Origin of the sequence: Imhoffiella purpurea (assembly GCF_000585215.1) — a bacterium.
Classification (GTDB): Bacteria; Pseudomonadota; Gammaproteobacteria; order Chromatiales; family Chromatiaceae; genus Imhoffiella; species Imhoffiella purpurea.
This window is the reverse complement of sequence record NZ_AONC01000037.1, coordinates 1-55,961: the sequence shown is the minus strand read 5'-3', so window position 1 is coordinate 55,961 and position 55,961 is coordinate 1. Positions and strand designations below refer to the sequence as shown.

Sequence of the window (55,961 nt, the reverse complement as noted above, 5' to 3'; positions counted from 1 at the left end):
TCAGCGGTGCGCTCACGGACCGAGAGATGTCCAGCCAGGTGCTGGATTCGATGGATCTCGAGCGCGAGCGCGGCATCACCATCAAGGCCCAGAGCGTGACGCTCGACTATCGGGCGCGCGACGGAGAGATCTATCAGCTGAACTTCATCGACACCCCGGGACATGTCGACTTCTCCTACGAGGTGTCGCGCTCGCTGGCGGCCTGCGAGGGCGCGCTGCTGGTGGTCGACGCCGCTCAGGGGGTCGAGGCCCAGAGCGTGGCCAACTGTTATACGGCGATCGATCAGGGCTTGGAGGTGCTTCCGGTCCTCAACAAGATCGATCTGCCCTCCGCCGAGCCCGAGCGCGTCATCAAGGAGATCGAGGAGATCATCGGTCTCGAGGCCGAGGCCGCTTTGCGCGTCAGCGCCAAGACCGGGGAGGGGATCCCCGACCTGCTGGAGATGCTGGTCGAGAAGGTGCCCGCACCCAAGGGCGACGTGGACGCGCCGCTCCAGGCCCTGATCATCGATTCCTGGTTCGATCCCTACGTCGGTGTGGTCTCCCTGGTGCGCGTGGTCAACGGCACCATCCGCCGACGCGACAAGATCCTCATCATGTCGACCGGGCGCACTTTTCAGGCCGACAACGTGGGCGTCTTCACGCCCAAGAAGACCGAGCGCGAACGTCTCTCGGCGGGCGAGGTCGGCTATCTCATCGCCGGGATCAAGGAGATCGACGGCGCGCCCGTCGGCGACACCATCACGCTCGCCGACCGCCCCGCACCCAAGCTGCCCGGGTTCAAGGAGGTACGGCCACGCGTCTTCGCCGGTCTCTATACCGTGGTCTCGGACGACTACGAGGATCTGCGCGAGGCATTGGGCAAGCTGCGTCTGAACGACGCGGCCCTGAATTACGAGCCCGAGGTGTCCCAGGCGCTCGGATTCGGCTTCCGCTGCGGCTTCCTCGGCATGCTGCACATGGAGATCATCCAGGAGCGCCTGGAGCGCGAGTACGACCTGGATCTCATCACCACCGCACCGACCGTGGTCTACGAGGTGCTGCGGACCGACGAGGAGGTGGTCCGGATCGACAACCCATCGGATCTGCCCGAATCGGGCAAGATTCGCGAGGTTCGCGAGCCGATCATCGAGGCGCACATCCTGGTGCCCCAGGACTATCTGGGCGCGGTCATCACCCTCTGTATCGAGAAGCGTGGCATCCAGAAGCAGATCCACTATGTCGGTGGCCAGGTCCAGGTGACCTACGAGCTGCCGATGAGCGAGGTCGTGCTCGATTTCTTCGACAGGCTCAAGTCCTGCAGCCGCGGCTTCGCCTCCTTCGAGTACGAGTTCAAGCGCTTCCAGCCCTCCGATCTGGTCAAGCTGGATATCCTGATCAATGGCGACAAGGTGGATTCGCTCTCCTGCATCGTCCATCGCTCCGTGTCTCAGACGCGCGGACGCGAGATCACCGAACGCATGAAGGATCTGATCCCGCGCCAGATGTTCGAGGTCGCGATCCAGGCCGCGATCGGCTCCAAGATCATCGCCCGCACCACGGTGAAGGCGCTGCGCAAGAACGTGACCGCCAAGTGCTACGGCGGCGACGTGACCCGCAAGCGCAAGCTGCTGGAGAAGCAGAAGGAAGGCAAGCGCCGCATGAAGCAGGTCGGCAAGGTCGACATCCCGCAGGAGGCCTTCCTTGCCGTGCTGCAGACGGGCAAAGATAATTGATCGGATGCGCGAGAATGCCGGGCGCCTCCATGACCCGGGCGGGACACGCGATACAAAAGTCCTTCATTTGACCCTTTAGGGATAAAAACCGAGTTGCAGAGTCCAAGATGACCTTTGATTTTCCGGCTTTCCTGGTGTTGGCGTCCTTTTTGACCGGCGGAATCTGGCTGGTGGATGCCCTCGTTTTCGCACCGCGTCGCCGTCGGGCGGCCGAGGCGCTCGGATCCGATGGGGAGGCTGCCGGAACGGCTGTCTCGTCCTACAAGGAGCCGGTTCTGGTCGAATACGCGCGCTCCTTCTTCCCCGTGATCTTCGCGGTGCTGATACTGCGCTCCTTCCTGGTCGAGCCCTTCCGCATCCCGTCCAACTCGATGATGCCGACACTGCTCACGGGCGATTTCATCCTGGTCAACAAATTCTCGTACGGGCTGCGACTGCCCGTGCTCAACGTAAAATTCCTCGACCTCGGCGAGCCGCATCGCGGCGACGTGGTGGTCTTCAAGTTTCCTCTGGATCCCAGGGTCGATTACATCAAGCGTGTCGTCGGGCTGCCTGGAGACAGCGTCTACTATCGCAACAAGCAGGTGATCGTGAACGGTCAGCCGATGGCGCAGATGCCGGTCGGCGACTATGAAGGCGAGGGGTCGGGACGCGAGATGACCGGTGCCCGCCAGTCGTTGGAGAGTCTGGATGGCGTCGATCACAGCATCCTGACCCGGTCTGCCGCGCCCGATCTCCCGTTCGGCTGTCAGGTCCTCGCGCAGGGGCCCGTCGTCGTGCCGCCCGGACACTTTTTCGTCATGGGCGACAACCGCGACAACAGCAATGATAGCCGCTGCTGGGGCTTCGTGCCGGAGGAGAATCTCGTCGGCAAGGCATTCGGTATCTGGATGCACTGGGACGGGCGGCGCGACGGTTTTCCCATCGTCTGGTCTCGCCTCGGCAGCGGGATCGAATAATTGCAGTGGGATCGAATCAATTCGGAGCATATCCAGATGTCGAACTCATCGATCGGTGTTTTTCGTCACTCCCCGTCCCCTCGGTTCCTGTCGCGACAGGCTGGTCTGGGGCTGATCGGCTTCGTCGTCCTCATCGGGGTGATCGCCTTCTTCGTGACCATCCTCTTGAAGGTCGGGCCGACCTATCAGCATTTCTGGACCGCGCGCACGATTCTGCATGAGGTAGCGAGTCCCGACCAGCGAATCGAGGGCGGGGCGCACGGCATCATGAGCTCGATCGATAAACGTCTGGACATCAATATGCTGTCCAATCCGACACGCAAGGATTTCAGTATCAGGAAGCTCGACGGAAATACCTATGGTGTGACCCTCGAATACGAAGAACGCGTGCATCTCTTCTTCAACGTCGATGCCGTGACCAGTTTCAAAGATCAGGTGGAAGTCCAGGCCCAGTGAGCGCAGATCCACGTCGCCTTGCTCAGCTGCTTGGGCATCTTTTCGATCGGGGCGGTCTTCTCGAACAGGCGCTGACTCATCGCAGTGCCGGCCCCGTCAACAACGAACGGCTCGAGTTCCTGGGCGATGCCCTGATCGGGTTCGTGATCGCGGAGGCCTTGTGTCTGCGCTTCCCTCAGGCCGATGAGGGTACCCTGAGCCGGCTGAGGGCCTCGCTGGTCAAGCGCGACTCGCTCGCCAGGCTCGCCCGCGGCCTGAAGCTCGGGGACTATCTGCGTCTGGGCGCGGGCGAGCTGCGGACCGGCGGCCATGCGCGCGATTCGATCCTGGCCGATGCGCTGGAGGCCGTGTTCGGTGCCGTCTATATCGATGCGGGTTTCGAGAAGGCCCGGACCGTGGTCCTGAATCTGTTCGCCAACCGGCTCGAACAGACCGATGCCGCTCATGCCGGCAAGGATCCCAAGACACGGCTCCAGGAATGGCTGCAGTCGCGCAAGCGTCCGCTCCCGGAGTATCTGGTGCTCTCGATCGGTGGCGATCAGCACGACCAGACCTTCACCGTGAGCTGCCTGCTCAACGACGTCGATGTCAGTACCCGGGGCGAGGGGACCAGTCGGCGCCGGGCGGAACAGGCCGCCGCGCAGGCCATGCTGGAGAGGATCGAACATGTCTGACGCCGATTCGGATTCCGCCATCGGACGATGCGGCTATGTCGCCATCGTCGGGCGGCCCAACGTGGGTAAATCGACCCTTCTGAACCGTATCCTGGGTCAGAAGCTGGCCATCACCTCGCACAAGGCGCAGACCACGCGCCACTCCATCCTGGGGATCAAGACGCGTGCGGACGGTCAGATCCTGTTCGTCGACACGCCCGGCATCCATCAGCGCGGCGGCAGCGCCCTCAATCGCTATCTGAACCGATCGGCGCGGGCCTCGCTCGCCGACACCGATCTCGCGCTCCTGGTGGTCGAGGCCTTGCGCTGGACCGACGAGGACCGCGAGGCGCTCGAGGCGGTCGTGCAGGCCGGGGTGCCCGTCATTGCCGTCGTCAACAAGGTGGACCGTGTCGCCGACAAGACGTCGCTGCTGCCCTATCTGCAGACCCTGTCGGAGCGTCACGCCTTTGCGAGCCTGATTCCGGTTTCGGCCAGCCGTGGCGATCAGGTCGAGGCGCTCGAGCAGGCGGTGATCGCGGCGCTCCCGGAGGGGGCGCCCGTCTTCCCCGAGGATCAGGTCACGGACCGCTCGGAGCGCTTCTTCGCCGCCGAGCTGGTGCGCGAGCAGCTCATGCAGCGTTATGGCGAAGAGCTGCCCTACCGGACCACGGTCGAAATCGAGCGTTTCGAGGAGCAGGACGGACGCTACCGCATCGACGCCCTCATTTGGGTCGAGCGGCCGAGTCAGAAGGGGATCATCATCGGCAAGCAGGGCGAGGCGCTGAAGGCGGTGGCCAGCCAGGCGCGCCAGGAGATGCAGAAGCTCTTCGACTGCCCCGTCCATCTCGAGGTCTGGGTCAAGGTCAAGAAGAGCTGGTCGAGCGACGAGGCCGCCATCGCGAGCCTCGGCTACAGCGACGAGCGCTGATCCTCCCGAGATCCGCGTGCGCCTCCGGACGCCATGAGCATCTGGCAACCGTCGCGGCATGGGGCCGAGCTCAGTCCGGGGTTCGTGCTGCATCGGCGCGATTACTCCAACACGAGCCTGCTGGTCGAGCTGTTCGTCGAAGGTCGCGGACGACTTCCCGCGATCGCCAAGGGCGCGCGGCGTCCCCGCAATCCCGCGAGCGCATTGCTGCAGCCCTTTCAACCGCTGTGGCTGGGTGTGAGCGGCCGTGGCGAGGTGCGAACGCTGACCCGGGTCGAGGGCGAGGGTCCGCCATTGGGGCTCTCGGGCGAGGTTCTCTTCGGCGGCTTCTACCTCAACGAATTGCTGATGCGGCTGCTCGGTCGGGACGACCCTCACGACAGGCTTTTCGGGATTTACCGGGATACGCTCGTCAGACTGGCCGAAGGCTTCGACCTGGAGAGCGGATTGCGCCGCTTCGAGCTCGATCTGCTCGGCGAGCTCGGCTATGGCTTGACGTTGGACCGCGAGATCGGCGGTCACCCGGTGAGCGCGGATTCCTGGTATCTGGTAGAGCAGGACGAGGGCGTGCGCCGGGTCGACTTCGTTCCCGAGGTTCCGCTGGTCTCGGGCGGGACCCTACTCGCATTGGCCTCCGGCGATTCGCTCGTAGATGGGCAGCGGCGCGAGTCGCGCACTTTGCTGCGCCGTATTCTGGCGCATCATCTCGGCGAGCGTCCGCTCAGGAGCCGCGAGCTCTATCGCCAATTGCATGGCTCCAGGAGCGGCTGAGCCGTTGCCGGTCGCGAATGCCATTGCCCGATCAACCCATCAGGAGGACTCAGAACTCATGCCGTCCGATTCCATCTCCCATGCCGCAGAATCGAGCGAGGTGCTGCTCGGCGTCAATATCGACCATGTGGCGACCTTGCGTCAGGCGCGCGGAACGCGCTATCCCGAGCCCATTCAGGCGGCTCTGGTGGCCGAGCAGGCCGGCGCGGACGGCATTACGCTCCATCTGCGCGAGGACCGCAGGCATATCCAGGACCGGGACGTCGAGATGCTGCGCGGGATCCTGCAGACCCGCATGAATCTCGAGATGGCGGCCACGGCCGAGATGGGCGCGATCGCCTGCCGTCTGCGTCCGTCTGACTGCTGTCTGGTCCCCGAGCGGCGCCAGGAACTGACGACCGAGGGCGGTCTGGACGTGGCCGGAAACCGGTCCTATCTGGCCGAGTTCTGCGGCCGGCTCGCCGAGGCGGGCGTGAGGGTCTCGCTCTTCATCGATGCCGATCCGGCCCAGATCGAGGCGGCGCGCGCCGTGGGTGCGCCCGTGATCGAGATCCATACCGGGCGCTATGCCGACGCCGAAACCCCGGCGGGGCGTGCGAGCGAGCTGGAGCGGATCCGCCGGGCCGTCGATCTGGGGCTGTCCCTGGGGCTGCAGGTCAATGCCGGTCACGGTCTCGACTATCACAACGTCAAGGCGATCGCCGCCATTTCCGGGGTGCGCGAGCTCAATATCGGCCATTCCATCATCGCCAGGGCCGTTTTCTCCGGGCTCGACCGGGCCGTGCGCGACATGAAGCGCATCATCAACGGCCATGCGTGACGCGCGCTCGGGGCGCTGGTCTTCCGGTGCGTCCGACCGCTAGACTCTCTCGACCCGCTCAATTTTCCGCCTTCATTCTGCGAGCCGCCATGTCCGAAGATACCCTGATCCTCGTTCTCGCCATCGATCGCGGCGCCGGACCCGAGCCGCTGACCCGGCACCGCACCAAGGCGGCGGTGCCCTTCGGCGGCAAGTATCGGGTCATCGACTTCACCCTGGCCAACTGTCTGCATTCCGGTCTGCGTCAGGTTCTGGTGCTGACCCAGTACAAGAGCCACTCGCTGCACAAGCATCTGCGCGACGGCTGGTCGATCTTCAATCCGGAACTGGGCGAGTTCATCACCCCGGTTCCGCCCCAGATGCGCCAGACCCAGGAATGGTATGCGGGTCCCTTCGACGCCATTCGTCAGAATCGCTATCTGATCGAGCGCAACCGGGCGCGTCGCGTGCTGGTGGTGGACGGAGGATCCGTGTATCGGATGGATTATGCCGAGCTGGTGCGGGCGCACGACGAGACGGGCGCGCGGGTGACCATGGCGGTCCGCGCCGTGCGTGGTCTGGGATCCTCGACTCAGGTGGGCGTGACGCTGGACGAGCGGGATCGGGTCGCAGGCATCCTGCCGCCGAGAGAGGAGAAGCGGGAGCGAGATGTCGAGTCGGCCGCCGAGGATGAGGAGCATTTCGAGGCGATGGGCGTCTATCTCTTCGACAAGGCGTTCCTGATGGCCGAGCTCGACCGCATCGAATGCGGCTCGATTCCGGACCGGGATCTGGCGCTCGACATCGTCGCGCCCCTGGCCGCCGAGCAGTCGGTCTTCGGCTATCGCTTCGGCCAGGCTCGGGGCCGGGTCACTCCCGACGGCTACTGGTGCGATCTGAGCACGCTCGATGCCTATTACCAGGCGAACATGCAGCTGCTGCGCGCCGAGCCGCCGCTCGATCTCTATCAGGCCGATTGGAACATCCTCACCTATCAGGGGCAGTATCCCCCAGCGCGAACGGTCCCCGGGGCCGTTACCGGCAACGAGGGCGTCTTCGTCAATTCGATGCTGGCGGCCGGGACCGTGATCAGCGGGGGCGGGGTGAATCACTCCATCCTCTACCCGCGCGTGCAGGTCGGGGACGGCGCGATCGTCGAGGCGTCCATTCTCTTCGACGGGGTGCGGGTGGGCGAGGGCGCCCATCTGAATCGCTGCATCGTCGAGAAGGATGTCGTCATCCCTCCGCGCGAGCAGATCGGTTTCGACGCGAGATTGGACCGCGAACGCTTCACATTGTCCGAGGACGGCATCGTGGTGGTCTCGCGCGGGGCCTGGGAATAGGGCGGCGAGGTCGGGATCTTGGCCGAAGGGCAGCGAGCGGGACGCATGAAGGACGCCCCTCTGGGGCTCGATCCGGCCCTGGTGCTGGGTGTCCATGATGCGCTGATCGCGGATTATGGTTCGCAGGACTGGTGGCCGGCCGAGACGCCGTTCGAGGTGATGGTCGGTGCGATCCTCACCCAGAACACCGCCTGGACCAATGTCGAGCGTGCCTTGGGGCGTCTGGCCGAACGCATCGATCTGAACGCCGAGTCGATCCTGGCCCTGGATCCGGACGATTTGGCCGATGCGCTGCGTCCGGCCGGCTATTTCAACCTCAAGGCGCGCCGGCTGCGGGACTTCTGCGACTTCTATCTCCGCTCGGGCGGCATGGAGGTGCTGAGCCGGTTGGGCGCGGAGGATCTCCGCGCGCGTCTCCTGGCGGTCAAAGGCATCGGGCCCGAGACCGCCGACGACATGCTGCTCTACGCCTTCGAGCGCCCGGTCTTCGTGGTCGACGCCTATACCAGGCGTCTCTTCGCCCGGCTGGGACGGCTCTCCGGCAACGAGGGGTACGAGCCGATCCGCGCCGCCTTCGAGAGGGCGCTCGGTCCTGACGTGCCGCTGCTCAAGGAGTACCATGCGCTCGTCGTGCGGCATGCCAAGGATGCCTGCCGGAGCCGTCGTCCACTCTGTTCGGCCTGTGCGCTGCGCCCGGATTGTCCAGCTGGCGCGGATACGTCTCCATCGGCGCGATAGGATAGAGTGCGAGGATGATCCATGCCCCGAGTCGACAATGATGCCTTCTACCGCAGTTCGCTGATCGCCCATGGCGAGACCGCCGAGGGTGTGCATTGGAATTCGGTCGAGACCCAGGAGGTCCGCTTCCGGGCCCTGCGCTCGTTCCTGCCGGAGGACATCTCCGGCCTGACGCTGGTGGATGCCGGCTGCGGATTCGGCGATCTCTACTGCTATCTGCGGCGTCAGGGCGAGCGGCCCAAGGCATACCTGGGGCTCGACGTCATGGCACCCATGGTCGAGACCGCCCGTGCGCGCACCGGCTGCGAGATTCGGGTCTGCGATATCCTCGGGGAGGAGTTGCCGCGGGCCGACTACTATCTCTGCAGCGGCGCCATGAACACGCTCACTCGCGATGAGACCCGGGTCTTCATCCGCAAGTGCTTCGAGGCGAGCGGGCGGGGTTTCCTGTTCAATCTGCTCAAGGGATGGAACACCTCGACCATCTACAATCTCTTTCTGCCGCGCGAGATCCGGCGTCTGGGGCGCGATATGGAGGCCGAGACGGAGATCCTCGAAGGTTATCTGTCGGGCGATTTCTCGGTGGCCTTGCGCAAGCCCCAGTGATGCATTCGCCGATGGCGCTATCGACCGCCCATGTCGAGCGCTGTCGGCACAGAGTCAACCAGCACCCTGTTTCGGCTCGGATCCCGAGAGGACCCTGACCTCGGGCGGCGATCCGGGCCGCGAAACCTTTCAGCTTCTCAAGGAATCAGTATGTTAGACCCACGTTTGCTGCGCGCCGATCTCGATATGGTTGCGGAACAACTGGCCCGGCGTGGTTTCGCGCTGGACAAGGCCCGCTTCGAGGCGCTCGAATCCGAGCGCAAGGAACTGCAGATCCAGGTTCAGGAGCTGCAGAATCAGCGCAACACCCGCTCCAAGTCGATCGGCAAGGCCAAGGCGGCGGGCGAGGACATCCAGCCGCTGCTGGCCGAGGTCTCGGATCTGGGCGACCGGCTCAAGGCCGCCGACGCCCGTCTCGCCGAGATCCAGCAGGAGGTGGGCGCCATCAGCCTGGGGCTGCCCAACCTGCCCGACGCCAGCGTCCCCGACGGGCGCGACGAGTCGGCCAACCGCGAGGAACGCCGCTGGGGCGAACCGCCCGCGTTCGATTTCGAGCCGCGCGACCATGTCGACATCGGTGCCGTCAACGGCTGGATGGACTTCGACCTGGCGGCCAAGGTGACCGGGTCGCGCTTCGTGGTGCTCTCCGGCCCCATGGCGCGTCTGCACCGCGCCCTGATCCAGTTCATGCTCGACACCCATACCGGCGAGCACGGCTATACCGAGACCTATGTCCCCTATCTGGTGAACGCGGACAGCCTCCAGGGCACGGGTCAGCTGCCCAAGTTCGAGGCCGATCTCTTCAAGGTGCCCGGCGAGCGCGATCTCTATCTGATCCCGACCGCCGAGGTGCCGGTGACCAACCTGGTCCGCGACTGCATCCTCGAGGCCGGCGACATGCCGCGCAGGTTCGTCGCCCATACGCCCTGCTTCCGCAGCGAGGCCGGATCCTACGGCAAGGACACCCGCGGCATGATCCGCCAGCACCAGTTCGAGAAGGTGGAGCTGGTCCAGGTGGTGCGCCCCGAGGAGTCGATGCAGGCCCTGGAGGCCCTCACCGGCCATGCCGAAAAGATCCTGCAGAAACTGGGTCTGGCCTACCGGGTCGTGACGCTCTGCACCGGCGATCTCGGCTTCGGATCGCGCAAGACCTACGACCTGGAGGTCTGGCTCCCGGGGCAGCAGGCCTATCGCGAGATCTCCTCCTGCAGCAACTACGGCGACTTCCAGGCGCGGCGTCTGCAGGCGCGCTGGCGCAATCCCGAGACCGGCAAGCCGGAGCTGGCCCATACCCTCAACGGCTCGGGTCTGGCGATCGGCCGCACCCTGGTCGCCGTGCTGGAGAACTACCAGCAGGCCGACGGCAGCGTCCTCATCCCCGAGGCGCTGCGTCCCTACATGGGCGGGATGGAGCGGCTCGGCCGCTGATGTCGGTGTGCCGCCCTCCGATCGGCGGCATGCGATTGGGCTCCGTTCGTAGGCTGGGTTCGCGTCGAGAATTGAATTTCTCGGTCGTGCGGAATATTCTGTTCGATTCTCTTTTTTGCACTGAGGTAAGGCCATGGTCGCCAAGACCCTCTACGACAAACTCTGGGACGAGCATGTCGTCCGTGTCGACGACAATGGCACGGCGCTGCTCTACATCGATCGTCAGCTGATCCACGAGGTGACCTCGCCGCAGGCCTTCGAGGGGCTGCGCCTGGCCGGCCGCAAGCCTTGGCGCACCTCCGCCAACCTGGCGGTTCCGGATCACAACGTCCCCACGACCGACCGTACCGCCGGCATCGCCGATCCGGTCGCGCGCGTCCAGGTCGAGGCGCTGGGCACCAACTGTCTGACCTTCGGCATCACCGAGCTCAACATGGGCGACAAGCGCCAGGGCGTGGTGCACGTCATCGGTCCCGAGCAGGGCTTCACCCTGCCCGGCAGCACCGTGGTCTGCGGCGATTCCCATACCGCCACCCATGGCGCCTTCGGCGCGCTGGCCTTCGGCATCGGCACCTCCGAGGTCGAGCATGCCCTGGCCACCCAGACCCTGATCCAGCGCAAGTCCAAGTCGATGCTGATCAGCGTCGACGGCAAGCTGGGCGCGGGCGTTACGGCTAAGGATATCGTGCTGGCCATCATCGGCAAGATCGGCACCGCCGGCGGTACCGGCTACGTCATCGAATTCGGTGGCGAGGCGATCCGCGATCTCAGCATGGAAGGCCGGATGACGGTCTGCAACATGGCGATCGAGGCGGGTGCGCGTGCCGGTCTGATCGGGGTCGACGAGAAGACCGTCGACTACATGCGCGGCCGTCCGCTGGCCCCGGCCGGCGAACTGTTCGAGCGTGCCGCCGCCCACTGGCGCACCCTGGTCAGCGACGCGGGCGCCCAGTTCGACACCGTCATCCATCTGGATGCTGCCGAGGTCCAGCCGCAGATCACCTGGGGCACCTCGCCCGAGATGGTGCTGCCGGTCGACGGCAAGGTGCCGAGCCCGGAGGACGCCGGAGACGAGGTCAAGGCCAGCGGCATCCGCCGCGCCCTGGACTACATGGGTCTGACCGCCGGCACCCCGCTTACCGAGATCCGTCCCGACAAGGTCTTCATCGGTTCCTGCACCAACTCGCGGATCGAGGATCTGCGTGCCGCCGCCGAGATCGCCAAGGGCCGCAAGGTCGCCGAGGGTATCAAGCTGGCGATGGTGGTTCCCGGGTCGGGTCTGGTGAAGGAGCAGGCCGAGGCCGAGGGTCTGGACAAGATCTTCACCGAGGCCGGTTTCGAATGGCGCGAGCCCGGCTGCTCCATGTGTCTGGCGATGAATGCCGACCGTCTGGAGCCCGGCGAGCGCTGCGCCTCGACCTCGAACCGCAACTTCGAGGGGCGTCAGGGGCAGGGCGGCCGCACCCATCTGGTCAGCCCCGCCATGGCCGCCGCGGCCGCCGTGACCGGGCATTTCGTCGACGTGAGGGAGCTGTGATGGAAGCGTTCAAGAACTTTACCGGCGTCGTCGCGCCCCTGGACCGCGCCAACGTGGATACGGATGCCATCATCCCCAAGCAGTTCCTCAAGAGCATCAAGCGCACCGGGTTCGGTCCCTACCTGTTCGACGAGTGGCGCTATCTGGATCACGGCGAGCCGGACATGGACTGCAGCGGCCGTCCGCGCAACCCCGAGTTCGTGCTCAACGATCCGCGTTTTGCGCAGGCCCAAATCCTGCTGGCGCGCGAGAACTTCGGCTGCGGCTCCTCGCGCGAGCACGCCCCCTGGGCGCTGACCGATTTCGGCTTCCGGGTGATCCTGGCCCCGAGCTTCGCGGACATCTTCTTCAACAACAGCTTCAAGAACGGTCTCCTGCCGATCGTGCTCGACGCCAAGACGATCGATGCCCTCTTCGCCAAGGCGGGCGGCGAGACGCCGCTGTCCATATCGGTCGATCTGTCGGCGCAGACCCTGACCCTGGACGACGGCAGCGTCATCGACTTCGATGTGGACGCGGGCAGCAAGCGCCGTCTGATCGAGGGGCTGGACGACATCGGCCTGACCCTGCAGGAGGTGGAGACCATTCGCGCCTACGAGGAGCGCCGCCGTCAAGAGGCGCCCTGGCTGTTCATCTAGAAAGGGGCGCCATTCATGCCTGATGCGCGTCGACCCTTTTTTCAGGTCGTGAAGCGGCGGGAGGTGGCTGGGAAGCAGGTCGAGCGCGATCGGTCCGAGATCGAGCCGACCGAGACGGATTCGCAGCCTTCCTCCGCCGACGAGACGCGACCGGATGTCCGCGAGCCGATTCCATCGGACGCGGGCGTGACACTGAAATGATTGTGGAGATCGAGATTTGAGCAAGAAGATTCTGGTCGTCGCCGGTGACGGTATCGGCCCGGAGATCGTCGCCGAGGCACTCAAGGTGCTTCAGGCCCTGCAGGCCGACGGCAGCATCGACATCAGCCTCGAAGAGGGGCTGATCGGCGGCGCGGCCTACGACGCGGTCGGCGATCCGCTGCCCGAGGAGACCCTGGCCGCGGCCAAGGCGTCCGACGCCGTGCTGCTCGGCGCCGTCGGCGGTCCCAAGTGGGAGCCGCTGCACATCTCCAAGCGTCCCGAGAAGGGGCTGCTCGGCATGCGCGCCGGTCTGGGTCTGTTCGCCAACCTGCGCCCGGCGATCCTCTATCCGCAGCTCGCCGGTGCCTCGACCCTCAAGCCCGAGATCGTCTCGGGTCTGGACATCATGATCGTCCGCGAGCTGACCGGCGGCATCTATTTCGGTCAGCCGCGCGGCATCGAGACCCTGCCCTCCGGCGAGCGTCGGGGATTCAACACCCTGGTCTACACCGAGTCCGAGGTCGAGCGCATCTGTCGCGTCGCCTACGACATCGCCATGAAGCGCGGCAAGAAGGTCTGCTCGGTCGACAAGGCGAACGTGCTCGAATCCACCGAGATGTGGCGCGAGGTCGCCATCAAGACCGCGGCCGACTATCCCGAGATCGAGCTCAGTCACCTGTACGTCGACAATGCGTCCATGCAGCTGGTGCGCGCGCCCAAGCAGTTCGACGTCATGGTCACCACCAATATGTTCGGCGACATCCTCTCGGACTGCGCCGCCATGCTGACCGGCTCCATCGGCATGCTGCCGTCGGCGTCCCTCAACGCCGAGGGGCAGGGCATGTACGAGCCCATCCACGGTTCGGCTCCGGACATCGCCGGGCGCGGCGTCGCCAATCCGCTGGCCACCATCCTGTCGGTCGCCATGATGCTTCGCTACTCGCTGGATGCGGCCGGTGCGGCCGACCGGATCGAGGCGGCTGTCTCCAAGGTGCTGGATCAGGGGCTGCGTACCGGCGACATCATGTCCGAGGGCATGCGTCAGGTGGGCACCGTCGAGATGGGCGACGCGGTCGTCGCGGCGCTCGCGGGCGAGTGATTCAATCAGATCGAAGTTGACGGGGTAGTGTGATGAAGCGGGTCGGTTTCGTCGGTTGGCGTGGCATGGTGGGTTCGGTCCTCATGGACCGGATGCGCGCGGAGAATGATTTCACCTGGATCGACGAGCCCGTCTTCTTCACCACCTCGCAGGTCGGGCAGCCGGGTCCGGACGTCGGGCGCGGCTCCCGTCCGCTCGAGGACGCGAAGGCGCTGGATGCGCTGCGCGAGATGGACGTGATCGTCACCTGTCAGGGCGGCGACTACACCAAGTCGGTGCATCCCAAGCTGCGCGCGAGCGGCTGGGACGGCTACTGGATCGATGCCGCCTCCTCGCTGCGCATGGCCCCCGAGTCGACCATCGTCCTGGATCCGGTGAACCGGGGCGTGATCGATGCGGCGTTGGATGCCGGGCGGCGCGACTTCATCGGCGGCAACTGCACCGTGAGCCTGATGCTGATGGCCATCGGCGGGCTCTTCCGCGAGGGGCTCGTGGAGTGGGTGACCGCCATGACCTATCAGGCCGCCTCCGGTGCCGGCGCCAAGAACATGCGCGAGCTGCTGTCCCAGATGGGCGTTTTGCACGCTGCCGTGGAACCTCTGCTGAAGGATCCGGGGTCGGCGATTCTGGAGATCGATCGCCGGGTGACCTCGGCGATGCGCGGCTCAGAGTTTCCGACCGCGAATTTCGGCGCCCCGCTCGCCGGCAGCCTCATCCCCTGGATCGACACCCAGCTCGACAACGGCCAGAGCCGCGAGGAATGGAAGGGTCAGGCCGAGACCAACAAGATCCTGGGTCTGAGCGAGCGGCCCGTCCCGATCGACGGTACCTGCGTGCGCATCGGCGCCATGCGCTGCCACAGCCAGGGGCTGACCATCAAGCTGGCGCGCGACGTCTCCATCGCCGAGGTCGAGCGCATCGTCGCCGGTGCGAACGACTGGGTGAAGCTCGTCCCCAACGACCGCGATCTCAGCATCCGCGAACTGTCGCCGGCCGTCGTGACCGGCACGCTCGGCGTTCCGGTCGGCCGTCTGCGCAAGATGAATCTGGGCGACCGCTATCTCTCGGCCTTCACCGTGGGCGACCAGCTGCTTTGGGGCGCGGCGGAGCCCTTGCGGCGGATGCTGGCGATCCTGGCCGAGGCATGAGGCCGGCTCCCTCGATCACGGCCTGGATCTTCTTGGTTCAGGATGGCTAATCAGATATAGTCTGCCCGTGTTCAGGGTTTCTTGCATCCGATAGAGAGACCGCTTGGCTGACAGTTCTGGGGCCTGGACAGGATCGAGTATCGGTCCTCCTAAGGATCCAGGTGGGCGGTATTGTGACTGTCGGCTCCAATCGGACGACTGCTAACGCGATCCGCGACGAGGAAGTCAGGCCGGTCACGGGCTCGTCTTCCGAGTCTTGTCACTGGACGTTCGCCGTTGCTTGGTGCACGAGGGAGGAGGATGTCTCGCAAGCTCATTCTAGCGTCGACCATGACCATGGTTCTGGCCGGCACCGATGCCTCCGCCCTCGGGCTCGGGGGATTGAATACCCAATCGGTCCTCAATCAGCCTTTCCTCGGCGAAATCGGCCTCGAGGATGCCAAGCCGGATGAGCTGGACGCCATCAAGGCGTCCCTGGCTTCGACGGCGGCCTTCGAAAAGGCGGGGATCGAGCGTTATTACTATCTCACCAAGCTGACCTTCGTCCCCGAGGTGACCCCGGATGGCCGGGTCGTGCTGCGGGTATCCAGTCGCGAGCCCATTCGCGAGCCCTACATGGATTTCCTGGTCGAGGTCGTCTGGTCGTCCGGCAAGCTGCTCAAGGAATATACGGTCCTGCTGGATCCGCCGGTTCTGGCCGATCGCGGCGCGCCAGCGATCGCGAACGCGCGTGCCAATTCGGCGCGTGCCGGCCGCCCCGCCGAGGCTCGATCACGCTCGACCGCTTCCTCCTCCCGCTATATCCCGGCACCTGGCGATGGCTTTCCCGTCTATGTCGGTCCCATCAGACCCGGAAAGGGTTTGTGGAGGGTCGCCAGCGAAAATGCCCCGTCAGGGGCGACCGTGGCCCAGACGGCCATGGCTCTGTACCGCAACAATCAGGATGCCTTCATTCGGGGCGATATCGATCGTCTGCGTGTCGGCAGGACGCTGGTCATCCCCACGGGCGAGGAGCTTTTCGCGCTCGATGCGACCCAGGCCGAGCGGGAATATGCCGATGCCCTGCGTGGCAGGGCGGTGCGCCGCTCTCCGATCACGGATATTCCGCCAGGCGCTCTGGATGCGCGTCTTCGGATCGCCGGTTCGGCGCAGCGTACCGCCGCTGTCGATGCTTCGACCGCTAACGGTGCCATTCCGTCCACGACGCGGTCGGCCGTTCCCGCGCCGGCCGTCGAACAGGATGTGCTGCGCGCGCTCGAGACCAGCGAGAGCACGCGTCAGGAGACGCTCGAGCTGAGGGATCGGATCAGGGAACTCGAGACGCAGCTGTCCGGAATTCAGGATATCCTGCAGCTACGCAATGCCGAGTTGGCCCGAATCCAGAGCCAGATGGCCGCGCCTGGAGTGCTCGGCGATCAGGCTCCGCCCTTGCTCGATACCCTGGAGCAGCCCCCTGAGACCCAGGAGCCTCCGCTTCCCGACGAAGACGCCGGCCGGCAGACCGCTGCCGAGAGCCTGGAGTCTCCTCCGGGCGAGCTGGCTCGGACGTCCGAGGGCGATGTCTCTCCCGAGGCAGAGACCATGCTGCCGCCACCGGATGCCGCTGCAACGCTCGAAGAGGTTTCGGACGTTACGGCAGAGGACTCGTCGGGCCTGGTTCCGCTGCCCTTGCCCGTTCCAGTCCCCGAAGAGCCGCCGGAAACCGAACCGGCTGTGGAACCGCCGGTTGCGGAGCCGCCCAAACCGGCACAGGTTCCACCATCCGCTCCGCCCGTCGAGGAGCCGCCTCCGTCCACCTGGGATTCGTTGCTGCTCCCGCTCGCGGGTCTGGCCAGCGTGACGGCAATCGGAATACTGCTCTTCTCCTGGATCAGTCTGAGACGCAAGCGGCGCGAGGAGGCATCGGAAGACGCGGATGAGGTCGAGCACGACAAGGATCTGCTGTTCGGGCCGCTCGACGAGACCACCGAACCACGGTCCATGGATGTATCCGAGAAGGATGTATCGACGACCGCTTCCCCCGCGGTCGATCTGGAGAAGAGACAGGAAACGTCGGCCCCCGCAGTCCAGACCTCGTCGAACAGAACCGAAGATAAGGTCGAGGAGACCGGCTTGCCGCTCATGTCGTCTCTGAGCAATTTCGACGCCGAGACCGACGAGGCCGATATTCTGTCCGAGGCGGACATCTATATCGCCTACGGCAGGCACAGCGAGGCACAGGATCTCCTGCGCGCCGAGCTCAAGCGCACCCCGGAACGCATCGATATCAAGTACAAGCTGGCCGAGGTCTATGCCGGCGCCAAGGATATGGACGCGCTCAACGGGATGCTCGCAGAGATCGAGTCGAGCGGGGCCGATCGTGCCGACCCGGCCATGTGGCGGCGACTTCAGGAATTGAAGGAGCGTCTGCTGGAGAAGAGCGGCGACGCCGAGGACGAGACCAGGCGGGACTCTCCGAGGGGGGCTGCCGCTGCGTCCAGCGCAAGCGGTTCGGTAGACTCCATGGAGTTCGACGCCGACGATTCCTTTTCGCTCGATATCAGCGACCTGCAGAAGGCGTCCTCCGACTTGGCGGGCGGACCGAGGCTCGACGAAGAGGAGGTCGAGTTCGATCTCGATCTCGAGGATGGCGCCCCGCTCAAGATCAGTGACGAGCTGCTGGAGGATCTTGCGGACGAGCCGAGAGCCGGTTTCGGGTTGGACTCAGATCATGATTCCTTCGGAGCTGCGCCGACCGTGGCCGTTTCCGACGAGGGCGGCTTCACCTCGGAAAAACAGCGGCAGGACTCGGTCCAGATCGAGTCGGAAATGGTTCTGTCCCTGGACGACCGGCGTGTCGAGGTGGTGGACGACCTGGATTCCATCTTCGATTCGGGCGCCATGGACGACCCGACCCTGGCCCGCAACGAGGCGGAAGGCGCGCGTCCGACCGGACCCAAGGGAGAGCGGGACCTGTCTGCGCCGGTGATCGATACGATCGATTCGTCCGATCAGGAAAGCGTGCCCACGGATCTCCTGTCCTCGCAATGGCAGATGGATTCGGGTATCTGGGACGAGACCGCGACCAAGCTGGATCTTGCCCGCGCCTATATCGAGATGGATGACGCCGAGGCGGCACGAGAAATTCTCGAGGAGGTGGTCGCGGAGGGTCGCGAAGAGCAGCGCAGCGAGGCGCAGGAAATGCTGAGCAAGCTGGGCTAAGTGAGCGGTTCGCAGTCTTATCGCCATTCTTGCCCGGCGCTCGGGGTCGGCACACCTTGATCTCGGGTCGGATCGCCATGGGCGTCGAGTACGACGGAACGGATTTTCACGGCTGGCAGATCCAGTCGGGGGTCCGGACCGTTCAGGCCGTCCTCGAGGAGGCGATCTCCAGGGTCGCCAATCATCCGCTGGGCGTGCACTGTGCCGGCCGTACCGATACGGGCGTGCACGGTCTGGAGCAGGTCCTGCATTTCGAGACGACCGCGGCGCGCAGCGAGCGCTCCTGGGTCTTGGGGGCCAATGTGAACCTGCCTCCGGACGTGGCGGTACGATGGGCGCATCCGGTGCCGGACGACTTCCATGCCCGCTTCAGCGCGGTCGCGCGACACTATCGCTATCGGATCCAGGTGCGCCGGACGCGTTCGGCGCTCTATCGCTCGCGCGCCGTCTGGGTGCACGAGGCGCTGGATCTGGAGCGGATGCGCGAGGCCGCCCGGTTCCTGGTCGGCGAGCACGACTTCACGAGCTTTCGCGCCGTCGCCTGCCAGGCCAAGAGCCCGGTCCGTCGCGTCCATTACCTGGACGTCGTCGAGGACGAGGAGGGGCTCATCACGTTGCGTGTGGGGGCCAACGGCTTCCTGCATCACATGGTGCGCAACATCGCCGGGGTGCTCATCGCCGTCGGCCGTTCCGAGGCGCCCGTGACCTGGACCCGGGAACTGCTCGAGGTGCGCGACCGCACCCTGGGCGGTGTGACCGCGCCGCCGCACGGGCTCTATTTCGTCCGGGCCGACTATCCGGAGCGTTTCGCGCTCCCTCAGGTCGAGAAGACCGATCCATTGCAGCGTCTGTCGGACGATTGACGGCCGATCCGCGCTCGATATCGAATCCTTTCCGATGTTCACCCTTCGCACGAACCACGACTCTCGCACGAGAGACAACATACGAATCTTCGCAGATGATCCGAACCCGGGTTAAGATTTGCGGCTTGACTCGCGCCCCCGATGTGGAGGCGGCCGTCGCCGCGGGTGCCGATGCGCTCGGCTTCGTCTTCTATCCCCCGAGCCCGCGCGCGGTGACGCCGGAACAGGCCGCGCAGCTGTGCGCCGGGCTGCCGCCCTTCGTCACGGCGGTCGGTCTCTTCGTCGATGCCGCGCCCGAGAGCGTGCGTGCGACCCTGGACCGGGTGCCGCTGGATCTGCTCCAGTTCCACGGCGACGAGTCCCCGGACGACTGCGCCATTTACGGCCGGCGCTGGATCAAGGCGCTGCGCATGCGTCCGGATATCGATCTCGCCGCCGAGCGCGCGCGCTACGCCGGCTCCGCGGGACTGCTGCTCGACGCCTACGATCCGGCGCGCGCCGGCGGAACCGGCCGATGCTTCGACTGGGATCGGATTCCCCCCGAGATCGCGCCCGACATCGTGCTGGCCGGCGGGCTGGACGCGGACAACGTGGCCGAGGCGATCGCGCGCGTCCGGCCCTATGGCGTCGATGTCAGCGGCGGCGTCGAGGCCGCCAAGGGCCTCAAGGACCCAAACAGAATCAATGCTTTCATGCAAGGGGTGAGAGATGGCGATACACGCCGATAACAGCCATGCGTCGCGCATGGAGACGGGTCGGGATACGGCCTACCAGATGCCGGATGCCAACGGCCATTTCGGCCCCTACGGCGGGATGTTCGTCGCCGAGACCCTCATGTATCCGCTCGAGGAGCTGCTCAAGGCCTACGAGACCTGCATGGCCGATCCCCAGTTCCAGGCCGAGCTGGACGCCGATCTGCGCGACTACGTGGGCCGTCCCTCGCCCCTCTATCATGCCGAGCGCTGGAGCCGCGAGCTCGGCGGCGCCCAGATCTATCTCAAGCGCGAGGATCTCAACCACACGGGCGCGCACAAGGTCAACAACACCATCGGGCAGGCGCTGCTCGCCAAGCGCATGGGCAAGACCCGCATCATCGCCGAGACCGGGGCCGGTCAGCACGGCGTCGCTACCGCAACCGTCGCGGCCCGCCTGGGGCTCGAATGCATCGTCTACATGGGCGAGGTCGACGTCGCCCGTCAGGAGGCCAACGTCTATCGGATGCGGCTCCTCGGCGCCGAGGTGGTCTCGGTCAAGTCCGGTTCGCGGACCCTCAAGGACGCCATGAACGAGGCGATGCGCGACTGGGTCACCAACGTCGACGATACCTTCTACATCATCGGCACCGTCGCGGGTCCGCATCCCTATCCCATGCTGGTGCGCGATTTCCAGGCGGTGATCGGGCGCGAGGCGCGGGCGCAGATGCTCGAGCGCACCGGGCGTCTGCCCGATGCCCTGGTCGCTTGTGTGGGCGGCGGCTCCAATGCCCTGGGACTCTTCCATCCCTTCATCGGCGATGAGGGTGTGGCCATCTACGGCGTCGAGGCGGCGGGCGACGGTCTCGAGACCGGGCGTCATGCGGCGCCGCTGAGCGCCGGGCGTCCGGGCGTGCTGCACGGCAACCGCACCTATCTGATGGAGGACGACGACGGCCAGATCATGGAGACCCATTCGATCTCGGCCGGTCTCGACTATCCGGGCGTGGGTCCCGAGCATTCCTGGCTCAAGGACAGCGGCCGCGCGACCTACGATGCCGTCACCGACGACGAGGCCCTGGCCGCCTTTCATCATCTGACGCGGACCGAGGGCATCATCCCGGCGCTCGAGTCCAGTCACGCACTCGCCTACGCACACACACTCGCGGCGACCATGCGTCCGGATCAGAGCGTCCTGGTCAATCTGTCCGGCCGCGGGGACAAGGACATGCACACGGTCGCGCACCACGACGGGTTGGTCCTATGAGCCGTATCGCAGCACGCTTCTCGCAACTTGCCGATCGAGGGCGTACTGCCCTCATTCCCTTCGTCACCGCCGGCGATCCGAATCCGGATGTCACGGTCCCGCTGATGCACGCCATGGTCGCGGCCGGTGCCGATCTGATCGAACTGGGCGTTCCCTTCTCCGATCCCATGGCCGACGGTCCGGTGATCCAGCGCGCCACCGAGCGCGCGCTCGCCCAGGGCGTCTCCCTGAGCCGGGTGCTGGAGATGGTCCGCGACTTCCGGGTCCAAGACCAGGAGACGCCGGTCGTCCTCATGGGCTATCTGAATCCGATCGAGGTCATGGGCTACACCGCCTTCTCCGAGCAGGCCAGCGCCGCCGGCGTCGATGGCGCCCTGATCGTCGATCTGCCGCCCGAGGAAGGGCACGACCTCATCGCCATGATGCGCGATTGCGGCCTGGACCTGGTCAACCTGATCGCGCCGACCTCCAATCCGGGCCGGATCGCCAGGATCGGCCAGGTGGCCTCGGGATTCGTCTACTATGTCTCGATCAAGGGCGTCACCGGCGCCGCGCACCTGGACGTGAGCACCATCGCCGACAAGGTCGGCCAGATCCGCGAGCGGATCCAGCTGCCGGTCGGCGTCGGTTTCGGCATCCGCGATGCGGAGACGGCCGCCCAGGTGGCAAAGGTCGCCGATGCCGTCATCGTCGGCAGCGCCATCGTCGGGCGCATCGAGTCGCTCGCCGAGACCCCGGAGCGGATTCCAGAGACCATCGCCGGCTTTCTCGGCGATCTGAGAGCGGCCGTCGACGCCGCCGACGGGGTGGGGCATGGCTCAACTTCCGACTAAATCCAGTAAATCCAGGCCGATCGATCCAGAAGCAGGTGCCACATTGAAGCAGGCGATGGACAAGGGTAAGAGCTGGTTCGAGAAACTCATCCCGAGCCGTATCCGTATCGAGTCCAGCACCAAGCGCGCGGTCCCCGAGGGCGTCTGGGCCAAGTGTCCGGGCTGCAACGCCATCCTCTACCGCGCCGAGCTGGAGCGGAACCTGGAGGTCTGCCCCAAGTGCAGCCACCACAACCGCCTGACCGCTCGCAGGCGTCTGGAGGCCTTCCTCGATCCCGATTGCCGCGAGGAGATCGGCGCCGGGCTCGAATCCCTGGATCCACTCAAGTTCAAGGATCTGAAGAAATACAAGGAACGCATCCTGGCGGCGCAAAAGCAGTCCTCCGAGAAGGAGGCGATGGTGGTGATGCGCGGACGGCTCAAGGATGCGCCCATCGTCGCGGCGGCCTTCGAGTTCAGCTTCATGGGCGGCTCCATGGGCTCGGTGGTCGGCGAGCGCTTCGTGCGCGGCGTCGAGGCGGCGCTGGAGCAGGATTCGCCCTACGTTTGCTTTTCCGCCAGCGGCGGGGCGCGCATGCAGGAGAGCCTCTTCTCGCTGATGCAGATGGCCAAGACCAGCGCGGCCCTGGCCAAGATGCGTGAGCGCTCGCTGCCCTTCGTCTCGGTGATGACGGATCCGACCATGGGCGGGGTCTCGGCCAGTCTGGCCATGCTCGGTGACATCAACATCGCCGAGCCGGGTGCCTTGATCGGTTTCGCCGGTCCGCGCGTCATCGAGCAGACCGTGCACGAGAAACTGCCCGAGGGCTTCCAGCGCAGCGAATTCCTGATGGAGAAGGGCGCCCTGGACATGATCATCGACCGTCGCGATCTGCGCGAACGTATCGCCGATCTGCTCGCCATCCTCACGCATCGGCCGCGCTATTGCCGGACGGTCGTTCCGGTCTGACAGCGGGGTTCGGATGACAGCCTTGGATATCCCGGATCCCTCGGGCTCCGGAGAGGGGGGCGCGCGTCGGTTCGATCGGCTGCAGGACTGGCTCGACTGGCAGCTCGGTCTCAACCCCAAGCTCATCGAGCTGGGTCTTCAGCGGGTCGCCGAGGTCTGGCGCCGGCTCGGTCACGGCGCTCCGCGCTTCCCGGTCGTCACGGTCGGCGGGACCAACGGCAAGGGATCCTGCGTCGCTATGATCGATGCCATCGCGCGCGCGGCCGGATACCGTTGCGGCACCTTTACCTCGCCCCATCTGCTGCGCTACAACGAGCGCATACGGATCGACGGCGAACCGGTCGGGGACGAGTCCCTGTGCGAGAGCTTCGAGCGCATCGACCGCGCGCGCGGCGATCTGCTGCTGACCTATTTCGAATTCGGCACCCTGGCGGCGCTGGACATCTTCGTACGGGAATCCCCCGATCTGGCGGTGCTGGAGGTGGGCCTCGGGGGGCGACTGGACGCTGTCAATCTTCTCGATGCGGACGTGTCCGTGGTGACCAGCATCGGGCGCGATCACACCGCTTGGCTCGGTGAAACCCTGGACGAGATCGCTGTCGAAAAGGCCGGTATCTTCCGTGCAGATCGCGCGGCGATCCTGGGCCAGTCGGACGCCCCCGAAACCCTGCGCCAGGAGGCGATCCGCCTCGGGGCGCGCCCTTTGCAGATGGGCCGCGAACTGATCCACGAGACCGCCGACGCCGGATGGATCTGGCAGGGGCCGGGCGGCCGGCGACTGTCCTTGCCGCTGCCAGCGATGCGGGGCAGGTTCCAACTCGACAACGCCTCCGCGGCGATCGCCGCCCTGATGGAGATCGAGGGGCGCTTGCCGCTTCCGGTGAATGCGATTCGCGCCGGACTGCAGCGCGCCCGTCTCCCCGGACGCTTCGAGGTGCAGCCGGGAACGGTGACCCGAATTCTCGACGTCGCCCACAACGGACCTGCGGCATGTGCCCTCGCCGGCAATCTGCGCGCGTTCAAGTCCGGGTCCGGGGGACGGGTCAGAGCGGTGCTCGCCATTCTCTCGGACAAGGATCCGGAGGCGATCGTCGAGCCGCTTCTGCCCCATGTCGACGACTGGTATCTATCGCAGAGCGATGACGGCCGGGCACTGTCCGTCGACGCGCTGGCCCGGAGTCTGTCCGCCTCGGTGCCGCGTCCGGCGGGCCTCTTCGCGCGACTCGAGCAGGCATTGGATGCGGCCCATGCGGACTCGGAGACCGGCGACAGCGTTCTGATACTGGGTTCCTTCACGACGGTCGGTCAGGCTTTGCGGTATCGGCCAGGTATCTGAGCCGATTCGTGACGGACTATACTAAAGCGTTCTTGAATAGATCTGGATCATCCGCACTAAGAATGCGGTTGGTCGGGACGGCACAAGACAAGTGGGTGAGTATCTATGCGAGAAGGGGCCAAGAGACGTTTGGCGGGCGCGGTCGTGATCGTCGCCTTGGCGGTGATCTTCGTACCCATGCTGTTCGAAGAGGATTCGCTGGCGCCGTCGGTGGATCGGACGACCATCCCGGACGAGCCCGATCTCGGGGACCGTTTCGGCGTGGCGCCTCCCTTGCCGCTTCTTCCTGAGGACGGTCAGATGCCCGATGAAGCTCTGACGGTGGATCTCGCGCCGTCCGAGCAGGGTGGAACCGATCCGACCGCGGGCGGGTCCGGGCAGCTGGCAGAGGGCACGCCCGAGCCCGTTCGGCCGAAGCCGCAGCCAGAGCCGCCCCGCACGACCCAGTCCTCTCCGAAGCCTGCGCCAGCTGTCAGGTCTGCGTCTTCGCCCCAGACCCAGAAGCCTGCGGCCCCGATCGCCCCGCCTCCACGCGGACCGAGCGACGGTATGCCGTCCTGGGTCGTTCAGGTCGCCAGCCTGGGCGCCGTCGAGACGGCCCAGGGGCTGGCCGGCAAGCTCAAGAAATCGGGCTTCTCCGCCTTCGTCGAGCGGGCCGAGGTGCGTGGCAAGACCTACTATCGCGTGCGCGTCGGTCCCGAGCTGGACCGGGCGAATGCCGAGCGTACCGCGGCCATGCTGCGTCAGCAGGAAAAGCTCGATACCCTGATCCAACGCTATCCGTCCAACTGATCTCCAGAGGATCCATCGGAAGCCAGGATGAACTGGGTCGACTATCTCATCATCTCCATCATCGTCGTCTCGGCTCTGGTCGGTGTCGCCCGCGGACTGATCCGCGAGGTGCTGGCGCTCGGGGTCTGGATCCTGGCGCTGCTCGTCGCCTGGCTCTTCCATCGGGATGTGGCGGATCTGTTGATTCCCTATCTTTCTCAGCCCGCGTTGCGCATGCTGGTGGCATTCGCCGTGCTGGTGGTTGTGATTCTCTTTTTGGGTGCCATCTTGGGTGCCATCCTGGTCGCTCTGGTCGACAGGGCCGGTCTCAACGGCGTCGATCGCTTTCTTGGGCTCGGCTTCGGTGCCGCTCGCGGCGTTCTGATCGTCGCGATGGCCGTCTTCCTCGCGGCCCTGACCCCCTTGCCGTCGGATCCGGTCTGGGCTGAGTCCAGCTTGCTCGGAGATTTCCAGGATATGGCCGACTGGCTTCTCGAACGGGTACCCGAGGATGTGAAGGCGCGCCTGAAGGCGCTTTGAGTGCCGGCTCGGATCTTGGACGGTTTGCTTGCAGGTTGATGGGGGCCATCTACGTAAGGTAAGCTGGTCGGCTTCAAAATGTTCGCGTTCGTCTTTCCGGGCGTGCGCTGGCGGGGGCCACATGTGCGGTATCGTCGGAATCGTCGGCAAGACTCCAGTCAATCAATCACTCTATGACGCCCTGCTGGTGCTCCAGCACCGGGGTCAGGATGCAGCGGGCATCATCACCTGCGAGGGCGACAAGCTGCATCTGCGCAAGGACAAGGGTCTGGCCCGCGACGTGTTCCAGACGCGTCACATGCTCCGGCTGCTCGGCAACATCGGCGTCGGGCACGTCCGCTATCCGACCGCCGGGGCATCCAGCTCGGCCGAGTCGCAGCCCTTCTATGTCAACTCGCCCTACGGCATCGTGCTGGCGCACAACGGTAATCTCACCAACGCCGAGGAGCTCAAGCATGACCTGATCGTCGACGATCTGCGTCATCTCAATACCGAATCCGACTCCGAGATCCTGCTCAACATCTTCGCCCACGAACTGCAGATCCAGGGCAAGTTGCGCATCGACGAACAGGATATCTTCCGCGCGGTTGCCGGCGTGCATCGGCGCTGCCGCGGCGGCTACGCGGCGGTCGCCATGATCCCGGGCTTCGGCGTTTTCGGCTTCCGCGATCCCCACGGCATCCGTCCGCTGGTCTACGGCCGGCGCGAGACCGCCGAGGGCACCGAATACATGATCGCCTCGGAGAGCGTGGCCCTGGACAGCAACGGCTTCCAGATCATCGCCGACGTGGCCCCGGGCGAGGCCGTGCTCATCACGGTCGACGGCGAGCTCCATACCCGTCAGTGCGCGGCCAGTCCGGCTCTGTCGCCCTGCATCTTCGAGTTCGTCTATTTCGCCCGTCCAGACTCCATCATCGACAACATCTCGGTGCACAAGGCGCGCTCGCGCATGGGCAAGAAGTTGGCGGCCAAGATCAAGCGCGAATGGTCGAGCCACGACATCGACGTCGTCATCCCCATTCCGGACACCAGCCGCACGGCGGCCCTGCAGCTGGCCAACCATCTCGGTCTCAGCTATGCCGAGGGCTTCATCAAGAATCGCTATATCGGCCGCACCTTCATCATGCCGGGGCAGAAGGTACGCAAGAAGTCGGTGCGCCAGAAGCTCAACGCCATCGATCTGGAGTTCCGCAAGAAGAACGTGCTGCTGGTCGACGATTCAATCGTGCGCGGCACCACCTCGCGGCAGATCATCCAGATGGCCCGCGATGCGGGGGCGAATCGGGTCTATTTCGCCTCGGCGGCGCCGCCGGTGCGTTATCCCAACGTCTATGGCATCGACATGCCGGCCGCCAGCGAGCTCATCGCCTCGGGGCGCACCGAGGAGGAGGTGGGGCGTGAATTGGGCACCGATGGCCTCATATTCCAGGATCTGCCGGATCTCATCGAGGCGGTCCAGAAGAAGGGCAAGAGCCATGTGCAGCGCTTCGACACGGCCGTTTTCGATGGGGTCTATGTGACCGGGGATGTGACGCCGGAGTATCTCCAGGCATTGGAGGCACGGCGTAACGATGCCGCCAAGGAGACGCGGCTTCCGACCAACGAGAGCGCCATTGACCTCCACAACGACTACTGAGACATTCGATTCGGATCCGGCCCGGCCGGATTCCGAGCCCGCGATCGCCGGCTCCGAGGTCGGCTTCGCCACTCGCGCCATCCGCACCGGCCATCTGCGCACCCCTGAGAGCGAGCACGCCGAGCCGATTTTCACCACCTCCAGCTTCGTCTTCTCCAGCGCCGCCGAGGCGGCCGCCCGCTTCGCCGGAGACGTGCCCGGCAACATCTATTCGCGTTTCACCAACCCTACGGTGCGGGCCTTCGAGGAGCGTCTCGCCGCGCTGGAGGGCGGCGAGAGCTGCGTCGCCACCGCCTCGGGCATGTCGGCCATCCTCGCCGTCTGCATGGGGCTGCTGAAGCAGGGCGACCGCATCCTCTCCTCGCGCAGTCTCTTCGGCAGCACCACCATGCTGTTCAACAAGTATCTGGCGCGCTTCGGCATCGAGACCGACTATGTCCCGCTGAGCGACCCGGACGCCTGGGAGGCGGCGGTCGATCCGCGCACCCGTCTCTTCTTCTGCGAGACCCCGTCCAACCCGCTCACCGAGATGGCCGATCTGTCCCGTCTGGCCGAGATCGCCCATCGACACGGCTGTCTGCTCGCGGTCGACAACTGCTTCTGCACCCCGGCGCTGCAGCGTCCGCTGGAGTTGGGGGCGGACCTGGTGGTGCATTCGGCGACCAAATATCTGGACGGACAGGGACGCTGCGTCGGCGGCGCGGTCGTCGGCGACCGCAAGCTGGTGGGCGAGGAGGTCTTCGGGGTACTGCGTACCGCCGGTCCGACCATGAGTCCCTTCAACGCCTGGGTCTTCCTCAAGGGTCTGGAGACGCTCGAACTGCGCATGCTGGCCCATTCCGAGCGCGCGGCCAAGCTGGCCATCTGGCTGCTGGAGCAGCCCGCCGTGGAGCGGGTCTACTATCCCGGGCTCGCCGATCATCCCCAGCATGCCCTGGTCGGGACCCAGCAGCGGACCGGTGGGGGCATCGTCTCCTTCGACGTGCGCGGCGGCAAGCCGGCCGCCTGGAGCCTGATCGACGCCACCCGACTCATCTCCATCACCGCCAACCTGGGCGATGTCAAGACCACCATCACCCATCCAGGGAGCACGACCCATGGGCGTCTCAAGCCCGAGGAACGTGCCGCGGCCGGGATCGGCGACGGCCTGATCCGAGTCGCCGTCGGGCTCGAGAGCGTCGGGGACATCCAGGCCGATCTGGCTCGGGGACTTCCCCGATCCTGAGCGCGCCCTGCGTGGTCTCGGCGGGTCGACACCCCCTTATCGGAATGACAGCCTCAGCCAGTATCCGACTCCTCTGTCCCGGTCTGCTCGGTCCCTTGCCGGTCCTGCCGCAACCGATGCCGTCCGTCGCCGCGATCGAGCGTTTGCTGGGACGCGCCGATCGGAGCGGGGCCGAACCACGCGATCCCTTCGCCCTGCTGTTCGACGCCTTCGGCCTGCATCATGCCGACGAGCGGGATCTGCCGTCCGCTCCGATTTCCCTCCTGGGTGAGGGCGTGGAGGTCGAGCCGGACGCCTATTGGCTGCATGCCGATCCCATCCATTTGCGTCCGGACCGCGATCGCCTGCTGCTCTTCGCCGGCGAAGCCTTCGCGCCGACTCCGCCCGAGGCCGATGCCTTGATCGAGGGTTTCAACGCCCATTTCGCGGACGAGGGGCTCCATCTGATCGCGCCGACACCGGCTCGCTGGTATCTCCGCGTCGAAGGCGAGCCGCCTCCCCCCGAGATCCCGCTTCATCGCCTCCTTGGCCAGCCGCTCGATCCGCTACGCCCCAGGACGCCCGAATCGAGGCGCTGGTCGAGCCTCCTCAACGAGATCCAGATGCTCTTCCATGCCCATCCGGTCAATCAGGCGCGCATGGATCAGGGCCGTCCGAGCATCAGCGGCATCTGGACCTGGGGCGGCGGCCGGCTGCCCGGGCATGTCGAGACCGATCTCGACGCCGTCGTCGGCGATCATCCACTCCTATTCGGCCTGGGGCGTCTGGCTGGGCTGACGACGATGCGGTCGGAGGAGGCGTTGCCAGAGCCTGTAATGGGGCAAGGCGGAACACTGGTGTTCTGGGACAGTCTCTGGAATGCGCTCCGGGCGCATGATCTCGATGCTTGGGCCTCGGGCCTGGAGGCGCTCGAGGCATGGATGCTCCGCATGGAGGTGGAAGTGCGGCGAAGGCATCTTTCCGTCCTCGAGATTCAGACATGCGATGGCCAGCAATGGGCGGTGGGCCGCCGACATCTGCGCCGTTTCTGGCGTAGGGTCGGATTCGGCTCCCGTCTGCAGCTCGGCCGGCCAGACGCGTCCTGAGTCCAACTTCCAGGGCGTCAAGCCGCCATCTCGACCAGCGTGGGCTGCAGCAAACGCAGTGCGTCCTGGGTATCGAGCGAGATGATGTAGCCGCGTTTGCCGCCGTTGATATAGATGCGCGGCAGATCGGCAATGCCGCGCTCGCAGTAGACGGGCATGTCTCGCTTGGTGCCGAAGGGCGAGGTGCCCCCGACCTGATACCCCGAGTGTTTGTCGGCGATCTTGGGATCGCAGGGTGCGATGCGTTTGACACCGATCGCGCGCGCCAGGGACTGGGTCGAGACCTGGCGATCGCCGTGCATCAGCACGATCATCGGATTGCCCTTGTCGTCCTCCATGATGAGCGTCTTGATCACCAGATGCTCGTCCACGCCCATCTCCTCGGCGAACTGTCTCGTGCCTCCACCATCGACATAGGTATAGGGATGCCCCTCGAAGGCGATCTTGGCGGTGCGCAAGGCGCGAACGGCTTGGGTGACGGGTTCTTTGGCGGGTTTCATGCGTTGAGCTTCCAGATTCCAGCGGTCGGCAATCAGCGGGATGGGCGATTGTCTTCCGGCTGGGTGGATCAATCGGCGTTCAGCTGATGGACAGGCGTTCGCCGCTATCATACGCCTGTCGATATCGGCCAACCGAGGAGTGAAGGCATGTTGCGCAAGCTGTTGCGGTGGACTGGATGGCTGGCCGGTGGCTTCCTGGCCCTTTCGCTGGTGTCGGTCGGGGCGTTGCGCTGGCTGGATCCGCCCACCTCGTCCTTCATGTTGCAGCATTGGTTGGCCGGAAAGCTCGGTTTGATCGAAGGTGCCCATGTCCGTCACGAATGGGTCGACTGGTCCCGGATCCCGCCCGAGATGGCCGTGGCGGTCATGGCGGCCGAGGATCAGCGCTTTCCGCAGCACCGCGGATTCGATCTGGTCGAGATCCGTCGCGCGCTGGAGCGTTTCGAGTCGGGCGGCAGACTGCGCGGCGCCAGCACCATCAGCCAGCAGACGGCCAAGAACCTCTTCCTCTGGTCCGGACGCGACTATGTTCGCAAGGGGCTGGAGGTCTGGCTCACCTTCCTCGTCGAGACGCTTTGGTCGAAGCAGCGCATCCTCGAGGTCTATCTCAACATCGCTCAGTTCGGCCCCGATACCTTCGGCGTCGGCGCCGCCAGCTGGCAGTATTTCGACCGGCCGGTGCAGGCCATCGGCACCGGACAGGCATCCCTGCTTGCCGCCGTCTTGCCCAATCCGGTCCGCTATCGGGTCGACCGCCCGAGTGCATGGGTCCTGAAGCGGGCCGACTGGATCCGGCAGCAGATGGCCAATCTGGGCGGGGCGAGCTATCTCGATCGGCTGTGACGGTCCGACGGGGCATCGTCCCCCGTCGGACCGTCGCCTCAATGCACCAGGTTCGGCACGATCAGCACGGGGATGTGGCTGTGCTGGATCACCTTGCGGGCGGTCGACCCGACCGACGCGCGTCCCATGAGCGAGTGGGTGCAGGTACCCATGACGATGAGATCGACGTGCCGGTTCTCGGCGGTGCGGATGATCTCCTCGGACGGCAGCCCGGTCGCGACCTCCAGTGCCTCGACGATCTCCGATTCGTTCTGCTGGTTGGCGCTCATCTCCTCGGCGCAGAACTTGGTCAGACGCTTGTGCATGGTCGCCAGGATCTCCTTCAAGGCGTCGCGCTCGATCGTGTGCACGTCCACGTCCGGCAGATAGGCGCCGATCACGGCGCGTCCCGTATTCCCCAGCGGCTCGACCACGTGCAGCATGGTGATGCGGGCGCCGGTGGCGATGGCCAGGGCGACCGCATTGCGGAAGACCGGCCGGGTATAGCGGCCGATATCCGTGGCGTAGAGGATGTGGGTGTATTTCGGCGGCAAGCTCATCGGTCGTTACCTTATTGATCGAAACCTGGGGGTCAGTTGTAGCCCTGCAGCTTGTCGAGATAGTTCGGCAGGAACAGCGAAATCTCCGGGATATAGGTGATCATCATCAGGAAGCCGAGCAGGAGCAGCATCCAGGGCAGCACCGCCTTGATGACCCAGCCCATGCTCTCTCCGGTGATGCCGGCGGTGACGAACAGATTGAGTCCGACCGGCGGCGTCAGCATCCCGATCTCCATGTTCACGACCATGATGATGCCGAGATGGATGGGATCGATCCCCAGCTGCATGGCGATGGGGAAGAGGATGGGCGCCATGATGAGCAGGATCGCCGAGGGTTCCATGAAGTTGCCGGCGATCAGCAGCAATATGTTGACCACGATGAGGAACATCCAGGGCGAGAGACCCCATTGGACGATGGTCTCGGCGATCTGGTGCGGGATGCGCTCGGTGGTCAGGACGTGCGCGAACAGCATGGCGTTGGCGATGATGAAGAGCAGCATGATGGAGACCTTGGCGGCGTCCATGACCACCTTGCGGACCTCCGGATGGGCGAAGCTCTGGCCGAGTGCGAGCGGAACCTGCCACAGATTCCGGACCATGAGGGAGCCGAAGCCCTCGTTCTGCTTGCGCCAGGGGGTTTCCTTGAGCGGCCCCATGTCGCGGTAGCCGATGACGGCGACCAGGAAGGCGTAGACGGCCGACACGGCAGCCGCCTCGGTCGGGCTGGCCACGCCGCCGTAGATGGAGCCGAGCACGATGACGATCAGCAGGATGCCGCCCGAGGCGCTGACGCCAGAGCCGATGATCTCGCGCAGTCCGGGCCAGGGCTGGGACGGCAGCTTCTTGACCCGGGCGACCACGTAGATGGCCAGCATCAGCAGCAGACCCATCATGAGCCCGGGGACGAATCCGGCCATGAACATGCGCGCCGCCGAGACCTCGGTGGCCGCCGCATAGACCAGCATGACGATCGACGGCGGAATGAGGATGCCCAGGGTGCCCGCGTTGGTGATGACCCCGGCGGCGAATTCCTTGGGATAGCCTGAGCGCACCATGCCGACGATGACGATGGTGCCGATGGCTGCGACGGTGGCCGGCGAGGATCCTGAGACCGCGGCGAACAGCATGCAGGCGAGCACCGAGGCCATCGCCAGTCCGCCCTTGATGTGGCCGACCACGGCGGTGGCGAAGCGAATCAGGCGTTTGGCCACGCCCCCGGTCGAGAGGAAGGCCGAGGAGAGGATGAAGAATGGGATCGCCAGCAGCGTGTAGTGTCCGGACAGGGCTTCGAACAGCTTGAGCGTGATCGAGGCCAGCGAGTCGTTGGAGAACAGCAGGATGGTGACGATGCTGGAGAAGCCGAGCGCGATGGCGATCGGCATGCCGAGCAGCATGCAGCCGAACAGCAGTATAAAGAGTGTCGCCGTGGTCATGCCCGGGCCTCCTCGCGCTTGATTTCCTCGGCCAGATGCAGGCTCTCGTCGGCCTCGTCGGACTTGTTGAATCCGGTCGCCTTGCCGGTGACGACGGACCAGAGCAGCAGCAGCAGGCGGATCGAGAGGAAGACGAGTCCGACCAGCAGGATGCTCCGTGCGATCCAGATCTGGACCGGGATGTCCTCCAGTTCGATGCCGATACGATGCATCTTGCCGAGATAGATCCAGGCGCCGTAGATGAAGAGACCGCAGTAGCCGAGCGACAGCAGGATGGCGAGCACGCTGATGAGCCGCTGTCCGAGTGGCGGGAAGAGTCTGACGAAGGCGTCGACCCCGATGTGGGCGCCGACCTTGAGTCCATAGGAGACGCCGAAGAGGACGAACCAGGCGGACAGATAGAGCGTCGCCTCCTGCCCCCAGGTCAGTCCGGTGTTGAAGACGAAGCGCAGGATCACCTCGAGGAACACCAGCAGCGTCATGGCGACCAGCAGGAGCGAGATGACGGCCTCCTCGGTCTTGTTGAGTAGGCGAAGGAGCATGTCAGAGGTCCGGGTGGGGTGGGCGATGGGTTCCGGCGCCCATGGGCGGTCCGTCGCCGAACCGCTGGGATGGGCTTCGGGGCGGGCGCAAGACGCCCACCCCGATCGCACGATGTCGGAAGACGAGGGTCTGGATCAGGGCTGGTTCGAGGCGTAGGCTGCGTCGATCAGATCCGCGCCGATCTCCTTCTCGAACTGCTTCCACACCGGCTTCATGGCCTTCACCCACTGAGCGCGCTCCTCGGGGGTCAGCTCGATGATCTCGGTGCGATTGGAATCGATGATCGCCTGGCGGTCCTGGTTCGCCTTGTCGCGCGCGATCTGGTTGCCGTAGGCGATGGACTCGTCGAGGGCGGCCTTGAGCGGTTCGCGCAGGTCGTCGGGCAGATCCATCCAGAACTCGGCCGAGGTCACCACCATGTAGTCGAGCAAGCCGTGGTTGGACTCGGTGATGTAGGGCTGCACCTCGTAGAACTTCTTGGTGTAGGTGTTCGACCAGGGGCTCTCCTGACCGTCGATCGCCTTGGTCTGGAGCAGGGTGAAGACCTCGGAGAAGGGCTTCTTCAGCGGAATGGCGTCGATCGCCTCGAACTGTGCCTCGAGCACATCGGAGGACATGATGCGGAACTTCATTCCGGCGGCGTCCTCGGGCACGTGCAGCGGCTTGTTGCTGCTGAACTGCTTGAGCCCGCTGTGGAGGTAGCCGAGGCCGATCAGCCCCTTCTTCTCCATCGAGGAGAGCAGCTTCTGCCCGGCCTCGCTTTGCTGGAAGCGGTCGACCGCGTCCAGGTTCTCGAACAGGAAGGGCAGGTCGAAGAGCGCGAGCTTGTCGGTGTAACGACCGAACTTGGAGAGCGCGGGCGCGGCCAGCTGGACGTCGCCGAGCTGCATGGCCTCGAGCACGTTGTCGTCGCCGAAGAGCTGCGAGTTCGGATAGACCTCGACGACGACCCGATCGCCCATGCGCTCCGCGACCAGCTCCTTGAACTTGTTCGCCATCTTGCCCTTGGGCGTGTTCTCGGCGACGACGTGCGAGAACTTGATGACGATGGGTTCGTCGGCGGCGTTGGCCAGACCGACCATGAGCGTGGAGGCCGCGGCGAGCGCGAATGCGGCTAGGGTGCGTTTCATGCTGTTGTCCTCACGTGGATGTGTGGTGATTCGCCGATCCGGGTGGATCCCGCATCTGTGAGCAAGGGGCGGGCCAGGAAGGGCGAAGACGGGCAGATTCCTGATGATTCGGGGGGTGGCCGCGATGCAAGGCGATGTGGCTGCGTTCGCGATGGGTGAGAATCCGCCCATTTTGCCGTAACCGAGGGCGGGAATCCGCCGGTGTGGTACCGGTTCGGATGAGTGGCGAATCCATCCGTCGATAGCCCCTTGTCACGCCTTGATGGAACGCAGCCGGAGTGCGTTCGTGATCACAGACACAGACCTGAAGTTTTCATGGGAAAGTGGGCTCCCTCGCACTGCAGCCGCATGTGCACCGGCAGCTTGCGAGAGTTCTGCCAGCGCCGGCTCAGGCGGCTAGCGGCGCGGCATCCAGACCGACATCCACCGCCTGGGTGAGCGCATCGTGGGCTAGGGAGCTAAGGTCGACCAGGCTCGTCTCGTCATCCAGGTGTCGGCGGAGCGTCTTTTTGAGGTAGGCGTCCCAGCCATTGTCCCAACGGGTCGGCTCACTGCACCAGGCGGAGAGTGCGGGAATGGCCGAATCGTCCGCCTGTCCACGAGCGATCTGCACCAGCCGGGTGAGGTGCTGACTCTCCGGGAAGCGCTCGAGCAGATCGCGCCAGTGGCCGGTGCCGACATCCTGCGGGCTGAGGGCGAGGCGGACCGGCAGAGAACCGGCGAAGCGCTCGGCGCGCCCGATCATCTCAACCCGATGTTCAGGGACCGCCAGCCCCTTCACCACCTGGGCATAGGCGTCCGCAGGGTCGGCGAGTGCGGTATCCACCAAACTCAGGGCCTCAGGCCGGCGCTCCGGTCCGAGCAAGGGTGTAGAGGGTAACGGCATCCTCTGCGCGGTCGAGGAAGTCGCGCAGCAGGCTCAATGCTTCGTCGGCGCAGCCCCGCAGCCACAGCACCCGCGCCAGCTCGACGAAGGTGGGCGCACTGTCAGGATCAAGGGCTGCGGCCTTGCGTAGCAGGGCCTCGGCCTCGCCGAGCGCACCGCGGCCGATCCCGGCGAGGGCGAGGGCGTTGTAGAGCACGGCGTTGGAAGGGATGCGGCGCACCGCCTCCCACAGCACCGCCTCGGCCAGGTCCGGACGGCCCAGACGGTCGAGGGCGGTGGCGCGAATGCTCCAGGCATGGCCATCGGACGGGGACCAGAGCAGGGCGCGGCGGGTCAGGGCAAGTGCGTGGCCAGGGGCATGCTCCATCACGATTCCGGCGATGTTGGTGCAGCTCGTGACCAGGTAATAGCTCTCGCCGGTTGCATCGGCATAGCGCTCCACCTGATCGAGCAACGCCGCCATCCGGTCGTCTATCTTTAATATTCCTATGGCTGAGGACACTTCTATACAAGGCTTCGCCAGGAAATCAATCGGTTCGGCGGGGCTTTTCGTTCGGGCAGGCATCGACCGGAGCGATCGAGGGGACGGAGTCCGCTCCCATGCTGGCATGAGACGCCGGGGCTCAATGACTGGAAAGCCATTCGAGAAGCGCCCCGAACAGCGTCTCGGGATCCACGGGCTTGGCGATGAAATCGTTCATTCCCGCGACCTGGCATGCTTCGCGGTCTTCGGCGAAGTCATTGGCGGTCATGGCGAGGATGGGTCCCTCGAACAGGAGTCTGTGGGTGACCTCCTGATTGATGGGCTCGTCCTCGACGAGGAGGATGCGGGCGCCGCGGAAGGGCTCGGATAGGGCCAGAGCGGCCTCGCACTCCTGATCGGACCTGGATGGGGATGCCTCCCCAGGCTTGCTGGCGACGTCGAGCTCTCCGTTCGTGGCTCATGTTGGCCAGGAACCGCGGCTTGGCCTGGCTGACGCGCTCCGCCGTCTCCTTTGCCTCGGCCAATTCCGCTTCGGCGCGTCGCCGCATGACGATGCGCCAGAGGTCGTCGGCCGAGATCTGCAGGTCCGATTCGTGACCGGTGTGCTCGTCCGCGCTCATGTCCTGGTGCCTTTCGAAGGGCATGACAGCCAGATCGCCCGCATCGCCAGTGCGACCTCGAGACTAGCCCGGATCTTCATCGAGACGGAACCGCTCGATCCGGTATCTCGGGTCCGGTTCCGTCTCGATGAGGTGAAGCGCGGCCTACGAGATGCGCTTTCGATCTTTGCGCCGCTCTCGGTCGACTTCCCAATTGCACTGGTCGATCAGTCTCTCCAGTGAGCGGGCGATCGGAAACTCCCGTTTCGGCTCGAATCTCCTGCCCTCGTTCCAGCATTGCGCTGCATCGTCTGCAGTGATCTGAAATCCTTGTCTGCACAGCTCCCAGATGGCTTGTAACTGTATGGTGCTCATGGTGGGTCATCCCCCTGATCGGCTTCGAGTGGAAGGCTGCAGCGGTCGACCGACGGCTACGAGATCCGCTCACGACTCGATGCGAGGCATCGGACGGCTGTTACCAATTAGCAACAGTAAACAATGTGAGACGTGCCGTCCGATCCCAAGTCAAGACTAGACGATCTTCGGCTATCTGTCAGATTGACGTGAGCCGATGAATCATTTCAGGTACAGGTAGAACTACCTGTCGATGACATAGGATCTAAGGGCGGGCGCCGGCCTTCACCAGCATTGCCGTGGAGGAGGCGTTCGGTTCTGTGATCCCGTCGACGTCTTGGGCCCGTGACGGGACGAACGGCTCAGCCGCCGACCCGGGTCACGGTGTTCGGCAGCCGTTCCCGCACCACGGCGGCGAATGCCTCCAGTGCCTGACGGCGTGGGAAGCTGCGTCGATAGACCAGGGAGATGCGACGGAAGGCATCGGATAGATGCAGCTGGCGGGCGATGATGCCGGTGTCGGTCATCCAGCCTCCGCGGATCGCCAATGCGGGCACCAGGGTGCATCCGAATCCCGCGCCGACCAGCTGCAGGAGCGTCTCCAGACTGGCCGCGCGCAGGTCGGCCATCTCGCCGTGTACGGGACGCTCGGCCAGGCGGCAGACGTCCATGACCTGATGGGTCAGGCAGTGTCCGTCGGCCAGGAGCAGCAGCTCCACGTCCTCCAGATCCTGGGCGCTGATCTCGTCCTTGTCGTTGAGCGGATGGCCGGCCGGGTGGGCGAGCCAGAAGGGCTCGTCGAACAGTGGCATGGCCTCGAAATCGGACTCGTCGACCGGGGTCGCCAGAAGCGCGGCGTCGATCTCGTGACGGGCGAGCCGCCCGAGCAGCATGTCCGTGATCTCCTCGGACAGGACCAGCTTGAGCTTGGGGTAGGTGTGCTTGAGTGGCACCAGAACCAAAGGCATCAGATAGGGACTAAGGGTCGGGATGGCACCGATGCGCAGCGGTCCGGCCATGGGGTCCTGGTGGGCGCGCGCGACCTGCTCGATGGCTTCGGCCTGTTCCAGCGCGAGCCGGGCATGGGACAGGATGGACTGTCCGACGGGGGTGATCTCGACCGAGCGGTTGGTGCGCTCGAAGATGACCACGTCAAGCTCGTCCTCCAGCTTCTTGATCTGACCGCTCAGGGTCGGCTGGCTGACGAAGCAACGCTCCGCGGCGCGCCCGAAGTGGCGCGTCTCGGCGACGGCGAGGATATATTTGAGGTCGCGTAGATTCACCTGCGCATGATACCGGAAATCGTCATCCGCGCGCGCATCCATGCGCGCTCCGATCCACTATCATCGGCCGAAGACCGTTCGACCTCAGGAGACCGGATCATGGCACTGGCCCAGCGTGACACCGACTACCATACCTATGCCGACTATCTGACCTGGCCCGATGATGTGCGCTACGAGCTCATCGACGGCGTGGCCTGGATGATGGCCCCGGCACCGTCACTGGATCATCAGGACGTGGCTGGCGAGATCTATTTCCAGCTTCGCCAGGCACTTCAAGATCGGCCTTGCCGGCCCTTCATCGCCCCGGTCGACGTGCGGCTGCCCAATGGCGACGAGGAGGACGGCCGCATCGACACGGTGGTACAGCCCGACGTACTGGTGGTCTGCGATCCCTCGAAGCTCGATCGGCGCGGGGTGCGCGGGGCTCCGGATCTGGTGGTCGAGGTGCTCTCGCCCGGAACGGCCAGCCATGATCACGTGCGCAAACGTCAGGTCTACGAGCGCGCCGGGGTGCGCGAATACTGGCTCGTGCATCCGGTCGACCGCATGGTCACCATCTATCGGCTGGAGGATGGGCAGTTCGGCAAGCCGGAGGTCGGCGAGCTGGCCGGCGAGACGCCCGTCGGCATCCTGCCGGGCGTGGTCGTCGCCTGGGACGCGCTCGGCGAACGCCTCTTCCCGCCCGAATTCTGAGTCCCACCGGGCCGGCTTGATTCATTAGGTATCTCTCCCCAATTTCCCAGGTAATTAGACAGGAAATACGAAGGAGTCATCGCCGTGAGAACGGACAAACTGACAGCGAAATTCCAGATGGCGCTGGGCGACGCCCAGAGTCTGGCGCTCGGGCGCGATCACCAGTTCATCGAGCCTCTGCACCTCATGGTCGCCCTGCTCGATCAGGAGGGCGGGACCATCCGCCATCTGCTGAGCCGGGCCGACGTCAACGCCAACCAGCTGCGCTCGAGCCTCGGCGAGGCGCTCGATCGTCTGCCGACGGTCCAGGGCGTCGGCGGGGACGTGCATCTGAGCAACGACCTGAACCGGCTGCTCAACCTGACCGACAAGCTCGCCCAGCAGCGCAACGACCAGTACGTCTCCTCCGAGCTCTTCGTGCTCGCGGCCCTGGAGGACAAGGGGCCGCTCGGCAACGCACTGCGCGAGGCGGGGGCCAGCAAGAGCGCCGTCGAGCAGGCGATCCAGTCGGTGCGCGGCGGACAGAAGGTCGACGACCCCAACGCCGAGGAGCAGCGCCAGGCGCTGGAGAAGTACACCATCGATCTGACCGAGCGCGCCGAGCAGGGCAAGCTGGACCCGGTGATCGGACGCGACGACGAGATCCGCCGCACCGTGCAGGTGCTCCAGCGCCGCACCAAGAACAACCCCGTCCTCATCGGCGAGCCCGGCGTGGGCAAGACCGCCATCGTCGAGGGGCTGGCGCAGCGCATCGTCAACGGCGAGGTGCCCGAGGGGCTCAAGACCAAGCGTCTGCTCTCGCTCGACATGGCTGCACTCATCGCCGGGGCCAAGTTCCGCGGCGAGTTCGAGGAGCGCCTCAAGGCGGTGCTGAACGACGTCGCCCGTCAGGAGGGCAACGTCATCCTCTTCATCGACGAGCTGCACACCATGGTCGGGGCCGGCAAGGCCGAGGGCGCCATGGATGCTGGAAACATGCTCAAGCCGGCCCTGGCGCGCGGCGAGCTGCACTGCGTCGGCGCCACCACGCTCGACGAGTACCGCAAGTACGTCGAGAAGGACGCCGCCCTGGAGCGCCGCTTCCAGAAGGTGCTGGTCGACGAGCCCAACGTCGAGGACACCATCGCCATCCTGCGCGGACTCAAGGAGCGCTACGAGGTCCATCACGCGGTCGAGATCACCGACCCGGCGATCGTCGCCGCGGCCGTGCTCTCGCACCGCTACATCGCCGACCGCCAGCTCCCGGACAAGGCCATCGACCTGATCGACGAGGCCGCCTCGCAGATCCGCATGGAGATCGACTCCATGCCCGAGGAGATGGACCGGCTCGACCGGCGCCTGATCCAGCTCAAGATCGAGCGCGAGGCGCTCAAGAAGGAGTCGGACGAGGCGTCCAGGAAGCGGCTCTCGGACCTGGAGGGACAGATCGAGCGTCTGGAGCGCGAGTTCGCCGATCTCGACGAGATCTGGAAGTCGGAGAAGGCGGCGGTGCAGGGGACGGCCCATATCAAGGAGGCGCTCGACCGCGCCCGGGTCGAGATGGAGACCGCGCGCCGGGCCGGCGACCTGACCCGCATGTCCGAGCTGGCCTACGGCCGGATTCCGGAACTTGAGAAGCAGCTGGCCTCGGCGACGGTCGCCGAGAAGGGCGAGAACCGGCTGCTGCGCAACAAGGTCACGGACGAGGAGATCGCCGAGATCGTCTCCAAATGGACCGGGATCCCGGTCTCGCGCATGCTCGAGGGCGAGCGCGAGAAGCTCTTGCGCATGGAGCAGGAGATCGAGCGCCGCGTGGTCGGCCAGAACGAGGCGGTGCGTGCGGTCAGCGACGCCATCCGCCGCTCGCGCGCCGGGCTCTCGGATCCGGCGCGTCCCATCGGCTCCTTCCTCTTCCTGGGGCCGACCGGCGTCGGCAAGACCGAGCTGTGCAAGTCGCTCGCGACCTTCCTCTTCGACACCGAGGAGGCCATGGTGCGCATCGACATGTCCGAGTTCATGGAGAAGCACTCGGTCGCGCGGCTCATCGGCGCGCCGCCCGGCTACGTCGGCTACGAGGAGGGCGGCTATCTGACCGAGGCCATCCGCCGCCGGCCCTACAGCCTCATCCTGCTCGACGAGGTCGAGAAGGCCCATCCGGACGTCTTCAATGTGCTGCTTCAGGTGCTCGACGATGGGCGTCTGACCGACGGCCAGGGACGCACGGTGGACTTCCGCAACGCGGTCATCGTCATGACCTCGAACCTGGGCTCGGATATCATCCAGCAGCGCGCGGGCGAGGAGAACTATGGCGAGATGAAGGAGGCGGTGATGGAGGTGGTCCGCCACGCCTTCCGTCCCGAGTTCGTCAATCGGCTCGACGAGATCGTGGTCTTCCATCCGCTGCAGAAGGACCAGATCCGCGCCATCGCGCGCATCCAGATCGACTATCTGCAGAAACGCCTGGCCGATCGCGACATGAAGCTGGCCGTGAACGACGCCGCGCTCGATCATCTCGGCGAGGCCGGATTCGACCCGGTCTATGGTGCCCGTCCGCTCAAGCGCGCCATCCGCGCCCAGCTGGAGAATCCGCTGGCCCAGGAGATCCTGTCCGGCAAGTTCGGTCCGGGCGATCTGATCGAGGTCGGCTTCGAGAAGGATCAGCTAGTCTTCGAGCGGGTGCTGCAGGGCGAGCTGGTGGATTGATCTATAGCTTCCAGCTTCCAGCCGTCAGCGACCAGCTGGTACCAACAGACCGCTGGCCGCTGGCAGCTTTCTTACATGAGGCTTGGAATACCATCATGAGTCAGGCATTGCAGACCGCCGTCGCGCGTCAGCGCATCGAGCTTCAGGAACGACTGGCCGGATTGCTGGAGCGTTTGGTCGTCGGCTGCCGGGCATGCTGGTCGGAGCGCGCGGCCCTGGAGGCGCTGCTTCAGGCTGCGCTGCCGTCGCTGCCGTCCTGCAAATATCTCTACGTGCTCGATGCCGATGCACGTCAGCTGACCGCCAACCTCTCGCCTCAGGGGCCGCTTCCCGAGCACCTGGGGCGCGATCGCAGCGAGCGGCCCTATCTGGCCGAGGCGCTGGTCGGCGCGCGATTCTCCTTGTCGCCGGCCTATCTCAGTCGCAATGCACGCCGTCCATCGCTGACGGCGGTGCAGCGCATCGAAACGGAGTCGGGCGAGCTCCTCGGCTTCATCGGCGCCGATTTCGATCTGCGCGAGCTGCCATTGACCCGCGAGCTCTATCAGCAGCCAGGTCAGTGGTTCCAGCTCAAGGGCGATCCGGCGATTCGTGGCGGTCTCTTCCAGCAGGAACGGGTCGAGAGCCTCATGGACGGCCGCATCGACGAGGTGCTGGATCTGCTGATCGAGTTGATCGCCGCGCACGGCGTCTTCCACGGCAAGCTGCATTTCTCGAGCTCGCGCGCGACGCTCTGGATGATCGACGACCCCTTCCGCTACCGCATCCTCGACTACGAGGATCTGGTCGATCCGGGGATCTGTCTCGCCTATCCGCGGCGTGACTATCCGCTGGATGCGGCCATTCCGGTCGATCGGGTCGGCGAGGTCTGCGGTGCCTTCCGCGATCTGCGTTTCATGGACGAGACCATCTATCTGCGTTCCGGCTCGATCAACATCTTCAACGGCATGGTCGGACTCAATTTCTCCTGCGACGGTTCGCACTACATGCCCTGGGAGGAGTTTCTCGACAAGAGCCTCGGCTTCTGGCTCGGAACGGGCGAGGCTTGTGCCGTCCTGAAATCATGATGTTGATAACGCGTTCCAATGTCTGACGGGCGGCTTTGTGGTTAGAATCGGTCGCCAGACGTTGCCAACAAGGTGATCGCCATGAACAGGATTTCGGTGCTTGCATTGAGTCTGCTTATCGTCAGTGGGCCAGGGGCGGCGGGCATGTACAAATGCGACGACCCGGATACGGGCAAGCCCATCTATTCGCAGACGCCCTGTGCCCCGGACGCGGAGGTCATGGAACTCGATGTCCATCGTCCGACCCCTGAGCAGATTCGGAGGCATCAGGAACAGATGGAGTCCGAGCGCAGGTTCATCGAGGAGAGCAGCGAGCGTCGCAAGGCGGCCCAGGAGGCGTCCAAGACAGCCGAGGAGGCGCCGAGCTTCCGGATGTCGCCGCCTCAGACCGGCAAGCCCGCCGATCTGTGATACTCGGCCGCCAGTGTCATTCTCGTGCGTGTAGCTACAACAGCATCCCCACCACCGCGCCCGTCATGAGCGTGGCCAGGGTTCCGGCGACGATCGATTTCATGCCCATGGCGACGATCTCGCCGCGTCGTTCGGGGGCCATGGCCCCCAATCCGCCGATCATGATTCCCAGACTGCCCAGGTTGGCGAAGCCGCACATGGCATAGGTCATGATGAGACGGCTGCGCTCGCTCAGTGCGTCGGCCGGGAGCTGGGCCAGCTGCAGATAGGCGACCAGCTCGTTGAGGATGGTCTTGATGCCCATGAGCGAGCCGGCGGTGGGCGCCTCGGACCAGGGGATGCCGATGAGCCAGACGATGGGGGCCATGATCCAGCCGAGTATCCTCTGGGCCGAAATGGGCTCTCCGGATATCTCCGGAAGCCATGCGAGCATCTGGTTGACCAGGCTGACCAGGGCGATCATGACGATGAGCATGGCGATGATGTTGAGCCAGAGCGGAATGGCATCCAGGGTTCCGCGGGTGATGGCGTCCATGCTGCCGAGATCCTGATTGGGGATGCTCGGTGGGGTCTCGTCCGCGGTCTCGCCCGTCTCCGGGATCATGATGCCGGCGATCATGAGCGCCGCCGGGGTGCTGACGATCGAGGCGATCAGGATGTGTCCCATGGCGTCCGGGATGACCGGACCGACGATGCCGGCGTAGAGCATCATCATGGTGCCGGCGATGGTGGCCATGCCGCAGGTCATGAGACCGAAGAGCGCCGAGCGCGACATGCCGCTCAGATAGGGGCGGATGAGCAGAGGCGCCTCGGTCATGCCGACGAAGACGTTCGCCGCGGCCCCGAGTCCAAGCGGGCCGCCCGTGCCCATGATCCGTCGCAGGATCCAGGCGAATGCGCGGACCAGTTTCGGCATGATCCCCCAATGGAAGAGAAGCGCGGAGAGTGCGCTGATCACCAGGATCAGAGGCAGCGCCTGAAAGGCGAGCACGAAGCTGTTCTGCGGAAATTCGGGCGTGAAGGGGGCCGGTCCGCCCCCCAGATAGCCGAAGACCAGCTGGGTGCCCGACTGCGTCGCTTGCTGGACGGCGATCACGATCTGGTTGAGCCCCAGGAACAGCTCCTTGGCGAAGGGGATCTTGAGGAAGGCCAGGGCGAGTGCGAATTGCAGGCCCAGGCCCGTCAGGATCAATCGCGGTTTGACCCCCATTCGGTTTTCGCTGAGCGACCAGGCCAGAAATGTCAACAGCGTCAGGCCGAGCGCGGCCTGGAGGATGCTCGTCATCGGCGGTTCCTGGGGGACGGGGCCGTCGTGGGCTCAATGCTGAGCCGAGGGGGCTTCGTGCCGGGTGTGCTCGGCGAAGAGCTGGCGCGTGTCGACCGGGTCGAAACGGTATTCGCGGTTGCAGAACTCGCAGGTCACCTGGATGTATCCCTGCTCGTCCAGGAGCGAAAACACCTCGTCCTCGCCGAGCAGCTTCACCAGATTCTCGATGCGGTTGCGCGAGCAGCCGCAGCGGAAGGCCATGGGATCCGGGTCGAACAGCCGGACCGACTCCTCGTGGAAGAGCCGGTGCAGCAGGCTCTCGGTCGGCAGCTCGATCAGTTCGTCCGGGGTGAGGGTCGAGGCGAGCAGCCCGATGCGATCCCAATCCTCGTTCGTGTGTTCCGGGCCCGGCATGCGCTGAAGCAGCATTCCCGCCGCCCGGTCGGCCGAGGCGGCGAGCCAGAGCCGCGTCGGCAGCTGCTCGGATTGCCCGAAATAGCCTTCGATCGCAGCGGTGAGGCTGGAGCCGGCGAATGGGACGATACCTTGATAGGGCTCGGCCTTGTCGCGCTCGATCGTGAGCACCAGCTGGCCGTCGCCGAAGAGCGTGTCGAGCGTTCCGTTTTCGGGCAGATCTCCGCTCCAGTGGGCCAGCCCGCGGATGGTGTGCTGGTGGGTCGCCTGGGCCACGAGGGTGCTGATCGGTCCCGAGCCCTGTACCTGGAGAATGAGCGAGCCGTCGAATTTGATGGTCCCGGCGAGCAGGGCGACGGCCGCCAGCGCCTCGCCGAGCGGAGTGCGAACGGTCTCGGGATAGTCGCGGTTCGAGAGGACCGTCCGCCAACTGGCATCCAGGTGCACCAGATTGCCGCGGATGCCGGACTGCTCGAAGAGGAAGCGCGTAAAGGTGTCTGCGTCGATCATCATGGCTCTATGTCGAACATCATCGATTGAGTCGATAAAGGATTGGATCGGTCGAGGGATTGGGCAGGTCGATAGGGACCGAGTCGGCCGACACGGATTGGGGATCCTGCGCCGGGGTCAGTCCAATCCGGCGATGAATGCATCCACGGCGGAACCCAGTGGACGCTCGCCGGCCAGGACGGCCGGTTCGAAGTCGCGCCGCCATAGCGGCATCAGCAGGCGTGCCCGACGCCATTCCTCGTAGAGGATGCGGGCTAGGGGGCCTCCTTGCTCGATGAAACCCGAATGCTGGAAATCGCGGTCGGCGCGCTCTCGATCGTACTCGAAGCGGATGATCTCCCAATGCCACTCGCCGTCTCTCCATTCCAGTCGGGCGTAACTGCCGCGCGGATCGCCGTCGAAGGGCGAGCCGACGGATCCGACGTTGAGAATAGGGACGTCCTGGAATCGGCGCAACAGTGGCCGATGCGTATGGGCGGTGACGAAGAGCGCGACGTCGTCCGGGACCGCCCCTGCGAGGTCTTCGTCGGGAAGACTGGCGGTGATGCCCTGACGATTGCTGTTCAGGGTGCCGTGGGTGACGTGCACCCAGCTCGCATCGCCTTCGGCGTCGAAACACAGATGGTCGGGCCAGCCGCGCAGGTCGTCCAGACGCGGCCGGATCTGTTCCAGGGTCCAGTCGGCGAAGCGGCGCATGTCCGCCTCGAGCGCGTCTCGTGGCGCCTGTCGGTCGCAGCGCATCATCCAGGTCTCGTGATTTCCCTGTACGGGAAGCCAGCCGGATTCGCGGCGCAGACGATCGAACAGCTCGAGACAGGCCAGACTGCTGGGGCCGCGGTTGACGAGATCGCCATCCATGACGACCAGATCCGGGTCCCAGTCCTGGATCGCCGAGACGACCTTCTCCATGGCCGGCAGGTTGCCTTGTATGTCCGAAAAGATGGCGACTTTCATGGTTTGACCGTAACGCGTGGCTCAGCTTGGCGGACACGATACCCAAACCCGGTCTTCAGGAAAACTCGGCACCCTCCTCGACATCTCCGATATGCTCGCGAATCGAGGCGATTTTTCCGCTCAGACGGCCGAGCGGCCCCTGGCGGATATCGAACTTGGCGACCACGTAGACGCGCTCGCAGCCGAATCCGTCGAGGAGGGCCTGGGCCTGATCGATGAGGTCGAGCGCCTCGCGCAGGGTCTCGGTTTCGATCTGCGTGCCCATCGGCGAGAGCCGATGGGCGAATCCGCTGTCGCGAATCATGGCGATGACGGGCGCGACGAAACGACTGACGCTGACACCTTGGTCCATGGGGAAGATGGTGAGATCGAGAATGACGGACATGTGTTTGACCTTATGGCGTGGGTGGATTCAGGGGTTGGTGTTCGTGGGATTGCCGCCCTTGGGATTGCCGCCCTTGGGTTCCCGGCCGTAGACTGGAGGTCGACACTTCATTCATCGCCCGGCGAGATTTTAGTCGCGGCAGGGAGCGAGGCTCCAGATCGACCATGACACCAGAAAACGACTCCTCCGAACCGGACTGGGATACCCCCTTGTCCCTGACCATCACTCCGGCCTTGCTCATTCACGCCCTCATGGGCACGGCGAGCGCCGTTCATACGGGTTGGAGCAGCTGTGTCGATGATACATTGGTGTTGTCGAATCTGGTCGCCATGGATGATGTCGCCGGAAATTACGTGCGTCTCGTCGAGCAGGAGTTCGTGGAGGAGGATCAGGCGGAGAACCTCTGGCATGACTGGGCGCTGGAGGTGCGTATCGGTGCGATTCTCACCACCGGACATTGGCAGTTCCTGGCCGCGGCGCATCCGTCCGAGTGGGAGTGGAACGCCCGCGAGGCATCGCGGGCCTTCGAGCGCGCCTGCGTGCTGATCGGGCGGAGGGCTCGACCGGCCCTGGCGGTCGAGGAGCCCGTGCCCACGGATCCACTGCCGCGCTCGAGCCGACACTGAATGTACCCCGTTCCTCCCCATGGGCGATCATCTGCGACAGAGCGCCCCATCCAACGGAGAATCCCATGAAGGTAACCGTCGATTTCGATATCACCCCGGAAGAGGTGCGCAAGCTCTTCGGGCTCCCGGATGTCGAATCCTTCCAGCGCCAGATCATGGACGATATCCGCGAGCGCATGAATGCGGGCGTCGAGGGCTATGATCCGATCAAGCTGTTTCAGCCCTATCTCGCCGGGACCATGGCCTCATGGGACATGTTCCAGAAGATGCTGGTCAATGCCACCTCCATGGCGGCGTCCGGTTCGGGTGGCGGTGCCTCCTCGGCGCGTGACGAGAGGCCATGATCCGGGATCGGCCAAGCTGAGAATAGCGGGCGGCCAGGGTTCGGGACCCTGGTGTCCGCGCTAGGACTCTGGTCGGAGTGCGGATTCCGATCGCTCATCGATTCTGCTCCCTACTGATCGACACATGTCCAAGGGTCACACATTAGAACAGGGTTGGACGAAAAGAATCTACGGACAGGATTTCGCGATCGAGCTGGTTCAGCAGTTGGTGATACCGACCTTCGTCCTCGACGCCGAGTGTCGGGTCATCGTCTGGAATCGTGCCTGTGAGCGTCTCACCGGGATGGCGGCGATCGAGGTGATCGGAACCCGCGAGCATTGGCGCGCCTTCTACGACGCGCCACGTCCCTGTCTCGCCGATCTGATCGCGCAGGGTCGGGACGGCGATGTGCGGAAATTCTATTCCCCGAACGACGTGGTGTCCGAATGGTCCTGGGGCATGCATGCCGAGAACTGGTGCGTCATGCCGCTGCGGGATGCCGAGCTCTATCTGGCCCTGGACGCCAGTCCGATCCTCGACGCATCGGGCGAGCTGATCGGTGTCGTCGAGACCCTGCGCGACATGACCGACCGCAAGCGGACGGAGTCGGAGCTGCGCCTGATCGCCAGCGTCTTCGACAATTCCCAGGAAGGTATCCTCATGACCGATCCGGATGGGCGGATCCTGGACGTCAACGGCGCCTTCACGCGCGTGACCGGATACACGCGGGAGGAGGTGATCGGCCAGACGCCGGCCATCCTCAAGTCGGGCGTTCAGGAGTCCGCCTTCTACAAGGAGATGTGGCGCTGTCTCGGCGAGACCGGTCAATGGCAGGGCGAGGTCTGGAATCGCAAGAAATCCGGCGAGGTCTATCCCGAGATCCTCCACATCAATGCGGTCACAGGGGCCTGCGGCAGGGTCACCCATTACATCGGGATGTTCACCGACATCACCGACCTCAAGAGCACCCAGCAGCGTCTGGTCAGCCTAGCCTACTACGATGCCCTGACCGACCTGCCCAACCGCGTCCTCCTGGCCCAGCGGCTCCATCAGGCGATGTCCAGGGCGAAGCGCAGCGAGCGTCTGGTCGCCATCTGCTTCCTCGATCTGGACGACTTCAAGGTGGTCAACGACCGCTACGGGCATGAGATCGGCAACCGCTTTCTCATCGAGACCGCCAACCGGCTGCTCGGGTGTCTGGGCAATGGCGACACGGTGGCCCGTCTGGGCGGGGACGAGTTCGTGCTGCTGGTGGCCGATCTCATCAGTGCCGAGCAGCTGGAGGGCATCCTCGGCAAGGTGTTCGAGGCCGTCGCCGCGCCCTTCGACATCGGGGACATCGATATCGGTGTCTCGGCGAGCGTTGGGGTGACGCTCTATCCGCTCGACGACAGCGATCCGGACACATTGTTGCGGCATGCGGATCATTCCATGTATCAGGCCAAGCAGCTGGGTCGCAACCGCTACCATCTCTACGACCTCGACGCGGCCAAGGATCTCCAGACCCGTCATCGCGAACTGGAGCGGATCCGCCAGGCCTTGCAGCACGGCGAGTTCCGGCTCCATTATCAGCCCAAGGTGAACATGCGCAGCGGCCGGGTGATCGGGCTGGAGGCATTGATCCGATGGCAGCATCCTGAGCAGGGTCTGCTGTCTCCCGCCGCCTTTCTCCCGCAGACCGAGCACTCGCCATTGATCGTCGATATCGGCGAATGGGTCCTGCACGAGGTCCTGGCCCAGATGGCGGTATGGGCGCTGGAAGGCTATGAGCTGCCGGTGAGCGTCAATATCGCCGCGCGTCATTTCCACCATATCGACTTCGTCCAGCGGCTGCAGGAGATCCTCTCCGAGCATCCGGAGGTCTCCCCGCATTTGCTGGAGCTGGAGATCCTGGAGAGCGCCGCGCTCGAGGACGTGCTGGTGATGCGCGAGGTCATGGCGGCCTGTCAGGGGATCGGGGTTTCCTTCGCGCTGGACGATTTCGGGACCGGCTATTCCTCTCTGACCTATCTCAAGCAACTGCCGGCGGAGACCATCAAGATCGACAAGTCCTTCGTGCACGATATGCTGGACGATCAGGAGGATCTGGCGATCATCGAGGGCGTGATCGGTCTCGCGGGCGTCTTCCGCAAGGAGCTGATCGCCGAGGGCGTGGAGACCGCGGAGCACGGTCTGATGCTGATGCGTTACGGATGCGATTGCGCTCAAGGCTATGGCATCGGACGTCCGATGCCGCCCGAGGCGGTCGCCGAATGGGTCCGCGGATTCGAACCCGACTGGAAATGGCCGCTCTGGGCCGAGAATTCCTGGCACGCTCATGACATGCCGCTTCTACTGGCGCCCTACGACTACGAAAAGTGGATCCGGCTCCTGCAGGAGCGGGTCGCCGATATGGGGGGTGCCGATTCGGCGCTCGAGCTGTCCGACTTCGAGGACTGCCGCCTGAGCCGATGGTATGCCGGGAGCCGCGAGCAGTATGGAGACCTGCCTGAGTTCGAGGATCTGGCGGTCCTTCATGAGCGCCTGCATCGGGTCTGTACGCAGATCGTCGCCATGTGCAACAGTGGCCACGGGACCTCCGCGGTTCGGCTGTGCGACGAACTCGTGGCGATCAAAGCCGAATTCTTCGACAAGCTGGTCGAGCTGCAGCGGTGCGTGGTGCGCAAGCGCGCGTCTTGAATGTCGCCATCGTCCGGCCGGCGCGGGACCGGCGCCGCTCGTACGCCGGACCCGGATCGAGCCTCGAGCGCCCTGTGTGGAGGAGCCCCTATCCATGAAGACATCCAGGATCCTGCTGACCTTCTATCTGCTCGCCAATATGGCCGTCCCGTCCGCTCAGGAGTGCAGAGAGGACGGCTCGCCCCCCATCCCCGGAGCGCGCTACATCCTGGTACAGAACGGGACCGTCATCGATCGGGGGACGGGATTGATGTGGCGTCAGTGCAGCGAAGGCACGGTCGGAATCGGCTGCACGCAAGGTCATGCCGAGCGCCTCAAATGGAAATCGGCGCTGGAACGCGCAAGGAGTTCCAGATTCGCCGGCTATAGCGACTGGCGGCTCCCCAATCAGGGCGAGCTCACGACCCTGCTGCAGAATCGCTGCTACGGCCTGCGTATCGACGGGGTCGTTTTCCCCAATACCATGGCCGCGCGCTTCTGGACCTCGACCCCGGCGAGCTATTACGCGGGCAGCGCCTGGACGCTCGACTTCAGGGATGGAAGCAGCGGCTACGGCACCGGTAGCGACAAGGCCTACGTCAGGCTGGTCCGCGACGCGGGCGCCTGCTCGCCCGCCATCCCAGGCACCTGTCTGCCGCATGAGGACCGGCTCTACGAGCCGCATGGCTCGGTCGAGGAGCTGGACCCTACGAACGAGATCCGGTAGCAGGCTCCAAGGGTCTTCCCCACCGGGCGCGGGCCGATCTCAGTCGGCCTCTCCGTTCTCGGGGGGCTGCTCCTCGATCAGGTAAGGGGATTCGAGTCTGCTCCCGTCCAGATAGGGCAGCCCGTCTTCGCCCAGCCGCAGACGCCCTTGGGCGAACCAGTCCGCGGCCATGGGATAGATGATGTGCTCGTATCCCAGGACCCGTGCGGCCAGGCTCTCGGCATCCTCGTCCGGCCGGATCGAGATTCTGGCCTGGATGACGAGCGGCCCGCCGTCGAGCTCGGCCGTCACGAAGTGCACGCTCGCGCCGTGTTCGGTCTCGCCGGCCTCCAGGGCTCGCCGATGGGTGTGCAGTCCCCGGAACTTGGGCAGCAGCGAGGGGTGGATGTTGAGCATGCGGCCCTGATAGCGGCCGACGAATCCCGGGGTGAGGATGCGCATGAATCCTGCCAGCAGGACCAGACCGGGGGCGTAACCGTCGATCAGCGCGCGCAGATCGGCATCGTACGCATCCCGGTCGGGATAGCCGGCATGGCTCAGGACCTCGGCCGGAATGCCGTGCCTGCGCGCGCGCTCCAGCCCGAAGGCGTCGGCCCGGTTGCTGATGACGGCCGCGATCCGAAAGGGTGCCCCCCGGTTCTGGGCGTCGATCATCGCCTGCAGGTTGCTGCCGCTGCCCGAGATGAGCACCACGACCGGGAGTGCCTCCCGCTCAGACATCGGCCGGGCCGCCCTGGTAGACGACCGCGGGGGCCTCCTCGGACGGCTCGATCCGTCCGATCGTCCAGGCGTCCTCGCCCGCCGTGCGCAACTGTTCGAGGGCCCGGTCCGCGTCCTCGGCCGCGACGCAGACCACCATGCCCACGCCGCAGTTGAAGGTGCGCAACATCTCGGCGTCGGCGATGCGTCCGGCCTGCTGCAGCCAGTCGAAAACGGCGGGGCGCTTCCAGGAGTCGAGATCGATCCGCGCGCAGGTTCCCTCGGCCAGCACCCGTGGCAGGTTTTCGGTCAGTCCTCCGCCGGTGATATGGGCCAGCGCGTGCACCCGCATCTCGCGGGTCAGGGGCAGCAGGGAGCGGGCATAGATGCGCGTGGGCGCGAGCAGCCGCTCGCCCAAGGTCGCTCCGTCCAGGTCGGCGCCCAGATCCGCGCCGCTCACCTCGATGACCTTGCGGATCAGCGAATAGCCGTTGGAATGGGGACCCGAGGAGGCCAGTCCGATCAGGACGTCCCCGGCCCGAACGCGGTCGGGCTGGATGAGCTCGGATTTCTCGGCGATCCCCACGCAGAAGCCGGCCAGGTCGTAGTCCCCTTCCTCGTACATGCCCGGCATCTCGGCGGTCTCGCCCCCGGTCAGGGCGCAGCCGGCGAGCTCGCAACCCTTCGCGATGCCGGCGACCACCGAACTGGCGACCTCGACGTCGAGTCGGGCGGTGGCATAGTAGTCGAGGAAGAACAGGGGTTCGGCGCCGCTGACCAGGATGTCGTTGGCGCACATGGCGACCAAGTCGATACCGATGGTGTCGTGGCGGCCCAGCTCGATCGCGAGCCGCAGCTTGGTGCCCACGCCGTCGGTACCCGAGACCAGGACCGGCTGGCGATAGCGGTCCAACGGGATCTCGAACAGTGCGCCGAAACCGCCGAGTCCGGTGAGCACGCCCGGACGCATGGTCGCTGCGGCCAGCGGCTTGATGCGTTCGACGAGCTCGGCGCCAGCGTCGATGTCGACGCCGGCGTCGCGGTAGTTGAGTGGGGCGGTCGTGGGGTGTTGCGAATCCTGCGGCACGCGGGAGCTCCGATGTTGAATGGAAGTTGCCGGAATGGCTGGCTGATCCGTCACCCGATCCTCTCGAAAGGACCGAGCGACGGAACTCCGATCGCCATCCGCCATGGGTATGCAAATGGGAATTGTATAACGAGCCTTGGACAGCCGGCATGGGTCAAGCTAGCATCTTGCGATCCGATTGCTATCCAGTACCAGAGAAACGGCCGTGCAGTTCAGGGATATACCAAATATCATCAGCGTCTTGCGACTGATCGCCGTGATTCCGGTGGTCTATCTGCTGTTGGCGAAAGAGTTCGGTTGGGCGCTCCTGCTCTTCGCCGCCGCCGGGGCCTCCGATGGTCTCGACGGCTTTCTCGCCAAGCATTACGGCTGGCAGAGCCGATTGGGCGGTATCCTGGATCCGCTCGCGGACAAGGCGCTGTTGATCTGCTGCTTCCTGGTTCTGGGGGCGCTCGGGCTCATTCCCCTATGGCTGGTCCTGGCGGTCATCTTCCGCGATCTGGTGATCGTCGGCGGGGCCGTGCTCTACAACTATCGGGTCGCCGAGCTCGAGGCTGCGCCCATCCTCGTCAGCAAGCTCAACACGCTGATCCAGATCCTGCTGGTGGTGGCGGTCATCATCCACGCCGGAGTCCACCCCTTGCCGGATCTGCTGCTGTCCGTCCTCGTCTGGAGCTGTCTCGTCACCGTCGTCGTCAGCGGCGCCCAGTATGTCTGGATCTGGGGCCGCAAGGCGATCGCCAACGGCTGGAAGGACGATTGACCGGGGCGTTCGAGCAGGGGCGGCGCCTCATCGGTCTGGCGACTCTTCGAGCATGGCGCTGCGGACCAGGCGAATGGTCGGCTGACGCTGCTCGCGCAGACTGATGCTGTCCAGCCGGGCGATCAGCGTCATGAGCGACGATGGATCGCGCGCGCTGTAGTGCATGATGTGGCGAATCACATCGTCGCTCAGCCGCATGCCGCGATGTGCCGCCGACTGGATCAGCAGTCTCTCGCATTCCGCGTCGTTCAGCGGGATCAGACAGTATCTCGGACCCCATTGGAGACGCGAGCGCAGGTCGGCCAGGGTCAGCGGCAGGCTGTCGGGTGCCGATCCCGCCGCGATCAGCAGTCGATTGCCGTGGGCGCGGATCTGGTTGAAGAAGGCGAACAGCGTGCGCTCCCAGTTCGCGTCGCCCGCGATCGCCTCGAGGTCGTCGATGGCAACCAGATCCGAGCGCTCCAGGTTCTCGAGGATCTCCGGTTCCAGTCCCTCCGTTCCCAAGGGTATGAAATGGGTCTTGAGCCCGCGCTGGGCGGCGTCGAGACAGGCGGCCTGAAGCAGATGCGTCTTGCCGGTGCCTGGGCTGCCGAACAGGAACAGGAATGGCTCGCCGGATCCGGCGGCCATGGCCGAGATGGCCTCCACAGCCTCGGCGTTGGGGCCGGGCAGATACTCGGCGAGCGTCGGCTCGCGTCTGAGCTCGATCGGGAGATGCAGTTGCGGGTTGGTCGTGTTCACGCCGATGTCGGCCGATTGAGCATGCATGGATCCATCAGGCATTCAGTCGCGGCCCCGTGCGAGCTTCGCCGCCGTTTCGGCCAGGCGCTTCCCGAGGGCGTGGCAGAGACGCCTTTCCTCGTCCGTGAGCGGCAGGTTGCTCTCGGTGCCGGCCAGATGCGAGGGACCATAGGGGGTGCCGCCGCTGCGCGTGTGCAGAAGATCGGTTTCGCTGAAGGGGAGGCCGGTGATCAGCATGCCGTGATGCAGCAGAGGCAGCATCATGCTGAGCAAGGTCGTCTCCTGGCCGCCGTGAAGGCTAGAGGTGGAGGTGAAGACGCCGGCCGGCTTGCCGGCGAGTGCGCCGCCGAGCCAGAGACTGCTGGTTCCGTCGAGAAAATATTTGACCGGCGCGGCCATGTTGCCGAAGCGGGTCGGGCTGCCGAGCGCCAGACCGGCGCAATCGCGCAGATCTTCGGTCGTCGCATAGGGAGGACCGCTTTCAGGGATGCTGTCGGCGGTGGCCTCGCAAATGGTCGATACCGGCGGCAAGGTGCGCAGCCGGGCGGTGAGGCTGGTCGATTCGACACCGCGGGCGACCTGTCTGGCCATCTCGGCGGTCGCGCCGTAGCGGCTGTAATAGAGGACGAGGATATGGCTCATCTGTACTGGAGTGTCTCCTGAAGCGGATCTCGAGGTCGCTGAATCCATCCCCTAGTCTATCAGTGCGCGGGTGATTCGTATCATCTGGTCGCCGCATCCGGAGCGCTCGCGTTGATCGGGTGGACGGATACGGAGAGAATCAGCATTCTGGATGCGCGTTCCTCGTGCCCGAGCCAGGCTCGGGCGCGGGTTCATGAGAAGACCCGGATATGACGACCAACCGGGTACGACAACGAGGATGGAGAGGAGAGCGATGAAGAACCGAACGACGTTTCTTGCCGGCAGGTTCGGCTGGCTGACCATGCTGACCGTCTCGACGATTCTGGTGGTGGCGATGCATCCCTACGGGGCTTCCGCCTCCACCCGCGATCCCGGAGACTATTTCTTCGACACCACCTTCGGGGATTTCTCCGAGGAGGCTCGGACCGCCAGGGAGGAGGGCAAGCAGGGCGTTCTCATCATGTTCGAGATGGACGAATGTCCCTTCTGCCATCGGATGAAGGCCGATGTACTGAACCGGTCCGAGGTCCAGGACTACTTCAAGGAGCATTTCCTGATCTTTCCGCTGGATATCGAGGGCGATGTCGAGGTGACCGATTTCGATGGCACCTCGATGCCACAGAAGGATATGGCGCTCAAGTCGTATCGGGTGAGGGCGACCCCGGTGTTCGCCTTCTTCGATCTCGACGGCAAGCTGATCGCCAAATACATCGGCGCGACCCGAGATGCCGATGAGTTCATGCTGCTAGGCCGCTATGTCGTCGAGGGGCATTACAAGGACATGAGCTTCCAGAAGTACAAGCGGGAGCAACGTGGTGGGGGCACGCCCTGAGGCAGGGTCCGGCGGCGCTGACCTCGGGGCAGCGCCGACACCTCATCGGTGCGGTCTCGGGCCGCGGATGGCGAGGAACGAGAGATGGATGAGCAAGAGAAGGAACCGAGGGTCTGTTACCACTGTCTCGTCGGCGGGCGGGTGCAGGGCGTCTTCTTCCGCGGCGCGGCGCGCGAACAGGCGATGCGGCTCGGGGTGACGGGCTATGCGCGCAATCTGCCCGATGGGCGGGTCGAGGTCATGGTCTGTGGCGATCCGAACGCCGTTTCGCAGCTGCGTGATTGGCTGCGTGTCGGACCCGGCCACGCCAATGTGACCGGAGTGGCATGCGAGCCCTTGGATTATCAGCCCTACGCGAATTTCGTGATCGAGTAGCGACCAGCGACCAGCGACCAGCGACCAGCGACCAGCGACCAGCGACCAGCGACCAGCGACCAGCGACCAGCGACCAGCGACCAGCGACCA

General features: G+C 65.1%; 58 protein-coding genes (1 of these 58 running past the window's edge). 41 read left to right on the top strand and 17 right to left on the bottom strand.

What is annotated here, in order from left to right; all coding sequences use genetic code 11:
- From lepA to D779_RS12285, 28 genes are all read left to right on the top strand, one after another.
- Nucleotides 1-1,715, top strand: partial view of a translation elongation factor 4 gene (gene lepA, locus D779_RS12415; RefSeq protein ID WP_043754491.1) — the 3' portion only. The gene continues 88 nt to the left of window position 1, outside the view; 1,715 of the gene's 1,803 nt are visible here — the last part of the coding sequence; its start codon lies beyond the left edge, outside the window; the stop codon is at nt 1,713-1,715.
- 107 nt (nt 1,716-1,822) lie between these two features.
- Entirely contained in the window at nt 1,823-2,674 is an 852-nt protein-coding gene (gene lepB / locus D779_RS12410; protein WP_043754490.1) for a signal peptidase I, read from the top strand.
- A gap of 36 nt (nt 2,675-2,710) precedes the next feature.
- Nucleotides 2,711-3,130: a DUF4845 domain-containing protein gene (locus D779_RS12405; RefSeq protein ID WP_043754563.1), complete on the top strand. Its 420-nt coding sequence runs from the start codon at nt 2,711-2,713 to the stop codon at nt 3,128-3,130.
- Nucleotides 3,127-3,804, top strand: a complete 678-nt coding sequence (gene rnc, locus D779_RS12400) for a ribonuclease III (protein WP_043754488.1) — start codon at nt 3,127-3,129, stop codon at nt 3,802-3,804. Before D779_RS12405 ends, rnc begins: the two co-directional genes overlap by 4 nt.
- On the top strand, nt 3,797-4,714 hold the full coding sequence (gene era / locus D779_RS12395; RefSeq protein WP_043754486.1) for a GTPase Era: 918 nt from the start codon (nt 3,797-3,799) through the stop codon (nt 4,712-4,714). The genes rnc and era overlap by 8 nt, the downstream gene beginning before the upstream one ends.
- A gap of 33 nt (nt 4,715-4,747) precedes the next feature.
- The gene (recO, locus tag D779_RS12390) at nt 4,748-5,485 is read left to right on the top strand and encodes a DNA repair protein RecO (RefSeq protein ID WP_052348095.1); all 738 of its coding nucleotides are present in this window, start codon (nt 4,748-4,750) and stop codon (nt 5,483-5,485) included.
- A gap of 58 nt (nt 5,486-5,543) precedes the next feature.
- Nucleotides 5,544-6,305 carry a pyridoxine 5'-phosphate synthase gene (gene pdxJ / locus D779_RS12385; RefSeq protein WP_052348094.1) on the top strand — a complete coding sequence of 254 codons (762 nt, stop codon included), beginning with the start codon at nt 5,544-5,546 and terminating at the stop codon, nt 6,303-6,305.
- 89 nt (nt 6,306-6,394) lie between these two features.
- Nucleotides 6,395-7,627, top strand: a complete 1,233-nt coding sequence (locus D779_RS12380) for a glucose-1-phosphate adenylyltransferase family protein (protein ID WP_043754484.1) — start codon at nt 6,395-6,397, stop codon at nt 7,625-7,627.
- A 45-nt stretch (nt 7,628-7,672) separates the two neighbouring features.
- Nucleotides 7,673-8,365: an endonuclease III domain-containing protein gene (locus D779_RS12375; RefSeq protein WP_043754482.1), complete on the top strand. Its 693-nt coding sequence runs from the start codon at nt 7,673-7,675 to the stop codon at nt 8,363-8,365.
- Between the two features lie 21 nt (nt 8,366-8,386).
- The gene (locus D779_RS12370; protein ID WP_043754480.1) at nt 8,387-8,971 is read left to right on the top strand and encodes a class I SAM-dependent methyltransferase; all 585 of its coding nucleotides are present in this window, start codon (nt 8,387-8,389) and stop codon (nt 8,969-8,971) included.
- Between the two features lie 150 nt (nt 8,972-9,121).
- Entirely contained in the window at nt 9,122-10,399 is a 1,278-nt protein-coding gene (serS, locus tag D779_RS12365; RefSeq protein ID WP_043754473.1) for a serine--tRNA ligase, read from the top strand.
- Between the two features lie 133 nt (nt 10,400-10,532).
- Nucleotides 10,533-11,936, top strand: a complete 1,404-nt coding sequence (leuC, locus tag D779_RS12360; RefSeq protein WP_043754471.1) for a 3-isopropylmalate dehydratase large subunit — start codon at nt 10,533-10,535, stop codon at nt 11,934-11,936.
- Nucleotides 11,936-12,574 carry a 3-isopropylmalate dehydratase small subunit gene (gene leuD / locus D779_RS12355; protein ID WP_043754468.1) on the top strand — a complete coding sequence of 213 codons (639 nt, stop codon included), beginning with the start codon at nt 11,936-11,938 and terminating at the stop codon, nt 12,572-12,574. The genes leuC and leuD overlap by 1 nt, the downstream gene beginning before the upstream one ends.
- A gap of 15 nt (nt 12,575-12,589) precedes the next feature.
- Entirely contained in the window at nt 12,590-12,775 is a 186-nt protein-coding gene (locus D779_RS22260; protein ID WP_232424173.1) for a hypothetical protein, read from the top strand.
- 16 nt (nt 12,776-12,791) lie between these two features.
- A complete protein-coding gene (gene leuB, locus D779_RS12350; protein ID WP_043754465.1) occupies nt 12,792-13,874 on the top strand; it encodes a 3-isopropylmalate dehydrogenase in 1,083 nt (360 codons plus the stop codon).
- Nucleotides 13,875-13,906: 32 nt separating this feature from the next.
- Nucleotides 13,907-15,022, top strand: coding sequence for an aspartate-semialdehyde dehydrogenase (gene asd, locus D779_RS12345; RefSeq protein ID WP_043754462.1), 1,116 nt, complete (start codon nt 13,907-13,909; stop codon nt 15,020-15,022).
- A gap of 300 nt (nt 15,023-15,322) precedes the next feature.
- Entirely contained in the window at nt 15,323-18,223 is a 2,901-nt protein-coding gene (locus D779_RS12340) for a FimV/HubP family polar landmark protein (protein ID WP_081763492.1), read from the top strand.
- A gap of 77 nt (nt 18,224-18,300) precedes the next feature.
- Complete coding sequence (truA, locus tag D779_RS12335) at nt 18,301-19,086, top strand: tRNA pseudouridine(38-40) synthase TruA (protein ID WP_043754560.1); 786 nt, start codon at nt 18,301-18,303, stop codon at nt 19,084-19,086.
- 98 nt (nt 19,087-19,184) lie between these two features.
- Complete coding sequence (locus D779_RS12330) at nt 19,185-19,814, top strand: phosphoribosylanthranilate isomerase (RefSeq protein ID WP_043754558.1); 630 nt, start codon at nt 19,185-19,187, stop codon at nt 19,812-19,814.
- Entirely contained in the window at nt 19,795-21,045 is a 1,251-nt protein-coding gene (trpB, locus tag D779_RS12325; RefSeq protein WP_043754458.1) for a tryptophan synthase subunit beta, read from the top strand. The genes D779_RS12330 and trpB overlap by 20 nt, the downstream gene beginning before the upstream one ends.
- Nucleotides 21,042-21,878, top strand: a complete 837-nt coding sequence (gene trpA, locus D779_RS12320; RefSeq protein WP_043754455.1) for a tryptophan synthase subunit alpha — start codon at nt 21,042-21,044, stop codon at nt 21,876-21,878. Before trpB ends, trpA begins: the two co-directional genes overlap by 4 nt.
- Before the next feature lie 55 nt (nt 21,879-21,933).
- The gene (accD, locus tag D779_RS12315) at nt 21,934-22,827 is read left to right on the top strand and encodes an acetyl-CoA carboxylase, carboxyltransferase subunit beta (protein WP_043754557.1); all 894 of its coding nucleotides are present in this window, start codon (nt 21,934-21,936) and stop codon (nt 22,825-22,827) included.
- Nucleotides 22,828-22,840: 13 nt separating this feature from the next.
- On the top strand, nt 22,841-24,163 hold the full coding sequence (gene folC, locus D779_RS12310) for a bifunctional tetrahydrofolate synthase/dihydrofolate synthase (RefSeq protein ID WP_052348093.1): 1,323 nt from the start codon (nt 22,841-22,843) through the stop codon (nt 24,161-24,163).
- 105 nt (nt 24,164-24,268) lie between these two features.
- On the top strand, nt 24,269-24,955 hold the full coding sequence (locus D779_RS21140; RefSeq protein ID WP_081763490.1) for an SPOR domain-containing protein: 687 nt from the start codon (nt 24,269-24,271) through the stop codon (nt 24,953-24,955).
- Nucleotides 24,956-24,982: 27 nt separating this feature from the next.
- Nucleotides 24,983-25,474: a CvpA family protein gene (locus D779_RS12300; RefSeq protein WP_043754452.1), complete on the top strand. Its 492-nt coding sequence runs from the start codon at nt 24,983-24,985 to the stop codon at nt 25,472-25,474.
- Between the two features lie 121 nt (nt 25,475-25,595).
- A complete protein-coding gene (gene purF / locus D779_RS12295) occupies nt 25,596-27,110 on the top strand; it encodes an amidophosphoribosyltransferase (protein ID WP_043754448.1) in 1,515 nt (504 codons plus the stop codon).
- Nucleotides 27,088-28,335, top strand: coding sequence for an O-succinylhomoserine sulfhydrylase (locus tag D779_RS12290; RefSeq protein ID WP_408606012.1), 1,248 nt, complete (start codon nt 27,088-27,090; stop codon nt 28,333-28,335). The genes purF and D779_RS12290 overlap by 23 nt, the downstream gene beginning before the upstream one ends.
- Nucleotides 28,336-28,379: 44 nt before the next feature.
- On the top strand, nt 28,380-29,420 hold the full coding sequence (locus D779_RS12285) for a phosphoglycerate mutase (RefSeq protein WP_157726392.1): 1,041 nt from the start codon (nt 28,380-28,382) through the stop codon (nt 29,418-29,420).
- Nucleotides 29,421-29,437: 17 nt separating this feature from the next.
- On the opposite strand, the gene ybaK is transcribed toward D779_RS12285, so the two are convergent.
- A complete protein-coding gene (gene ybaK / locus D779_RS12280) occupies nt 29,438-29,920 on the bottom strand; it encodes a Cys-tRNA(Pro) deacylase (protein WP_043754445.1) in 483 nt (160 codons plus the stop codon).
- 147 nt (nt 29,921-30,067) lie between these two features.
- Between ybaK and mtgA the strand changes: the two genes are divergently transcribed.
- Nucleotides 30,068-30,763 (top strand): monofunctional biosynthetic peptidoglycan transglycosylase, encoded by a 696-nt coding sequence (gene mtgA / locus D779_RS12275; RefSeq protein WP_043754442.1) that lies wholly within the window; start codon nt 30,068-30,070, stop codon nt 30,761-30,763.
- A gap of 38 nt (nt 30,764-30,801) precedes the next feature.
- Here the strand turns inward: mtgA and D779_RS12270 are convergent, their stop codons facing one another.
- The 7 genes from D779_RS12270 to D779_RS23215 all read right to left on the bottom strand — a co-directional run bounded on the left by D779_RS12270 (nt 30,802) and on the right by D779_RS23215 (nt 36,046).
- Nucleotides 30,802-31,302 (bottom strand): universal stress protein, encoded by a 501-nt coding sequence (locus D779_RS12270; protein ID WP_043754440.1) that lies wholly within the window; start codon nt 31,300-31,302, stop codon nt 30,802-30,804.
- Between the two features lie 32 nt (nt 31,303-31,334).
- On the bottom strand, nt 31,335-32,735 hold the full coding sequence (locus D779_RS12265; protein ID WP_043754439.1) for a TRAP transporter large permease: 1,401 nt from the start codon (nt 32,733-32,735) through the stop codon (nt 31,335-31,337).
- Nucleotides 32,732-33,277 (bottom strand): TRAP transporter small permease, encoded by a 546-nt coding sequence (locus tag D779_RS12260; RefSeq protein WP_043754437.1) that lies wholly within the window; start codon nt 33,275-33,277, stop codon nt 32,732-32,734. The genes D779_RS12265 and D779_RS12260 overlap by 4 nt, the downstream gene beginning before the upstream one ends.
- Before the next feature lie 135 nt (nt 33,278-33,412).
- The gene (locus D779_RS12255; protein WP_043754435.1) at nt 33,413-34,408 is read right to left on the bottom strand and encodes a TRAP transporter substrate-binding protein; all 996 of its coding nucleotides are present in this window, start codon (nt 34,406-34,408) and stop codon (nt 33,413-33,415) included.
- Between the two features lie 388 nt (nt 34,409-34,796).
- Nucleotides 34,797-35,234 (bottom strand): hypothetical protein, encoded by a 438-nt coding sequence (locus D779_RS12250; protein WP_157726391.1) that lies wholly within the window; start codon nt 35,232-35,234, stop codon nt 34,797-34,799.
- A 13-nt stretch (nt 35,235-35,247) separates the two neighbouring features.
- Nucleotides 35,248-35,757, bottom strand: coding sequence for a tetratricopeptide repeat protein (locus D779_RS12245; RefSeq protein WP_043754429.1), 510 nt, complete (start codon nt 35,755-35,757; stop codon nt 35,248-35,250).
- A 160-nt stretch (nt 35,758-35,917) separates the two neighbouring features.
- Nucleotides 35,918-36,046 carry a response regulator gene (locus tag D779_RS23215; RefSeq protein ID WP_081763488.1) on the bottom strand — a complete coding sequence of 43 codons (129 nt, stop codon included), beginning with the start codon at nt 36,044-36,046 and terminating at the stop codon, nt 35,918-35,920.
- 157 nt (nt 36,047-36,203) lie between these two features.
- Here D779_RS23215 and D779_RS22250 point away from each other — a divergent pair, with 157 nt between their 5' ends.
- Nucleotides 36,204-36,620 (top strand): hypothetical protein, encoded by a 417-nt coding sequence (locus D779_RS22250; protein ID WP_043754423.1) that lies wholly within the window; start codon nt 36,204-36,206, stop codon nt 36,618-36,620.
- 473 nt (nt 36,621-37,093) lie between these two features.
- On the opposite strand, the gene D779_RS12230 is transcribed toward D779_RS22250, so the two are convergent.
- Nucleotides 37,094-38,056, bottom strand: a complete 963-nt coding sequence (locus tag D779_RS12230; protein ID WP_052348090.1) for a LysR substrate-binding domain-containing protein — start codon at nt 38,054-38,056, stop codon at nt 37,094-37,096.
- A gap of 57 nt (nt 38,057-38,113) precedes the next feature.
- Between D779_RS12230 and D779_RS12225 the strand changes: the two genes are divergently transcribed.
- The 4 genes from D779_RS12225 (at nt 38,114) to D779_RS12210 (ending at nt 42,867) form a co-directional block, all read left to right on the top strand.
- Nucleotides 38,114-38,707, top strand: a complete 594-nt coding sequence (locus tag D779_RS12225; protein ID WP_043754420.1) for a Uma2 family endonuclease — start codon at nt 38,114-38,116, stop codon at nt 38,705-38,707.
- Nucleotides 38,708-38,791: 84 nt separating this feature from the next.
- Entirely contained in the window at nt 38,792-41,389 is a 2,598-nt protein-coding gene (gene clpB / locus D779_RS12220) for an ATP-dependent chaperone ClpB (RefSeq protein ID WP_043754418.1), read from the top strand.
- 95 nt (nt 41,390-41,484) lie between these two features.
- Entirely contained in the window at nt 41,485-42,456 is a 972-nt protein-coding gene (locus D779_RS12215) for a PDC sensor domain-containing protein (RefSeq protein ID WP_043754415.1), read from the top strand.
- Between the two features lie 81 nt (nt 42,457-42,537).
- On the top strand, nt 42,538-42,867 hold the full coding sequence (locus D779_RS12210) for a DUF4124 domain-containing protein (protein WP_157726390.1): 330 nt from the start codon (nt 42,538-42,540) through the stop codon (nt 42,865-42,867).
- A 34-nt stretch (nt 42,868-42,901) separates the two neighbouring features.
- Here D779_RS12210 and D779_RS12205 read toward each other — a convergent pair whose 3' ends face one another.
- The 4 genes from D779_RS12205 to D779_RS12190 form a co-directional block, all read right to left on the bottom strand.
- The gene (locus tag D779_RS12205) at nt 42,902-44,152 is read right to left on the bottom strand and encodes a NupC/NupG family nucleoside CNT transporter (protein WP_043754410.1); all 1,251 of its coding nucleotides are present in this window, start codon (nt 44,150-44,152) and stop codon (nt 42,902-42,904) included.
- A 33-nt stretch (nt 44,153-44,185) separates the two neighbouring features.
- Complete coding sequence (hslO, locus tag D779_RS12200) at nt 44,186-45,058, bottom strand: Hsp33 family molecular chaperone HslO (RefSeq protein WP_043754549.1); 873 nt, start codon at nt 45,056-45,058, stop codon at nt 44,186-44,188.
- Between the two features lie 117 nt (nt 45,059-45,175).
- Complete coding sequence (locus tag D779_RS12195) at nt 45,176-46,012, bottom strand: metallophosphoesterase family protein (protein WP_043754409.1); 837 nt, start codon at nt 46,010-46,012, stop codon at nt 45,176-45,178.
- 55 nt (nt 46,013-46,067) lie between these two features.
- Entirely contained in the window at nt 46,068-46,397 is a 330-nt protein-coding gene (locus D779_RS12190; protein ID WP_043754408.1) for an MTH1187 family thiamine-binding protein, read from the bottom strand.
- A gap of 164 nt (nt 46,398-46,561) precedes the next feature.
- Between D779_RS12190 and D779_RS12185 the strand changes: the two genes are divergently transcribed.
- From D779_RS12185 to D779_RS12170, 4 genes are all read left to right on the top strand, one after another.
- On the top strand, nt 46,562-47,023 hold the full coding sequence (locus D779_RS12185; protein ID WP_043754406.1) for a hypothetical protein: 462 nt from the start codon (nt 46,562-46,564) through the stop codon (nt 47,021-47,023).
- 65 nt (nt 47,024-47,088) lie between these two features.
- Complete coding sequence (locus D779_RS12180) at nt 47,089-47,367, top strand: DUF6489 family protein (RefSeq protein ID WP_043754404.1); 279 nt, start codon at nt 47,089-47,091, stop codon at nt 47,365-47,367.
- Nucleotides 47,368-47,491: 124 nt separating this feature from the next.
- Nucleotides 47,492-50,026 carry an EAL domain-containing protein gene (locus D779_RS12175; protein ID WP_043754403.1) on the top strand — a complete coding sequence of 845 codons (2,535 nt, stop codon included), beginning with the start codon at nt 47,492-47,494 and terminating at the stop codon, nt 50,024-50,026.
- A gap of 94 nt (nt 50,027-50,120) precedes the next feature.
- A complete protein-coding gene (locus D779_RS12170; RefSeq protein ID WP_043754400.1) occupies nt 50,121-50,732 on the top strand; it encodes an Lcl C-terminal domain-containing protein in 612 nt (203 codons plus the stop codon).
- Between the two features lie 39 nt (nt 50,733-50,771).
- Here the strand turns inward: D779_RS12170 and purN are convergent, their stop codons facing one another.
- Together purN and purM are read right to left on the bottom strand one after the other, a co-directional pair.
- Nucleotides 50,772-51,452 (bottom strand): phosphoribosylglycinamide formyltransferase, encoded by a 681-nt coding sequence (gene purN / locus D779_RS12165; protein WP_043754398.1) that lies wholly within the window; start codon nt 51,450-51,452, stop codon nt 50,772-50,774.
- On the bottom strand, nt 51,445-52,518 hold the full coding sequence (gene purM, locus D779_RS12160) for a phosphoribosylformylglycinamidine cyclo-ligase (protein WP_043754396.1): 1,074 nt from the start codon (nt 52,516-52,518) through the stop codon (nt 51,445-51,447). Before purM ends, purN begins: the two co-directional genes overlap by 8 nt.
- Before the next feature lie 205 nt (nt 52,519-52,723).
- On the opposite strand from purM, the gene D779_RS12155 reads away from it, so the two are divergent.
- Nucleotides 52,724-53,281 carry a CDP-alcohol phosphatidyltransferase family protein gene (locus D779_RS12155; protein ID WP_043754393.1) on the top strand — a complete coding sequence of 186 codons (558 nt, stop codon included), beginning with the start codon at nt 52,724-52,726 and terminating at the stop codon, nt 53,279-53,281.
- Between the two features lie 27 nt (nt 53,282-53,308).
- Here D779_RS12155 and hda read toward each other — a convergent pair whose 3' ends face one another.
- Nucleotides 53,309-54,049 (bottom strand): DnaA regulatory inactivator Hda, encoded by a 741-nt coding sequence (gene hda, locus D779_RS12150; RefSeq protein ID WP_094300787.1) that lies wholly within the window; start codon nt 54,047-54,049, stop codon nt 53,309-53,311.
- Between the two features lie 15 nt (nt 54,050-54,064).
- Nucleotides 54,065-54,664 (bottom strand): NAD(P)H:quinone oxidoreductase, encoded by a 600-nt coding sequence (wrbA, locus tag D779_RS12145; protein ID WP_043754390.1) that lies wholly within the window; start codon nt 54,662-54,664, stop codon nt 54,065-54,067.
- A 301-nt stretch (nt 54,665-54,965) separates the two neighbouring features.
- Here wrbA and D779_RS12140 point away from each other — a divergent pair, with 301 nt between their 5' ends.
- Together D779_RS12140 and D779_RS12135 are read left to right on the top strand one after the other, a co-directional pair.
- Nucleotides 54,966-55,496, top strand: a complete 531-nt coding sequence (locus D779_RS12140) for a thioredoxin family protein (RefSeq protein WP_043754547.1) — start codon at nt 54,966-54,968, stop codon at nt 55,494-55,496.
- Nucleotides 55,497-55,580: 84 nt separating this feature from the next.
- On the top strand, nt 55,581-55,871 hold the full coding sequence (locus D779_RS12135) for an acylphosphatase (protein ID WP_043754387.1): 291 nt from the start codon (nt 55,581-55,583) through the stop codon (nt 55,869-55,871).
- The last annotated feature ends 90 nt before the right edge of the window (nt 55,872-55,961 follow it).

What these genes read in the sequence shown, in the direction of transcription:
- ybaK (WP_043754445.1), bottom strand. Translation starts at nt 29,920, where the DNA reads ATGAAACCCGCCAAAGAACCCGTCACCCAAGCCGTTCGCGCCTTGCGC.
- D779_RS12285 (WP_157726392.1), top strand. Translation starts at nt 28,380, where the DNA reads ATGACAGCCTCAGCCAGTATCCGACTCCTCTGTCCCGGTCTGCTCGGT.
- D779_RS12300 (WP_043754452.1), top strand. Translation starts at nt 24,983, where the DNA reads ATGAACTGGGTCGACTATCTCATCATCTCCATCATCGTCGTCTCGGCT.
- leuD (WP_043754468.1), top strand. Translation starts at nt 11,936, where the DNA reads ATGGAAGCGTTCAAGAACTTTACCGGCGTCGTCGCGCCCCTGGACCGC.
- D779_RS12205 (WP_043754410.1), bottom strand. Translation starts at nt 44,152, where the DNA reads ATGACGAGCATCCTCCAGGCCGCGCTCGGCCTGACGCTGTTGACATTT.
- hslO (WP_043754549.1), bottom strand. Translation starts at nt 45,058, where the DNA reads ATGATCGACGCAGACACCTTTACGCGCTTCCTCTTCGAGCAGTCCGGC.
- D779_RS23215 (WP_081763488.1), bottom strand. Translation starts at nt 36,046, where the DNA reads ATGACCGCCAATGACTTCGCCGAAGACCGCGAAGCATGCCAGGTCGCG.
- D779_RS12225 (WP_043754420.1), top strand. Translation starts at nt 38,114, where the DNA reads ATGGCACTGGCCCAGCGTGACACCGACTACCATACCTATGCCGACTAT.
- D779_RS12375 (WP_043754482.1), top strand. Translation starts at nt 7,673, where the DNA reads ATGAAGGACGCCCCTCTGGGGCTCGATCCGGCCCTGGTGCTGGGTGTC.
- D779_RS12230 (WP_052348090.1), bottom strand. Translation starts at nt 38,056, where the DNA reads ATGGATGCGCGCGCGGATGACGATTTCCGGTATCATGCGCAGGTGAAT.
- D779_RS12140 (WP_043754547.1), top strand. Translation starts at nt 54,966, where the DNA reads ATGCTGACCGTCTCGACGATTCTGGTGGTGGCGATGCATCCCTACGGG.
- pdxJ (WP_052348094.1), top strand. Translation starts at nt 5,544, where the DNA reads ATGCCGTCCGATTCCATCTCCCATGCCGCAGAATCGAGCGAGGTGCTG.
- trpA (WP_043754455.1), top strand. Translation starts at nt 21,042, where the DNA reads ATGAGCCGTATCGCAGCACGCTTCTCGCAACTTGCCGATCGAGGGCGT.
- D779_RS12405 (WP_043754563.1), top strand. Translation starts at nt 2,711, where the DNA reads ATGTCGAACTCATCGATCGGTGTTTTTCGTCACTCCCCGTCCCCTCGG.
- D779_RS12370 (WP_043754480.1), top strand. Translation starts at nt 8,387, where the DNA reads ATGCCCCGAGTCGACAATGATGCCTTCTACCGCAGTTCGCTGATCGCC.
- D779_RS12380 (WP_043754484.1), top strand. Translation starts at nt 6,395, where the DNA reads ATGTCCGAAGATACCCTGATCCTCGTTCTCGCCATCGATCGCGGCGCC.
- D779_RS22260 (WP_232424173.1), top strand. Translation starts at nt 12,590, where the DNA reads ATGCCTGATGCGCGTCGACCCTTTTTTCAGGTCGTGAAGCGGCGGGAG.
- lepB (WP_043754490.1), top strand. Translation starts at nt 1,823, where the DNA reads ATGACCTTTGATTTTCCGGCTTTCCTGGTGTTGGCGTCCTTTTTGACC.
- D779_RS12260 (WP_043754437.1), bottom strand. Translation starts at nt 33,277, where the DNA reads ATGCTCCTTCGCCTACTCAACAAGACCGAGGAGGCCGTCATCTCGCTC.
- trpB (WP_043754458.1), top strand. Translation starts at nt 19,795, where the DNA reads ATGGCGATACACGCCGATAACAGCCATGCGTCGCGCATGGAGACGGGT.
- D779_RS21140 (WP_081763490.1), top strand. Translation starts at nt 24,269, where the DNA reads ATGCGAGAAGGGGCCAAGAGACGTTTGGCGGGCGCGGTCGTGATCGTC.
- leuC (WP_043754471.1), top strand. Translation starts at nt 10,533, where the DNA reads ATGGTCGCCAAGACCCTCTACGACAAACTCTGGGACGAGCATGTCGTC.
- D779_RS12255 (WP_043754435.1), bottom strand. Translation starts at nt 34,408, where the DNA reads ATGAAACGCACCCTAGCCGCATTCGCGCTCGCCGCGGCCTCCACGCTC.
- D779_RS12185 (WP_043754406.1), top strand. Translation starts at nt 46,562, where the DNA reads ATGACACCAGAAAACGACTCCTCCGAACCGGACTGGGATACCCCCTTG.
- D779_RS12190 (WP_043754408.1), bottom strand. Translation starts at nt 46,397, where the DNA reads ATGTCCGTCATTCTCGATCTCACCATCTTCCCCATGGACCAAGGTGTC.
- D779_RS12245 (WP_043754429.1), bottom strand. Translation starts at nt 35,757, where the DNA reads ATGGCGGCGTTGCTCGATCAGGTGGAGCGCTATGCCGATGCAACCGGC.
- truA (WP_043754560.1), top strand. Translation starts at nt 18,301, where the DNA reads ATGGGCGTCGAGTACGACGGAACGGATTTTCACGGCTGGCAGATCCAG.
- D779_RS12340 (WP_081763492.1), top strand. Translation starts at nt 15,323, where the DNA reads ATGTCTCGCAAGCTCATTCTAGCGTCGACCATGACCATGGTTCTGGCC.
- accD (WP_043754557.1), top strand. Translation starts at nt 21,934, where the DNA reads ATGGACAAGGGTAAGAGCTGGTTCGAGAAACTCATCCCGAGCCGTATC.
- recO (WP_052348095.1), top strand. Translation starts at nt 4,748, where the DNA reads ATGAGCATCTGGCAACCGTCGCGGCATGGGGCCGAGCTCAGTCCGGGG.
- D779_RS12210 (WP_157726390.1), top strand. Translation starts at nt 42,538, where the DNA reads ATGAACAGGATTTCGGTGCTTGCATTGAGTCTGCTTATCGTCAGTGGG.
- purN (WP_043754398.1), bottom strand. Translation starts at nt 51,452, where the DNA reads ATGTCTGAGCGGGAGGCACTCCCGGTCGTGGTGCTCATCTCGGGCAGC.
- D779_RS12175 (WP_043754403.1), top strand. Translation starts at nt 47,492, where the DNA reads ATGTCCAAGGGTCACACATTAGAACAGGGTTGGACGAAAAGAATCTAC.
- purF (WP_043754448.1), top strand. Translation starts at nt 25,596, where the DNA reads ATGTGCGGTATCGTCGGAATCGTCGGCAAGACTCCAGTCAATCAATCA.
- D779_RS12215 (WP_043754415.1), top strand. Translation starts at nt 41,485, where the DNA reads ATGAGTCAGGCATTGCAGACCGCCGTCGCGCGTCAGCGCATCGAGCTT.
- serS (WP_043754473.1), top strand. Translation starts at nt 9,122, where the DNA reads ATGTTAGACCCACGTTTGCTGCGCGCCGATCTCGATATGGTTGCGGAA.
- D779_RS12270 (WP_043754440.1), bottom strand. Translation starts at nt 31,302, where the DNA reads ATGAGCTTGCCGCCGAAATACACCCACATCCTCTACGCCACGGATATC.
- D779_RS12135 (WP_043754387.1), top strand. Translation starts at nt 55,581, where the DNA reads ATGGATGAGCAAGAGAAGGAACCGAGGGTCTGTTACCACTGTCTCGTC.
- D779_RS12195 (WP_043754409.1), bottom strand. Translation starts at nt 46,012, where the DNA reads ATGAAAGTCGCCATCTTTTCGGACATACAAGGCAACCTGCCGGCCATG.
- era (WP_043754486.1), top strand. Translation starts at nt 3,797, where the DNA reads ATGTCTGACGCCGATTCGGATTCCGCCATCGGACGATGCGGCTATGTC.
- D779_RS12265 (WP_043754439.1), bottom strand. Translation starts at nt 32,735, where the DNA reads ATGACCACGGCGACACTCTTTATACTGCTGTTCGGCTGCATGCTGCTC.
- hda (WP_094300787.1), bottom strand. Translation starts at nt 54,049, where the DNA reads ATGCATGCTCAATCGGCCGACATCGGCGTGAACACGACCAACCCGCAA.
- wrbA (WP_043754390.1), bottom strand. Translation starts at nt 54,664, where the DNA reads ATGAGCCATATCCTCGTCCTCTATTACAGCCGCTACGGCGCGACCGCC.
- D779_RS12170 (WP_043754400.1), top strand. Translation starts at nt 50,121, where the DNA reads ATGAAGACATCCAGGATCCTGCTGACCTTCTATCTGCTCGCCAATATG.
- mtgA (WP_043754442.1), top strand. Translation starts at nt 30,068, where the DNA reads ATGTTGCGCAAGCTGTTGCGGTGGACTGGATGGCTGGCCGGTGGCTTC.
- D779_RS12180 (WP_043754404.1), top strand. Translation starts at nt 47,089, where the DNA reads ATGAAGGTAACCGTCGATTTCGATATCACCCCGGAAGAGGTGCGCAAG.
- asd (WP_043754462.1), top strand. Translation starts at nt 13,907, where the DNA reads ATGAAGCGGGTCGGTTTCGTCGGTTGGCGTGGCATGGTGGGTTCGGTC.
- folC (WP_052348093.1), top strand. Translation starts at nt 22,841, where the DNA reads ATGACAGCCTTGGATATCCCGGATCCCTCGGGCTCCGGAGAGGGGGGC.